General features: G+C 59.6%; 53 protein-coding genes and 1 pseudogene (1 of these 54 cut by a window edge). 26 read left to right on the top strand and 28 right to left on the bottom strand.

All coding sequences use genetic code 11. The features are described from left to right. Positions 1–381 precede the first annotated feature (381 nt). Positions 382–1,281, bottom strand: coding sequence for a TauD/TfdA dioxygenase family protein (locus V0R60_RS23380; protein ID WP_330080766.1), 900 nt, complete (start codon positions 1,279–1,281; stop codon positions 382–384). Between the two features lie 182 nt (positions 1,282–1,463). On the opposite strand from V0R60_RS23380, the gene V0R60_RS23385 reads away from it, so the two are divergent. Continuing rightward, a complete protein-coding gene (locus V0R60_RS23385; RefSeq protein WP_330080767.1) occupies positions 1,464–2,390 on the top strand; it encodes a LysR family transcriptional regulator in 927 nt (308 codons plus the stop codon). Here V0R60_RS23385 and V0R60_RS23390 read toward each other — a convergent pair. Beyond that, on the bottom strand, positions 2,347–3,393 hold the full coding sequence (locus V0R60_RS23390) for an ABC transporter substrate-binding protein (RefSeq protein WP_330080768.1): 1,047 nt from the start codon (positions 3,391–3,393) through the stop codon (positions 2,347–2,349). The two genes, V0R60_RS23385 and V0R60_RS23390, sit on opposite strands and share 44 nt — an antisense overlap. 277 nt (positions 3,394–3,670) lie before the next feature. On the opposite strand from V0R60_RS23390, the gene V0R60_RS23395 reads away from it, so the two are divergent. From V0R60_RS23395 to V0R60_RS23405, 3 genes are read left to right on the top strand one after another with little or no spacing between them, the layout of a single operon-like run. Continuing rightward, a complete protein-coding gene (locus tag V0R60_RS23395; protein WP_330080769.1) occupies positions 3,671–5,266 on the top strand; it encodes an ABC transporter permease in 1,596 nt (531 codons plus the stop codon). Continuing rightward, a complete protein-coding gene (locus V0R60_RS23400) occupies positions 5,263–6,087 on the top strand; it encodes an ABC transporter ATP-binding protein (protein WP_330080770.1) in 825 nt (274 codons plus the stop codon). The genes V0R60_RS23395 and V0R60_RS23400 overlap by 4 nt, the downstream gene beginning before the upstream one ends. A 9-nt stretch (positions 6,088–6,096) precedes the next feature. Beyond that, the gene (locus V0R60_RS23405) at positions 6,097–7,698 is read left to right on the top strand and encodes an arylsulfatase (protein WP_330080771.1); all 1,602 of its coding nucleotides are present in this window, start codon (positions 6,097–6,099) and stop codon (positions 7,696–7,698) included. Here V0R60_RS23405 and V0R60_RS23410 read toward each other — a convergent pair. Next, the gene (locus V0R60_RS23410) at positions 7,670–8,377 is read right to left on the bottom strand and encodes a Crp/Fnr family transcriptional regulator (protein WP_330080772.1); all 708 of its coding nucleotides are present in this window, start codon (positions 8,375–8,377) and stop codon (positions 7,670–7,672) included. The two genes, V0R60_RS23405 and V0R60_RS23410, sit on opposite strands and share 29 nt — an antisense overlap. 90 nt (positions 8,378–8,467) lie before the next feature. Here V0R60_RS23410 and V0R60_RS23415 point away from each other — a divergent pair, with 90 nt between their 5' ends. Then, positions 8,468–8,983 (top strand): Mpo1 family 2-hydroxy fatty acid dioxygenase, encoded by a 516-nt coding sequence (locus tag V0R60_RS23415; RefSeq protein ID WP_136474764.1) that lies wholly within the window; start codon positions 8,468–8,470, stop codon positions 8,981–8,983. Positions 8,984–9,020: 37 nt separating this feature from the next. Here V0R60_RS23415 and pcaC read toward each other — a convergent pair whose 3' ends face one another. The 9 genes from pcaC to pcaR form a co-directional block, all read right to left on the bottom strand. Further along, positions 9,021–9,416 carry a 4-carboxymuconolactone decarboxylase gene (gene pcaC, locus V0R60_RS23420; RefSeq protein ID WP_136474763.1) on the bottom strand — a complete coding sequence of 132 codons (396 nt, stop codon included), beginning with the start codon at positions 9,414–9,416 and terminating at the stop codon, positions 9,021–9,023. A gap of 10 nt (positions 9,417–9,426) precedes the next feature. Beyond that, the gene (gene pcaD / locus V0R60_RS23425) at positions 9,427–10,218 is read right to left on the bottom strand and encodes a 3-oxoadipate enol-lactonase (RefSeq protein WP_330080773.1); all 792 of its coding nucleotides are present in this window, start codon (positions 10,216–10,218) and stop codon (positions 9,427–9,429) included. Between the two features lie 11 nt (positions 10,219–10,229). Continuing rightward, the gene (locus tag V0R60_RS23430; RefSeq protein WP_330080774.1) at positions 10,230–11,594 is read right to left on the bottom strand and encodes a 3-carboxy-cis,cis-muconate cycloisomerase; all 1,365 of its coding nucleotides are present in this window, start codon (positions 11,592–11,594) and stop codon (positions 10,230–10,232) included. Positions 11,595–11,613: 19 nt separating this feature from the next. Next, complete coding sequence (locus V0R60_RS23435; RefSeq protein WP_136474760.1) at positions 11,614–12,903, bottom strand: MFS family transporter; 1,290 nt, start codon at positions 12,901–12,903, stop codon at positions 11,614–11,616. A gap of 116 nt (positions 12,904–13,019) precedes the next feature. Further along, positions 13,020–14,225 carry a 3-oxoadipyl-CoA thiolase gene (pcaF, locus tag V0R60_RS23440; RefSeq protein WP_330080775.1) on the bottom strand — a complete coding sequence of 402 codons (1,206 nt, stop codon included), beginning with the start codon at positions 14,223–14,225 and terminating at the stop codon, positions 13,020–13,022. Continuing rightward, positions 14,222–15,001 (bottom strand): CoA-transferase subunit beta, encoded by a 780-nt coding sequence (locus tag V0R60_RS23445; RefSeq protein ID WP_136474758.1) that lies wholly within the window; start codon positions 14,999–15,001, stop codon positions 14,222–14,224. The genes pcaF and V0R60_RS23445 overlap by 4 nt, the downstream gene beginning before the upstream one ends. Then, the gene (locus V0R60_RS23450; protein WP_136474757.1) at positions 14,998–15,858 is read right to left on the bottom strand and encodes a CoA transferase subunit A; all 861 of its coding nucleotides are present in this window, start codon (positions 15,856–15,858) and stop codon (positions 14,998–15,000) included. Before V0R60_RS23450 ends, V0R60_RS23445 begins: the two co-directional genes overlap by 4 nt. Before the next feature lie 175 nt (positions 15,859–16,033). Continuing rightward, positions 16,034–17,380, bottom strand: coding sequence for an MFS transporter (locus V0R60_RS23455; RefSeq protein ID WP_330080776.1), 1,347 nt, complete (start codon positions 17,378–17,380; stop codon positions 16,034–16,036). A gap of 163 nt (positions 17,381–17,543) precedes the next feature. Continuing rightward, positions 17,544–18,419: a pca regulon transcriptional regulator PcaR gene (pcaR, locus tag V0R60_RS23460; protein ID WP_178084171.1), complete on the bottom strand. Its 876-nt coding sequence runs from the start codon at positions 18,417–18,419 to the stop codon at positions 17,544–17,546. A gap of 606 nt (positions 18,420–19,025) precedes the next feature. Between pcaR and V0R60_RS23465 the strand changes: the two genes are divergently transcribed. Both V0R60_RS23465 and V0R60_RS23470 read left to right on the top strand, forming a co-directional pair. Continuing rightward, positions 19,026–19,226: a hypothetical protein gene (locus V0R60_RS23465; RefSeq protein ID WP_136474755.1), complete on the top strand. Its 201-nt coding sequence runs from the start codon at positions 19,026–19,028 to the stop codon at positions 19,224–19,226. A gap of 336 nt (positions 19,227–19,562) precedes the next feature. Continuing rightward, the gene (locus V0R60_RS23470) at positions 19,563–21,035 is read left to right on the top strand and encodes an inorganic phosphate transporter (RefSeq protein WP_136474754.1); all 1,473 of its coding nucleotides are present in this window, start codon (positions 19,563–19,565) and stop codon (positions 21,033–21,035) included. A 114-nt stretch (positions 21,036–21,149) separates the two neighbouring features. On the opposite strand, the gene V0R60_RS23475 is transcribed toward V0R60_RS23470, so the two are convergent. Further along, entirely contained in the window at positions 21,150–22,628 is a 1,479-nt protein-coding gene (locus tag V0R60_RS23475) for a helicase HerA-like domain-containing protein (RefSeq protein WP_330080777.1), read from the bottom strand. A 225-nt stretch (positions 22,629–22,853) separates the two neighbouring features. Here V0R60_RS23475 and V0R60_RS27080 point away from each other — a divergent pair. The 5 genes and pseudogenes from V0R60_RS27080 to V0R60_RS23495 form a co-directional block, all read left to right on the top strand. After that, positions 22,854–23,819, top strand: a pseudogene (locus V0R60_RS27080) (HAMP domain-containing protein); the annotation flags it as partial. Between the two features lie 93 nt (positions 23,820–23,912). After that, a complete protein-coding gene (locus tag V0R60_RS27085; protein ID WP_371922308.1) occupies positions 23,913–24,677 on the top strand; it encodes a methyl-accepting chemotaxis protein in 765 nt (254 codons plus the stop codon). A 140-nt stretch (positions 24,678–24,817) separates the two neighbouring features. Then, positions 24,818–25,939 carry a glycosyltransferase family 4 protein gene (locus tag V0R60_RS23485; RefSeq protein ID WP_330080794.1) on the top strand — a complete coding sequence of 374 codons (1,122 nt, stop codon included), beginning with the start codon at positions 24,818–24,820 and terminating at the stop codon, positions 25,937–25,939. After that, a complete protein-coding gene (locus tag V0R60_RS23490) occupies positions 25,932–26,702 on the top strand; it encodes a DUF2334 domain-containing protein (RefSeq protein WP_136474751.1) in 771 nt (256 codons plus the stop codon). The genes V0R60_RS23485 and V0R60_RS23490 overlap by 8 nt, the downstream gene beginning before the upstream one ends. Then, the gene (locus V0R60_RS23495) at positions 26,699–27,703 is read left to right on the top strand and encodes a lysylphosphatidylglycerol synthase transmembrane domain-containing protein (RefSeq protein ID WP_136474750.1); all 1,005 of its coding nucleotides are present in this window, start codon (positions 26,699–26,701) and stop codon (positions 27,701–27,703) included. The genes V0R60_RS23490 and V0R60_RS23495 overlap by 4 nt, the downstream gene beginning before the upstream one ends. On the opposite strand, the gene V0R60_RS23500 is transcribed toward V0R60_RS23495, so the two are convergent. Then, positions 27,678–27,848, bottom strand: coding sequence for a hypothetical protein (locus V0R60_RS23500; protein ID WP_168198436.1), 171 nt, complete (start codon positions 27,846–27,848; stop codon positions 27,678–27,680). The two genes, V0R60_RS23495 and V0R60_RS23500, sit on opposite strands and share 26 nt — an antisense overlap. 22 nt (positions 27,849–27,870) lie before the next feature. Beyond that, complete coding sequence (purU, locus tag V0R60_RS23505; RefSeq protein WP_136474749.1) at positions 27,871–28,722, bottom strand: formyltetrahydrofolate deformylase; 852 nt, start codon at positions 28,720–28,722, stop codon at positions 27,871–27,873. Between the two features lie 312 nt (positions 28,723–29,034). Here purU and mvaT point away from each other — a divergent pair, with 312 nt between their 5' ends. Then, positions 29,035–29,412, top strand: a complete 378-nt coding sequence (gene mvaT / locus V0R60_RS23510) for a histone-like nucleoid-structuring protein MvaT (protein ID WP_136474748.1) — start codon at positions 29,035–29,037, stop codon at positions 29,410–29,412. Between the two features lie 75 nt (positions 29,413–29,487). Here the strand turns inward: mvaT and sbcB are convergent, their stop codons facing one another. The 3 genes from sbcB to V0R60_RS23525 all read right to left on the bottom strand — a co-directional run bounded on the left by sbcB (position 29,488) and on the right by V0R60_RS23525 (position 31,850). Next, positions 29,488–30,918, bottom strand: coding sequence for an exodeoxyribonuclease I (sbcB, locus tag V0R60_RS23515; RefSeq protein WP_330080778.1), 1,431 nt, complete (start codon positions 30,916–30,918; stop codon positions 29,488–29,490). Between the two features lie 61 nt (positions 30,919–30,979). Next, positions 30,980–31,339, bottom strand: a complete 360-nt coding sequence (locus tag V0R60_RS23520; protein ID WP_136474746.1) for a PilZ domain-containing protein — start codon at positions 31,337–31,339, stop codon at positions 30,980–30,982. Positions 31,340–31,463: 124 nt separating this feature from the next. Continuing rightward, entirely contained in the window at positions 31,464–31,850 is a 387-nt protein-coding gene (locus tag V0R60_RS23525) for a tetratricopeptide repeat protein (protein WP_136474745.1), read from the bottom strand. A gap of 220 nt (positions 31,851–32,070) precedes the next feature. Here V0R60_RS23525 and pyk point away from each other — a divergent pair, with 220 nt between their 5' ends. Next, positions 32,071–33,522 carry a pyruvate kinase gene (pyk, locus tag V0R60_RS23530; RefSeq protein WP_136474744.1) on the top strand — a complete coding sequence of 484 codons (1,452 nt, stop codon included), beginning with the start codon at positions 32,071–32,073 and terminating at the stop codon, positions 33,520–33,522. Positions 33,523–33,565: 43 nt separating this feature from the next. Here the strand turns inward: pyk and V0R60_RS23535 are convergent, their stop codons facing one another. After that, positions 33,566–34,504 carry an iron-sulfur-binding ferredoxin reductase gene (locus V0R60_RS23535; protein WP_330080779.1) on the bottom strand — a complete coding sequence of 313 codons (939 nt, stop codon included), beginning with the start codon at positions 34,502–34,504 and terminating at the stop codon, positions 33,566–33,568. Positions 34,505–34,756: 252 nt separating this feature from the next. Here V0R60_RS23535 and V0R60_RS23540 point away from each other — a divergent pair, with 252 nt between their 5' ends. Continuing rightward, positions 34,757–36,280, top strand: a complete 1,524-nt coding sequence (locus tag V0R60_RS23540) for a fumarate hydratase (protein WP_330080780.1) — start codon at positions 34,757–34,759, stop codon at positions 36,278–36,280. Between the two features lie 174 nt (positions 36,281–36,454). On the opposite strand, the gene V0R60_RS23545 is transcribed toward V0R60_RS23540, so the two are convergent. From V0R60_RS23545 to V0R60_RS23565, 5 genes are read right to left on the bottom strand one after another with little or no spacing between them, the layout of a single operon-like run. After that, positions 36,455–37,612, bottom strand: a complete 1,158-nt coding sequence (locus tag V0R60_RS23545) for a phospholipase D-like domain-containing protein (RefSeq protein ID WP_136474741.1) — start codon at positions 37,610–37,612, stop codon at positions 36,455–36,457. Position 37,613: 1 nt separating this feature from the next. Then, a complete protein-coding gene (locus V0R60_RS23550) occupies positions 37,614–38,195 on the bottom strand; it encodes a YceI family protein (RefSeq protein WP_330080781.1) in 582 nt (193 codons plus the stop codon). 45 nt (positions 38,196–38,240) lie between these two features. Then, positions 38,241–38,537, bottom strand: a complete 297-nt coding sequence (locus V0R60_RS23555) for an amidase (RefSeq protein ID WP_330080782.1) — start codon at positions 38,535–38,537, stop codon at positions 38,241–38,243. Next, positions 38,534–39,634: a serine hydrolase domain-containing protein gene (locus tag V0R60_RS23560; RefSeq protein WP_330080783.1), complete on the bottom strand. Its 1,101-nt coding sequence runs from the start codon at positions 39,632–39,634 to the stop codon at positions 38,534–38,536. Before V0R60_RS23560 ends, V0R60_RS23555 begins: the two co-directional genes overlap by 4 nt. A gap of 43 nt (positions 39,635–39,677) precedes the next feature. Continuing rightward, entirely contained in the window at positions 39,678–40,565 is an 888-nt protein-coding gene (locus V0R60_RS23565; protein WP_330080784.1) for an acyl-CoA dehydrogenase middle domain-containing protein, read from the bottom strand. Between the two features lie 132 nt (positions 40,566–40,697). Here V0R60_RS23565 and olsB point away from each other — a divergent pair, with 132 nt between their 5' ends. Both olsB and V0R60_RS23575 read left to right on the top strand, forming a co-directional pair. Then, positions 40,698–41,453 carry an L-ornithine N(alpha)-acyltransferase gene (gene olsB, locus V0R60_RS23570; protein WP_330080785.1) on the top strand — a complete coding sequence of 252 codons (756 nt, stop codon included), beginning with the start codon at positions 40,698–40,700 and terminating at the stop codon, positions 41,451–41,453. Further along, positions 41,453–42,241 carry a lysophospholipid acyltransferase family protein gene (locus V0R60_RS23575; protein ID WP_136474735.1) on the top strand — a complete coding sequence of 263 codons (789 nt, stop codon included), beginning with the start codon at positions 41,453–41,455 and terminating at the stop codon, positions 42,239–42,241. The genes olsB and V0R60_RS23575 overlap by 1 nt, the downstream gene beginning before the upstream one ends. Here V0R60_RS23575 and V0R60_RS23580 read toward each other — a convergent pair. Then, positions 42,238–42,819 (bottom strand): acyl carrier protein phosphodiesterase, encoded by a 582-nt coding sequence (locus V0R60_RS23580; RefSeq protein ID WP_330080786.1) that lies wholly within the window; start codon positions 42,817–42,819, stop codon positions 42,238–42,240. The two genes, V0R60_RS23575 and V0R60_RS23580, sit on opposite strands and share 4 nt — an antisense overlap. Positions 42,820–42,972: 153 nt before the next feature. Here V0R60_RS23580 and V0R60_RS23585 point away from each other — a divergent pair, with 153 nt between their 5' ends. From V0R60_RS23585 to V0R60_RS23595, 3 genes are read left to right on the top strand one after another with little or no spacing between them, the layout of a single operon-like run. Next, complete coding sequence (locus V0R60_RS23585) at positions 42,973–43,275, top strand: ArsR/SmtB family transcription factor (protein ID WP_136474733.1); 303 nt, start codon at positions 42,973–42,975, stop codon at positions 43,273–43,275. Positions 43,276–43,288: 13 nt separating this feature from the next. After that, on the top strand, positions 43,289–44,458 hold the full coding sequence (locus V0R60_RS23590) for an MFS transporter (RefSeq protein ID WP_136474732.1): 1,170 nt from the start codon (positions 43,289–43,291) through the stop codon (positions 44,456–44,458). Positions 44,459–44,475: 17 nt separating this feature from the next. Further along, entirely contained in the window at positions 44,476–45,525 is a 1,050-nt protein-coding gene (locus V0R60_RS23595) for an alkene reductase (protein WP_330080787.1), read from the top strand. Positions 45,526–45,575: 50 nt separating this feature from the next. Here V0R60_RS23595 and V0R60_RS23600 read toward each other — a convergent pair whose 3' ends face one another. The 3 genes from V0R60_RS23600 to V0R60_RS23610 all read right to left on the bottom strand — a co-directional run bounded on the left by V0R60_RS23600 (position 45,576) and on the right by V0R60_RS23610 (position 48,454). Then, a complete protein-coding gene (locus V0R60_RS23600; RefSeq protein WP_136474730.1) occupies positions 45,576–46,430 on the bottom strand; it encodes an ATPase in 855 nt (284 codons plus the stop codon). Between the two features lie 88 nt (positions 46,431–46,518). Continuing rightward, positions 46,519–47,514 carry an NAD-dependent epimerase/dehydratase family protein gene (locus tag V0R60_RS23605; protein ID WP_136474729.1) on the bottom strand — a complete coding sequence of 332 codons (996 nt, stop codon included), beginning with the start codon at positions 47,512–47,514 and terminating at the stop codon, positions 46,519–46,521. A gap of 49 nt (positions 47,515–47,563) precedes the next feature. Beyond that, positions 47,564–48,454, bottom strand: a complete 891-nt coding sequence (locus V0R60_RS23610) for a LysR family transcriptional regulator ArgP (RefSeq protein WP_136474728.1) — start codon at positions 48,452–48,454, stop codon at positions 47,564–47,566. Positions 48,455–48,578: 124 nt separating this feature from the next. Here V0R60_RS23610 and V0R60_RS23615 point away from each other — a divergent pair, with 124 nt between their 5' ends. The 6 genes from V0R60_RS23615 to V0R60_RS23640 form a co-directional block, all read left to right on the top strand. Then, positions 48,579–49,178 (top strand): LysE/ArgO family amino acid transporter, encoded by a 600-nt coding sequence (locus tag V0R60_RS23615; protein ID WP_136474727.1) that lies wholly within the window; start codon positions 48,579–48,581, stop codon positions 49,176–49,178. Between the two features lie 188 nt (positions 49,179–49,366). Next, entirely contained in the window at positions 49,367–49,963 is a 597-nt protein-coding gene (locus V0R60_RS23620; RefSeq protein WP_136474726.1) for a superoxide dismutase, read from the top strand. Positions 49,964–50,196: 233 nt separating this feature from the next. Then, complete coding sequence (locus V0R60_RS23625) at positions 50,197–52,278, top strand: putative bifunctional diguanylate cyclase/phosphodiesterase (protein WP_375547298.1); 2,082 nt, start codon at positions 50,197–50,199, stop codon at positions 52,276–52,278. A 149-nt stretch (positions 52,279–52,427) separates the two neighbouring features. Next, a complete protein-coding gene (locus V0R60_RS23630) occupies positions 52,428–53,759 on the top strand; it encodes an imelysin family protein (RefSeq protein WP_330080789.1) in 1,332 nt (443 codons plus the stop codon). Positions 53,760–53,982: 223 nt separating this feature from the next. Next, positions 53,983–55,410 (top strand): di-heme oxidoreductase family protein, encoded by a 1,428-nt coding sequence (locus V0R60_RS23635; protein WP_330080790.1) that lies wholly within the window; start codon positions 53,983–53,985, stop codon positions 55,408–55,410. 16 nt (positions 55,411–55,426) lie between these two features. Then, positions 55,427–56,467, top strand: the 5' portion of a protein-coding gene (locus V0R60_RS23640; RefSeq protein WP_136474722.1) for an imelysin family protein. The gene runs 24 nt beyond the window's last position; 1,041 of the gene's 1,065 nt are visible here — the first part of the coding sequence; it begins with the start codon at positions 55,427–55,429; its stop codon lies beyond the right edge, outside the window.

Here is a 56,467-nt window from a genome sequence, read left to right on the forward strand (position 1 = left end):
TGCGAGCACCGTAGGGCCAGGACGGCCCTTCGGTGCGGTCCCGACGGGAGCAATGCCGGAGCGAGGGGACCCGGAGCACAGCGCAGGGCCGGATGCAGGGACAGACGGTTTTGATTCCTTTTGCCAAGACAAAAGGAATGCGCCGTAAGGGCGCAAAGGTGACTCCAAACCGCCCATGCCAATGGATCAGCACCTGGCCGTATGTGTCACTGACTACGCAATTGGCCAACAGCGGCGCCGCATTGAATGGATAAGCTCGCAGACTCAAATCCCAGCCCAGCCCAGCCCAGCCCAGCCCCAAGATCATCCCCACAGGATTCAGTGAAGAACCTTTTTATTCCCGCTGCCCCCTGCACCTGCGGTAAGTATGCCGGACGATCCTTACGCCCCGCGAACGGTGCGGCTACGCTGCCCCGCGACACCCACCGGTACATCGCCCTGCAAGGTCACCCGGCGCACTACACGGTTCTGGTTGCCGTAGTCATCCACCGCGTAATGCTGGGTAGCGCGGTTATCCCAGATCGCCACATCACCCGCCTGCCAGCGCCAGCGTACGGTGTTCTCCAAGCGCGTGACATGGCTTTGCAGCAGGTTGAACAGGTGTGTGGAATCAAACTGCGAATAGCCTTTCAGGCGTTTGACGAAGTGACCAAGCAGCAAGTGCCTTTCGCCGCTGACTGGGTGTACGCGCACCACCGGGTGCTCGGTTTCGTAGACGGTTGAGGTGAAAATACGACGATAGCTTTCCTGCTGTTCAAGCGTGACATTCGGCTTGGCCGCTGCGTAATCGTATTCGTTACTGTGCACTGCCCACAGTTGATCGGCCAGGGCTTTGAGTTCATCGGGAAGGTCTTGATAAGCGCTAGCAGTGTTGGCCCACACCGTGTCGCCACCTGCTTGCGGCGCGACCACCGAACGCAGGATCGACGCCTTGGGATAGGCATCGACGAAGGTTACATCGGTGTGCCATGAATTGGCCCTGCGCTCGCTGTCCAGTTCCAGGAGAAAGCGCGTGCCTTCACGTACCGGCACCGTAGGGTGTGCAATCGGCTCGCCAAGTAAATGGGCAAAGGCTTCCTGGCCCTGATCGTCGAGATGATGCTGAGCGCGAAAGAAGATCACCTTGTGTTCCACCAACGCGGCCTGAATCGCGTCGATCAGCGCGGGTTCAAGATCAGCGCTCAACTGCACCCCGCGAATCTCGACGCCGATGCGTCCGGCCACCGGATGAATATCCAACACAGGGTTGATGGCTGCTACGGCGTGTGCGGCATTGCTCATGGTACGACCCTCATCTGGCTGCTCTCGGAAAAATCCCGGCGAAACACTTGCGCTATCTATATGCAAATAAGCTCTAACAGATATTCAATTGCTTCATTGACGGAATAAGAGCTTGCATTTAAAACCTGAGACTTCGTGGCGGCAAATACCTTCGCCGTATTTTTGGAATGCCGGGAAAGCATATGGATCTTCGCCAACTGCGTTACTTCATCGCCCTTACTGAACACCGCAGTTTTGTCCGCGCGGCCGATGCCATGGGCATCACTCAACCCGCCTTCAGCCGCAGCATCCAAGGCCTGGAACACGAGTTTGGCTGTGTGCTGGTTGACCGCGGCAACAAGGACTTGCGTCCCACGCCCGAAGGCCAGGTGGTACTGCAGCACGCTTTGCGACTGGTCCAGGGTGCTGCACAATTGAGTTGCGAAGTGCTGCAGATGACCAAACTCGATGCTGGCGAGTTGCACTTCGGCTGCGGGCCGGCTCCGGCGGTGAACTTGGTGCCTCAGGCATTGGCCCGGTTTCTCCAGGCCCACCCGAAAGTACAAACCCGCCTTGAGGTAGACAACTGGGAGAAACTCAGTCGCGCGCTGAATCGAGAGGAAATCGAATTTTTCATTGCCGATATCCGCCAGTTCGAGGCTGACCCGAACTTCCAGACCTTGCCATTGAGCGCCCGTCGCGGCCTGTTTTTCTGCCGCCCTGGGCACCCATTGCTGGCCAAGGACAGCGTGTCGACCAACGATATGTTCGATTACCCGTTGGCCACCACGCTGATTCCGCCAGGAGTGCGCAAGCTGCTGGCCAACCTCAGCGGCAAGACAGACTTTACCCCGCAATTGCTCACCGAGCACTTGCCGACCCTGGTGAGACGAGTGCTCGACAGCGATGCCATCGGCATCGGCACCGAGGAAGCCTTTGCCGAGGACATCCAGCAAGGCCGCCTGGTACGTCTGCACTGGCGCAACCTGCCGGCCAACCTCGACAGCCTCAATGCCCGCTGCGGCATTGTCAGCCGCAGCGGTTATCGCCTGTCGCCAGCGGCGCGGGCAATGATCGACACCTTGATCAGCCTCGATCAGCAGCCTGCGCTACAGGGACTGGCCGGATAGCCTGGGGGGCCAGCCACTGGCTCACCTGGAATGGCTTGCGGATCAGGCGCTGGGCAGCGGCGAGATCGACAGAGGCTTGAAGCTGGTCGAGAAAGGGTTGATCAAGGCTGGAGCGGAAGGTGAATTCGAGCGTTTCGTCCTGCAAGTCACGTTGCAGGATCACCGGCGGATAGCTCGCCAGCCCCGAGACCAGCTCAATATAGGCCTGTTTGTTGCTCTCATCGCTCAACCACTGCACCGCCTGCTGCTGGGCCGCGAGCAGGCGCTGAACCAGTTGCGGGTGAGCATCGACGAAGGCACCGGAACCCACCAGCACGGCCTGGATGCTGCCCGCTCCACCCAGGTCCCTGGTGTTGAGCGGCAGCTCGGCAAGCCCGCGCTCCTGCAGCGCGGTCAAGCCAGACAGGCCCCAGGTGGCGTCTATTTGCCTGGCCGCCAAGGCGGCAACCGATGCATTGAAATCAAGATTGATGATCTTCAAGTCCTTTTCGCTCAGGCCCTGACTAGCCAGGGCGGCATCGAAGGACAACTGGCTGGCGGTACCACGGAAGATCGCCACGCGCTTGCCCTTGAGGTCCTGCAAGGTCTTGATGCCACTGCCCGGTGAAACGCCCAGGTAGTGCTTGATGCCGCGCCCAGTAGAAGCCAGCAAGCGCGTGTCGACGCCATTGGCCTTGCCGATGATCGCAGCCAGGTCACCCAGGTAAGCGAAGTCGACCTGGCCATTGGCAAAGGCTTCGTTGATGACCGGCCCTGCTCCCTTGAAGTAGTTCCACTGGATCTTGATGCCGTCGTCAGCGAAGGCTTTTTCCAGCAGTTGCTGGGTGCGCAACACATCGGTAACTCCACCTCCTGAATGCTGGGTACCTGCACTCAGATCGGGTACGGCAATGCGTATTTCGCGGACCTCAACGGCCTGCGCCAGTGGCGGTAGCCAACCCACAACCGCAGCCAGGGCGGGAGCGGCAAACAAACTGAAAACACGACTAATCGACAGGTTCATGGCGGACGACTCCTTGTAGTGATGCGTCCACGCTACGCACAACTGCAAAGATCAAATAAATACTAATAAATTACATTTTAATAACTTAATAACATAAACAAGCACTGCCGGGCCTTACCTTGGCCATGCATGACAGACAAAAAAAATATGCCTTCAAGGCATTGGACCTGCGCATTTTGGCCTGCTTTAAATGTTCTCTTATCACCTATTCGAATTTATTTTTTAAAAAATATACCCGAAAGGAATATGAACATAGCCAGTCCACGGAGATCCGCCCATGGCCCGAGCATCACTTTCCAGTCTATCCCTGCCTGCACCGGCGACACGTATGCGTGTTTTCGGCGCCGTGTACTGGGCGCGTCTGCAGGCCTGGTATCTACCGTTGGGTCTGGCTGCACTGTGGTGGCTGGCCAGTCGCAACCTGTGGATGAGTGAGCAAATTTTGCCAGCTCCGAGCCTGGTCTGGCACAGCGCTCGGGAACTGGCTCACGGTGAGTTGTGGGCGCATCTGAGTATCAGCCTGCAGCGGCTGCTGATCGGTTTGCTGGCAGGCGTCAGCTGCGGAGCACTGCTGGGTGCCTGGTTGGGTTTCAGCCGTCGTGCCGAGCGCTTGATACTGCCGACGTTCAATGCCCTGGCGCAGATCCCGACGCTGGCCTGGGTGCCGTTGTTCATGGTGCTGTTCGGCATTGGCGAGTTGCTTAAGCTGGTCGTGCTGGTCAAGGCGATCATCGTGCCGGTGACCCTGCATACCTTGGTAGGCGTGCGTGACGCGCAACCACGCCTGCGCGAAGCGGCTGCGGTACTCAAACTTCCACGCCGGTTATTGATCACCCGGTTGATCCTGCCCGCAGCGTTGCCGGCTTTTCTCGCCGGGGTACGCCTGGCACTCGCCACCGGCTGGTCTTCGCTGTTGGCCGTTGAACTACTCGCCTCCAGCGAGGGCATCGGCTATTTGATGGTGTGGGCGCGGCAATTGTTCATGCTCGACATCGTCTTTGTCTGCATCGCGGTTATCGGCCTGATCGGTTTTGTCATGGACCGTGGCCTCGGCTGGCTGGATCGCCGCCTGGTGTATTGGCCGCATCCACCCGGCGCCGAACTGCGGGTCCAACCTCTGCAGGGCAGTGAACGCCTGCAAGCCCTGTTGCTACCGCTGACGCTCCTGCTCATCTGGCAGTTGGCCAATCAGTGGCAATGGGTCGACAGTAATATTCTGGTGGCACCGCTGCAGGTGCTGGGCACGGCCTGGAAGGGTGTCGTGGACGGCACCCTCACGGCGGCCCTGGCGGTAAGTGTCGGGTGCGCCCTGGCGGGATTAGTGCTCGGTGGCGGCCTCGGTTTTGCCCTGGGCCTGTGGTTGGGTTTGTCGCACCGCGCCGAACGCCTGCTCGGGCCCAGCCTTGCCGGCCTGCGGCAGATAGCGATCTTCGCCTGGGTGCCATTGCTCACCGCCTGGTTCGGTCTTGGAGAGCTGGCCAAATGGGTATTTGTCGGCCTGGCAGCGTTCTTTCCCTTGTTCATCGCCACCCAGCGCAGCGTTGCCAACCGCTCACCACAACTGGATGAAGCGGCGCGGGTGCTGCATCTGAATTTGCCGCAACGGCTGATGCGCCTGGTGCTGCCGGGGGCGGCACCGGGGATCTTCGCCGGTCTGCGCGTGGGCCTGATTTATGCCTGGCTGGGCACCATCGGTGCCGAGTACTTCATGCCCTCCGGTGGCGGTATCGGCAGCCTGATGATCGGCGCCCAGCAACTGCTGCGCATGGACCTGATCATGGCCGGCATGCTTCTGGTCGGCCTCACCGGCGCGCTGTTAGGCGCTCTCGGTCAATACATCGAATCGCGCGCCACGCGCTGGAGACGAGCATGAATGCCATTGCCCACGCTTTAGTCAGTTTCAATCAGGTCGGTAAACACTTCGCCGTAGCAGGTGGAGAGCTTGAGGCCATCCGAGATTTCAACCTGCAGATCGCCGACGGCGAGTTCGTGGCCATTGTCGGCGCCAGCGGCTGCGGAAAGTCCACCCTGCTGCGTCTGCTGATCGGCCTGGACGACGATTATCAGGGGCAGATCCTGATCGACGGCCAGGCCCTAAATGGAATAGGCAGCGAGCGCGGCATCGTGTTTCAGGAGCATCGATTGTTCCCTTGGCTGACGGTGCGCGAAAACATTGCCCTGGGCCTGGTCAATCACTCCCTGACGCGCCCTGAACGCGAGCAACGGATCGCTGAGTACATTGCCCTGGTCGGCTTGCAGGACTTCAGCCAGGCCTATCCGCACCAACTTTCCGGGGGGATGGCGCAACGCGTGGCTATCGCCCGTGGCCTGGTTGCCAACCCGCGCATCCTGCTGCTCGATGAACCTTTCGGCGCCCTTGATGCGCTGACCCGACAACAGATGCAGGAAGAGCTGCTGGCGATCCGCGAACGCTCCCGCGTCACCACCTTGCTGGTCACCCACGATGTCGAAGAAGCGCTGTTCCTGGCCGACCGGGTAGTGGTTCTGGAGCCACGCCCGGGGCGCATCAAGCGCATCAACAGCGTCGACCTGCCTCACCCACGTCAACGATCCAGTTATGAATTTCATCGTCTGCGCGAAGCGCTGCTGCATGAACTGACGGCCGACGACCGTTACTTGCCGCCCGCCCCCATACACATCCACAACCTGCCGCTTTCCTACCTAGCCTATTGAGAACCAACCATGAGCCAACGCCCCAACTTTCTGGTCATCGTTGCCGATGATCTGGGATTCTCCGACCTCGGCGCCTTCGGCGGCGAGATCGCCACGCCGAATCTGGACTCCCTGGCCACTGCCGGCCTGCGCCTGACCGACTTCCACACAGCGCCAACCTGTTCGCCCACCCGCTCGATGCTGCTTACCGGTACCGACCACCATATTGCCGGTATCGGCACCATGGCCGAAGCCCTGACCCCAGAGCTGATCGGCAAACCGGGTTACGAGGGCTATCTCAATGATCGAGTGGTGGCCCTGCCGGAGCTGCTGCGCGAAGCGGGCTATCAGACGCTGATGAGTGGCAAGTGGCACCTGGGCCTCAAAGCCGAGCTGGCACCCCATGCTCGCGGTTTCGAGCGTTCCTTCGCGCTGCTGCCGGGTGCCGCCAACCACTACGGTTTCGAGCCCACCTACGATGAGCAAACGCCGCGCCTGCTCAAATCCACCCCGGCGCTGTATATCGAGGACCAGACCTTCATCGAGCAATTGCCGGAAGACTTCTATTCCTCCGACGCCTTTGGCGACAAATTGCTGCACTACCTCAAGGAACGCGATCAGAGCCGACCTTTCTTCGCCTACCTGCCCTTCTCCGCTCCGCACTGGCCATTGCAGGCGCCCGCCGAAGTGGTTGCCCGCTACAAAGGCCGCTACGATGCAGGTCCTGCGGTACTGCGTCAGGAACGCCTGGATAAACTACGTCAACTCGGTCTGATCAAGGCCGACACCCGCGCCCACCCGGTGGACGATCACTGGGAGAAGCTCAGCGATGAGCAACGCCAACGCTCGGCGCGGTCCATGGAGGTCTACGCGGCGATGGTCGAGCGCATGGACTGGAACATTGGCCGAGTACTGGATTACCTGCGCAATCAGGGGCAGTTGGACAACACCCTGGTGTTGTTCATGTCCGACAACGGCGCCGAAGGCGCGCTGCTGGAAGCCTTCCCCAAATTCGGTCCGCATCTGGCCAGCTATCTGGATCAGCATTACGACAACAGCTTGGAGAACATCGGCCGCGCCAACTCCTATGTCTGGTACGGCCCTCAATGGGCGCAGGCGGCGACCGCTCCTTCGCGCTTGTACAAGGCCTTTACCAGCGAAGGTGGAATCCGCGTTCCTGCGCTGGTGCACTACCCGGCGCTGTCACGCCAGGGACAAATCAGCCATCAGTTCAGCACGGTGATGGACGTCACGCCGACCCTGCTCGACCTCGCCGGCGTTCGTCATCCCGGTACGCGTTGGCATGGACGCGATGTCGCTGCACTGCGCGGCAAGTCATGGCTCGGCTACCTGTCAGGTGAAACCGAACAGGTACACGATGAGCACACCGTCACCGGCTGGGAGCTGTTCGGCCGCCGGGCGATCCGCCAAGGTCAATGGAAAGCCGTGTACATCCCTGGTCCGGTGGGCCCGGCCACCTGGCAGTTGTACGACCTGAGCAACGACCCGGGAGAGATCGACGACCTGGCCCTGGCACAACCGGCCAAGCTCGAGGCGCTGCTGGAACAGTGGCAGAAGTACGTCGAGGAAACCGGGGTCATTCTTAGCGAATCACCGTTCCAGCCGGACTAGCCAAGGCCTGCAGACGGGCGGGGTCGAGAATTTCGATCTCGCCGTACCCCAGCCGCAGCGCCCCGTCCTGTTGCAACGACTTAAGGATCTGGTTGGTGGTCTGGCGCGACAGCGACAGCATCAGCGCCAGTTGCTCCTGTGACAGCTGCAATACTCGCCGGCTGTCATTCATTTCGCCGTAACCTGCGGCGATCTGCAGCAACCGGAGGGCCACGCGTGGTGCGGCGGCCAACAGGCTTTGCTGCTCCAGTGCGACAAACACCAGGCGCAACTTCTGGCTCATCAGCAAGGCAAAATCGCGCCAATACCCAGGCTGTAGCGCCAGCAATGAAAGCAGCGCCGCCTGCGGTATCCAGAGCAGACGTACCTCACCTTCGGCCTGGGCATCATGGGTGCGCGGCTGACCGTCGAACAGGCTTATTTCCCCAAACCACTGCGGTGCCTCCACCAAGGTCAACAGGGCCTCCTTGCCCTCGCTGCTGACCGCGCCCACGCGCATGCTGCCAGACAGCACCGCGTATAACCCGCACGGTGCATCACCGCGCTGGAACAGCACCTGCCCCGGCGCCAGCGCTCGCAGGCGGGCCGACCGCAGCAGGCTATCCTGAAGGGATAAGGGCAGGTGCTTGAACCAGTGGCCTTGGATCATGCACTGGTGCCACGTGGGATCGGTGCTCATAACGCCTCGAAGGTCAACTCTGTCGGCTAGGCGACAGACAGCCGGAATAGGTACAGGGCATGCTCATGTCACCCTTCAGGAGGAACAATAATGAAAAACCTCGTTGAATACCTCAGTCAGTATGCTGCCTACCACCGTGACCCGCGCAACATTGCCACCCATTTCGTCGGCATCCCGATGATCGTGGTCGCCGTGACAGTGCTGCTGTCGCGGCCTGGCCTGGACATCGCGGGCATGTGGCTGTCGCCCGCCTTGCTGGTGGCCTTGCTGACAGCCTGGTTCTACCTGCGCCTGGATCAACAGTTCGGTCTGATCATGGCGTTGCTGCTGGGCTTGTGCCTGTGGGCTGGTCAGGCGCTGGCGCTGCAAAGCACCCTGGTCTGGTTGAGTGCCGGGCTGGGATTGTTTGTCCTCGGCTGGATAATCCAGTTTGTCGGGCACTACTATGAAGGCCGCAAGCCGGCATTCGTGGATGATCTCAGCGGCCTGATCGTCGGGCCATTGTTCGTGGTCGCCGAGCTGGCATTTCTGCTGGGAATGCGGCCGGAGTTGAAACAGGCCATCGAAAACAATGCCGGGCCGGTGGCGCTGATGCCTGGCCGGTAGGAGCGGGTTTGCCCCGCTCCGGTGGGATGTGTGAGCGTTACTCGGCTCGCGACTCGACGCCCAGTTCATCCCACACTGACTCAGCCAGGTGGAACGTCGCGTTGGCCGCAGGAATACCGCAGTAGATTGCGCTCTGCATCAGCACTTCCTTGATCTCCTCGCGGGTAACGCCATTGCTGGCGGCGGCGCGCAGGTGCAGCTTGAGCTCATCATTGCGGTTCATGCCGATCAGCATGGCAATGGTGATCAGGCTGCGGGTGTGCCGTGGCAGACCCGGGCGTGTCCAGATATCCCCCCAGGCGTGGCGAGTGATCATTTCCTGGAACTCGCCGTTGAAGTCCGTCAGGTTGTTCAGGCTGCGATCGACATGGGCGTCGCCAAGCACCGCACGACGCACCTTCATGCCTTCTTCATAGCGTTGTTTTTCGTCCACCAAATGCTCCTCAGCGGGCCAGCAGAAAATCGATTACCCGACGGCTGAACGGCTCGCCGACTTCGACATTGGACAAGTGCGCAGCATGGAACTCGGCGTACTCGGCGCCCTGCACGTTCTCTTGGATGAACAACCCGCCCGCAGGCGGTGTGACCGCATCATGGCTGCCGGAGATCACCAGCAACGGTACGTGGATCTCACCCAGTTGATCACGGAAGTCGGCATCACGTACCGCCCCGCAGTTGGCCGCATACCCTAGCGGTGAGGTGGCGGCGAGCATGTCGGTGATGCGCTTGGCCTGATCGGGATTGCTCGATGAATAGGCGGGCGTGAACCAGCGCTCGATAGAGGCATCACGCAAGCCGACCATGGCTTGCTTGCCGTCGCGCAAGACCATTTCGATGCGCGGATTCCAGGTGTCCGGCGAGCCGATCTTGGCCGCCGTGTTGCAGACGATCAAGCGGTCAAGGCGCTCGCCAGCATTGATCCCCAGCCATTGTCCGATCAGACCGCCCATGGACAAGCCGCAGAAATGCGCACGGTCGATGTTCAAGGCATCGAGCAACGCCAGTACATCCTGGCCCAGTTGCTCGATGCTATAGGGTCCTTCGGTTATCAGCGAGCCGCCATGACCACGGGTGTCGTAGCGCAATACGCGAAAATGCGCGGCAAAGGCCGGCACCTGGGTATCCCACATATGCAGGTCGGTGCCCAGGGAGTTGGATAGCACCAACACCGGAGCGCCCTCGGGACCGTCGAGTTGATAATGTAGTGCGCCATCGGCGAGTTGTACCTGTGCCACTGCAGCCTCCTTCAAGCATTGAAACGGTGATGTTCGGCCAACGCTCGCTCGACCCAGGCACGTGCCTGGCCGAGGTAGTGGGCCGGATCGAGCAGACGATCAAGTTCGTCCGCACCAAGTTCTGCGCTCACCTGTGGATCGTCGCCGAGCACGGCGCGCAGGTGGCGCTGTTCAGCTACTGCACGTTTGCAGCAGGTTTCCAGCAAATGGTGAGCGGTATCGCGCCCCAGGCGTTGCGCCAGCACGATACTGACTGCCTCGGCCAGCACCAGCCCCTGGGTCAGGTCGAGGTTCTGGCGCATGCGCGCTGCATCGACTTGCAACCCATCGGCAATGATCTGTGCCTGGCGCAAAGCCCCCGAGACCAGGCAGCAGATGTCCGGCAGGGTTTCCCATTCGGCATGCCACAAACCCAGGCTGCGTTCGTGCTCCTGTGGCATGGCGGCAAAGAGTGTGGACACCAGACCCGGCACCCGCGTTGCAGCACCAATGAGCACCGCAGCCCCCACCGGGTTACGTTTATGCGGCATGGTCGAGGAACCACCTTTGCCCGGCGCCGACGGTTCGAACACCTCGGCCGCTTCGGTCTGCATCAGCAGGCTGATGTCGCGCCCCATCTTGCCCAGGCTACCGGCAATCAGGCCGAGCACCGAGGCGAACTCGACCAGACGATCGCGCTGGGTGTGCCACGGCTGCTCCGGTAGCTGCAGACCCAGCTGACGAGCCAGTTCCTCGGCTACCGGCAAAGCCTTGTCGCCAAGCGCCGCCAAGGTGCCGGAAGCACCACCGAACTGCACCGTGAGCAAACGAGGCTTGAGCTCCTGCAGGCGCTGACGATGACGGGTCAAGGCCCCCAGCCAACCGGCGATTTTCATGCCCAGGGTGACTGGCGTTGCATGTTGCAACCAGGTGCGTCCGGCCAGGGGCGTGTCGGCATGCGTCGCTGCCTGCAACGCCAGGGATTCGCCGAGGTGCAGCAGGTCTCGCTCGATCAGCGTCAGCGCCTGACGCAGTTGCAGGACCAATCCGCTGTCCATTGCATCCTGACTGGTGGCGCCCAGGTGCACATAGCGTTCAGCTTCGGCGACATCGGCGGCGATGACCTTGCCCAGCGCCTTGACCAACGGAATTGCCGAGTTACCGGCCGTAGCAATGGCCTCGGCCAACGCGACAAAATCATAGCGCCCGGCCTGACAGGCAGCCTCGATCGGTGCCACCACCTGCGGGGGAATCACCCCTACAGCCGCCTCGGCGCGGGCCAGGGCAGCTTCGAAGTCGAGCATGCCCTGCACTCGTCCCTGATCGGAAAACACCTCACGCATGTCGGTTGCGGTGAAGTAGGCATCGAACAGCTGATTGCCCGGTCGCGGGTTCATCTACAAGTCCTTCAACAGGTCAATGGTCGTGGTGCAGATAGGCGGCCTGCTTCGGCAGGCGCAGGCTGAACAGAAAGGCAATGGCCATCATGACGGTAACGTACCAGTAAAAGGTATTTTCCATCCCGATCGACTTGAGCCCCAATGCCACATATTCAGCGGAGCCGCCAAACATCGCATTGGCCACCGCGTAAGCCAGGCCCACGCCCAGGGCACGCACCTGCGGCGGGAACATCTCGGCTTTGACCAGCCCACTGATCGAGGTATAGAAACTGACGATGCACAGCGCCAAGGTGATCAATACGAACGCCAGCAACGGACTGGTGACCGTCTTCAGGGCCATCAAGATCGGTACCGTAAACAAGGTACCCAAGGCGCCGAACAGCAACATCGAATTGCGCCGGCCTATGCGGTCCGAGAGCATGCCGAACAACGGCTGCATACACATGTACAAGAACAGCACCCCGGTCATGATGAAGCTCGCGGTCTTGGCGCTCATGCCTGCGGTGTTCACCAGGTACTTCTGCATGTAGGTGGTGAAGGTGTAAAAAATCAACGAACCACCAGCGGTGTAGCCGAGCACGGTGATAAAGGCTGCCGCATGGTTGCGAAACAACCCGGAAATACTGCCAGCCTCTTTGTCGTTTCGGGTTTCGGCGCTGCTGGTTTCTTCCAGCGAGCGACGCAGGAACAACGAAATCACCGCAGCGACGGCGCCCACCACGAATGGAATCCGCCAGCCCCAGGCACGCAGCTCATCCTCGCTGAGCAACTGTTGGAGGATGACCACCACCAGCACCGCCAGCAACTGGCCGCCGATCAGGGTCACGTATTGGAACGAGGCAAAGAAGCCGCGCTGACCGCGAAGGGCCACTTCACTCATGTAAGTGGCAGTGGTGCCATATTCACCGCCTACCGACAGGCCTTGAAACAGCCGCGCCAGCAACAACAGCGCCGGTGCCCAGGCGCCAATCGAGGCGTAGGTCGGCAAACAGGCAATGACCAAGGAACCGGCGCACATCATCAGCACCGAGATCATCATAGAATTCTTGCGGCCGTGGCGGTCAGCCACCCTGCCGAACAGCCAGCCACCAATGGGGCGCATCAGAAACCCGGCAGCAAACACCCCTGCGGTGTTGAGCAACTGCACGGTTGGGTCGTCGGAAGGAAAAAAGGCCGGGGCAAAATAGATCGCGCAGAAGGCATAGACATAAAAGTCGAACCATTCCACCAAATTGCCCGAGGAGGCGCCGACGATGGCGAAAATACGCTTGCTGCGCTCTTCACCCGTGTAATAGGTAGAAGTCATGGCATTTCACTCTTGGAGGGTTACTGAAGTCTAGACACAATCAGTAACACCTCGTTCCACGAACAATCCCCCGCCAGAGCGCCCCTGCTTGGAGGATGCCCTTACGGAGGATTGAATTACACCCGCTCGATAGCCAAAGCCAAGCCCTGACCCACGCCTACACACATAGTCGCCAGGCCTTTGCGTCCGCCGCTTTTCTCCAACTGATGCATGGCCGTGAGGATCAAACGCGCGCCACTCATACCCAGCGGGTGCCCCAGGGCAATCGCGCCGCCATTAGGATTGACCTGTGGCGCATCATCGGCCAGCCCCAGTTCACGCAGCACGGCCAAGCCTTGGCTGGCGAAGGCTTCGTTCAGCTCAATCACATCGAAATCACTGACCGCCACACCGAGACGCTCGGTCAGTTTGCGCACCGCGGGCACCGGACCAATGCCCATCACGCGCGGGGCGACGCCCGCACTGGCCATACCCAATATCCGCGCACGCGGGGTCAGGCCGTGCTTTTTCACCGCGTCAGCCGAGGCCAACAACAGCGCGGCGGCGCCGTCGTTGACCCCCGAAGCGTTGCCGGCAGTGACGGTTTTGTCTGGGCCGTTGACCGGTTTGAGGCGGGTCAGAGCCTCGAGGGTCGTGTCGGCTCGAGGATGCTCGTCCTGCTCAACCAACGTTTCGCCCTTTTTGTGGGCGATATGCACAGCGACGATTTCTTCGGCAAAGTAGCCTGCGGCCTGGGCGGCAGCGGTTCGCTGCTGGCTGCGCAAGGCGAAGGCGTCCTGGTCGGCACGCGACACTTGGTAATCATCGGCGACGTTGTCAGCCGTCTGAGGCATGGCATCGACGCCATACTGGGCCTTCATCAACGGATTGATGAAACGCCAGCCAATGGTGGTGTCTTCCAGCTTCATGTTGCGCGAGTAAGCACTGTCGGCCTTCCCCATGACAAACGGAGCGCGTGACATCGACTCGACGCCACCGGCAATCGCCAACTCCATTTCGCCGCTGGCAATGGCACGAAATGCCGTGCCGACCGCGTCCATGCCCGAGGCGCAAAGACGGTTGAGGGTGACCCCGGGTACGCTGTCCGGCAGGCCGGCCAGTAACAGCGCCATTCGCGCAACGTTGCGGTTGTCTTCACCGGCCTGGTTGGCGCAGCCGAGGAACACTTCGTCGACCTGATCCCAATGCACCTGCGGGTTGCGCTCGATCAATGCCTTGATCGGTACGGCTGCCAGGTCATCGGCACGTACACCGGCGAGGGCGCCGCCGAAACGGCCAATGGGGGTGCGAATGGCGTCGCAGATAAATACTTCACGCATCATGCTTCTCCTGGCGCTTGGCCATGAGCGGCCGCGGTACGCGCTTCCAGGTCACGCAAGGCGCTGAGCTCGACTTCAGTCGGTTCGGCGGTGATCTGGACGTTATCGGCAAAACGAATAGCCCAGCCAGTGGCTGCAATAACTTGCTCACGGGTCACGCCAGGGTGGATCGCGGTCACGACGAACTCATGGGTATCCGCTTCCGGCTCCATGATGCACAGGTCGGTGATGATTCCCACCGGCCCGTCGCCCGGCAGCCCCAGACGCTTGCGGGAATCGCCACCTTCGCCGTGGCCGACCGAGGTAATGAAGTCGAGCTTGTCGACGAAGGCACGGTTGGACTGCTTGAGGATGATCAGCACCTGTTTGGCGGAGCCGGCAATCTCCGGCGCGCCACCGGCACCTGGCAAGCGCACCTTAGGCTGATGGTAATCACCGACTACCGTGGTATTGATGTTGCCGAAGCGGTCCACTTGAGCTGCGCCCAGAAAGCCCACATCGATACGCCCACCCTGCAACCAGTAACGGAAGATTTCGCCGGTCGGCACCACAGTGTCGGCAGTTTCGGCCAACTCACCGTCACCAATCGAGAGCGGCAGGACACTGGGTTTGGCGCCAATCGGACCGGATTCATAGATCAGTACCACATCCGGAGAAGACGTCAGCCGCGCCAGGTTGGCAGCCTTGGACGGCAGGCCAATGCCCACGAAGCACACGGCACCATTGCGCAGACGACGGGCTGCGGCGACGGTCATCATTTCATTGGTGGAGTAGCTCATTGTGCAGCCTCCGAAGCGCTGGCCAGTTTTGCCTTGAATTCATTGAAATCGGCGGTGCCGCGAATGTATTCGTCGATCCAGGCGGTGAAGACCTCGCGATTGCGCGCAATCGGATCCCAGGCCTGGTAGAAACGATTGTCTCGCTCGTAATAGCCATGCGCGTAGGATGGGTGCGCACCGCCAGGCACCAGACAGACCGCCGAAAGTGCCCAGGTAGGCAGCACACAGGCGTTCATCGGCGCCTTGAGGTCATCGACAATTTCTTCGACAGTGACGATGCAACGCTTGGCCGCCAGTGCTGCCTCTTTCTGTACACCAAGGATGCCCCAGAGCAGCACGTTGCCTTTGCGGTCGGCCTTCTGTGCGTGAATCACGGTGACATCCGGGCGAACCGAAGGAACGGCGGCAAGCACTTCACCGGTAAACGGGCAGGTCACGCTCTTAATCAGCGGGTTGACCTTGGGCAGATCGGAGCCGGCATAAGCGCGCAACACAGCAAAAGGCAGGCCCGAGGCACCGGCAACATAGGCGTTGGCCAGGTCGGCATGGCTGTGCTCTTCGATTTCCATCGCCTGCGGCCATTGCTTTTCGACGGCATCGCGCAAACGGTGCAACGAGCCGACACCGGGGTTGCCACCCCAGGAGAAAATCAGTTTGCGAGCACAGCCGGCGCCGATCAGTTGATCGTAAATCAAGTCAGGAGTCATACGTACCAGGGTCAGATCTTTCTTGCCCTGACGAATGATTTCATGCCCGGCGGCAGTCGGAATCAAATGCGTAAAGCCTTCGAGGGCGACACTGTCACCGTCATGGACGAATTGCTTCACGGCGTCGTGGAGCGAGAGAATTTCAGCCATTGCAGACTCCTGGATATGCTGAGTCGAGGTCGGTGTGCAAGGCGCCTGGCGCGGCGCCGGTAGGACTTCAGATTAAGACGGGGCTGGAGCCGGTACAATCCGATAATCGACTAACTGTTCGATTATCGAACAAATTGTTACCCTGCTAAACAATTTCGCAGCAGCAGTCCGCCACTCAAGTTGCGTCAGCGTGGCTGACCATGCCCTTGATAATCACTGCCAGGGTGGCGAGTGCCGCCGGGATCACCAGCGCGGTGAGCACCTGTTCGAAATTCCAGCCCAACCCCAGCAGGGTCGCGCCCATCCAGGCACCGAGAATGGCGCCGAAACGACCGATGCCAAGCATCCATGACACGCCCGTGGCGCGGCCTTGGGTCGGATAGAAACGCGCGGCCAGCGAAGGCATTGCCGATTGCGCACCGTTGACGCACATACCGGCGATCAACACCAGCGTCGCCAACACGGTGATGTTGCCAAGGCTCTGCCCCACCGCGTAGGCAAACACCCCTGCAAGCAGATAGAAAGTGCCGATAACCTTGTGCGGGTTAAAGCGGTCCATGGCCCAACCCACGACTACCGCGCTGAGCACCCCGCCGAACTGGAACAAGGCACCAATAAATGCTGCCTGCTCCATGCTCGCGCCACTGTCGCGCATTAGCGTTGGCAACCAACTGGTGAGCAGGTAGACAATCACCAGGCCCATGAAATACGTCAGCCACAACAATAAGGTGCCGGCGCTATAAGTGCCGGAGAAAATCACCGCAAGGACATTGCGAGCTTTCACCGAGTTCTGTTCCGGCACGCTGAAACTCGATGCCTGGCCGACAATGGCCGGATCGATCGGCGTCAGGGTCTTGCGAACCTTATCGGTACCACGGTTGCGCACCACCAGAAAGCGCGCAGACTCTGGCAACCAGAACACCAGGACCACGGCCAGCAACAGCGGTAGAAGGCCACCGATCAGCAGCAAACTATGCCAGCCGAATGCCGGAATCAGCTTGGCCGAAATGAATCCACCGCCGGCCATGCCCAGGTTGAAACCACAGAACATACTGGTGACCAACAGCGACTTGTGTCGTTCCGGGGTGTATTCGGAAAGCAGTGTGGTGGCGTTGGGCATACCGGCGCCAAGCCCCAGGCCGGTGAGAAACCGCAGCACCAGCAATTGATCGACATTGGTGCTGTAGGCCGATGCCAGGCTGAAAGCGCCGAACACCACCACTGCGCCCACCAGCACCCCCTTGCGCCCAAAGCGGTCGGCCAGGGGGCCCGAGCCCAGCGCGCCGAAAACCATACCAATCAGCGCCGCGCTCATGACCGGGCCCAGGCTGGCGCGGTCGATACCCCAATCCAGGGACAGCGCCGGGGCAATAAAGCCCATGGCTGCGGTATCCAGTCCATCGAGAAAAACAATAAGGAAGCACAGAATCACCACGCGCCATTGGTAGCGCGACAGGGGTTGTGTATTGATGAAAGACTGCACATCAAGGCAGTTTCCGACAGCAGCTTGTGGACTGTTCATTATTTTTATCCAGTAGAAGCGCGCAAATGTGCGGGTGCGCGCGTGATCGCCACAGCCGATCGGGACAGACCGATCGGTGTGCGAAGGACATTAATAACAGGCCGAAAGCGACGCAATTCGGTAAACGCAACACTGTGCGTTTATCGAACAGGAACGTGCGGTGTCAGGCAAACAACTGGGTACTCAAGTCGCGACTGGCGGCGATCATGATCGGCAAGAAGCGCTGCTCGAGTTCGGTACGGCTGACTCGACCGGCATGGGTACTGACGTTCAGCGCCGCCAGCACCTGCCCGGATGCATCGTAGACCGGTACGGCTATCGAACGCAGGCCTTGCTCCAACTCCTGGTCAACCACACACCAGCCCTGCTGACGGACCTGCTGCAAACACTCAAGCAGCGCCGCCGGATCATGAATGGTACGACTGGTCTTGGCCTGCAGGTCGGCATGCTCCAGGTATTCATGCAGCGTTGCGTCATCCAGCGCCGCCAAGAGAATGCGGCCCATGGACGTGCAATAGGCCGGCAGACGCCCCCCGACCGAGAGGTCCACTGAAATCAAGCGCTGCACCGTAGCCGAGCGAGCTATATAAAGGATGTCGTCGCCTTCGAGCGTGGCCATGTTGCAGGCCTCGTGCAATTGATCACTCATTCGATCCAGATACGGCTGGGCCGACACCGCCAATGGTGTGGAGGACAGATACGCGTGACCAAGGGTCAAGACTTTGGGCAGGAGTGAATAGGTACGTCCATCAGTAGTGGCGTAGCCCAGTTTGATCAAGGTATGCAGGCAACGGCGCACCGCAGCACGTGGAATTTCTGTGCGGTGGCTGATCTGCGCGATGGTCAAATGACGCTTGCGCTCCTGGAACGCCTGAACCACCGCCAGCCCACGGGCCAGCGAGGTCATGAAATCCGGATCGCCGGTAAACGCCTGTATGCGCTTTGCCGGCGAGGCAACGATGGGCGGTGCTAGAGACGCAAACGAACTGCGTACCTCATCGTTCAATCCAGGCGCTTTGGGCGGGGTTTCTTCTGTCATGGTTCATCTCGACAACACGGTCAGTGGTGCGATTATCGAACCATCGACCGATAATCGCAATTGACCGCCACCCTCAATTGCTTATACCTTTCTACCGCCACCATGTGGCTTCTTGGAGAGACTGGTCAGGTACCCACCGTAGAAGTCCCAGGCACGGCCTTGCCCACGAAGCGAGGCCGTTTTTCCTTCCCCTGGTCGTGACGGCAGTCTGTTAACAGGCGCTGAAGAACTTTCGCTGGCAGCAAGCCTTTAAGCGAAATGACACAGCTATTTAACAAACCCGCAACAAATGCCGGTCTTTGTTGTCACTACTGAAACAACAGAGTTACACGGCGATAGAACTTGCTTGCTATAATCAAGTTCCACGCCTGGGTCGACAGCTAGTTGCAGGTTCCATTCTGCGCTGACCTGATGGCCTATCAGGTGTGGCCTTGATGCAAGTCCAGATGTTTGAAAACTCTGCTATATGCATAGACTTGCCTATTCATAACTACTGTTGCTGCGACAGTAATCACGCTCTGGCTGCGTAGCCGTGTGCACGGTGTGCTTTAACAAAGCCCCGCATGCGTTAACGCCAGAGTTTATTCATAACCAACAGGTAGCACTGTGACGAAAGACGAACTGCGCGCGGAACTTGAGCGCCAGGAGCAACGTTACAAGGAAGTTTATGGCGGGGAAGTCACCACCTACGCCGCACAACCCGACCCAGAGCGCAAGCCTTGGCGCAAACGTGCAAGTATTCTGGACCAGGCGTTTGCCCAGGAACTGCAGAAGATCGAAAAAGAGCTCAAGCCTGACGAGCCATAGCAGCTGTCGCGCTTACCGCCTGCTTCAAGCAGGCGGATTGCGGGTGTCTGACGGCGGTCCCTGAAGGCAGACCATTACAGCATGTGCAGAAGGCGGAAATGGAATTTCACAAATTTCATACGACCGTTTGAATCTTTAATGCCAGCAAAAATATTACGTAAACCCTTATATTTTCTCGATTTTTACCGAATTTAGCGGTCATTTACCGGGGGTTTTCCGCCACATAGTTGTCTGGAAAAGCGCCAAAACGGCCAAGACCGGTCAGCGGCGGGTGCATCGATTAACCGGGATTTCTGGCATAATCGCGCCCCCTTATGACCGGGTCAGAAAACCTTCATGATCGATTTATTCAGCGGACTTGATGCTTGGGTACTGGTGAGCTTGCTGCTCGCTTTGACCTTCGTACTCGCCTTCGAGTTCATCAATGGCTTTCATGACACCGCTAACGCGGTAGCTACAGTCATTTATACCAAAGCCATGCCCCCGCACCTGGCGGTGTTCTTTTCTGGGGTGTTCAACTTCCTTGGTGTGCTGCTCGGCGGTGTCGGGGTGGCCTATGCCATCGTCCACCTGTTGCCGGTGGAGCTGCTGATCAACGTTAACACCGGTCATGGATTGGCCATGGTTTTCTCTTTGCTCGCCGCCGCCATTGCCTGGAACCTGGGCACCTGGTACTTCGGTATTCCGGCTTCCAGCTCCCACACCCTGATTGGCTCGATCCTCGGCGTTGGCCTGGCCAACGCCCTGATCAGCGACATCCCGTTGGGTGATGGGGTCAACTGGCAGAAGGCTATCGATATCGGCATGTCCCTGGTGCTCTCGCCCCTGGCCGGTTTCGCCGTGGCTGCGCTGGTTCTGCTCGGGCTGAAATGGTGGCGTCCACTGTCGAAGATGCACAAGACGCCAGAACAACGTCGCAAGCTCGACGACAAGAAGCACCCCCCCTTCTGGAACCGCCTGGTCCTGGTGATTTCCGCCATGGCCGTGAGCTTCGTGCACGGTTCCAACGATGGTCAGAAAGGTATCGGCCTGATCATGCTGGTACTGATCGGTATCGTGCCAGCCCAGTTCGTTCTCGACCTGAACAGCACTACCTACCAGATCGAGCGTACTCGCGACGCTACCCTGCACCTTAACCAGTTCTACCAGCGCAACCAGGCTACCCTGGGTGAATTCCTGGCACTGGGCAAGGCACAGACGGGCGATCTGCCGGAGCAGTTCAGTTGCAACCCGCAGCAGACCGAGCCAACTATCAATGCCCTGCTCGACTCGCTCAAAGGCGTAACCGAGTACCGTTCGCTGTCGCCGGAAAAACGCGTTGAAGTACGTCGTTACCTCCTCTGCCTGGACGACACGGCCAAGAAAGTTGGCAAGCTGCCGGGCCTGCAAGCGCGTGAAAAGGCTGACCTGGACAAGCTACGCAAAGACCTGACGGCCACTACCGAGTACGCCCCGTTCTGGGTGATCCTCGCGGTTGCCCTGGCCCTGGGCCTGGGTACCATGGTTGGCTGGAAGCGTGTCGTACTGACCATCGGTGAGAAAATCGGCAAGCAGGGCATGACTTACGCCCAAGGCATGTCGGCACAAATCACCGCTGCCTGCGCCATCGGCATGGCCAACATTTTCAGCCTGCCGGTATCGACCACTCATGTCTTGTCCTCGGGCGTGGCCGGTACCATGGTCGCAAACAAAAGCGGCCTGCAAGGTGGCACCGTCAAGACCATCCTGCTGGCCTGGGTCCTGACCCTGCCTGCAACCGTGGCCCTGTCGGCTGGCCTGTTCTGGTTGGCGACCAAGTACATCGTCTGAACGAGCTTGCATTGAAAAAGGCGCCTTGGGCGCCTTTTTCGTATTTGCAACCCGGTGAAACTCCCTCCCCAGTCAACCATGCACCCAGCCTAGATGAGCGACAAGTTGCACAGGCTAGCGACGCTTGCTGCCCCCTAGTAACGACCCCATCAAGCCTCGCACCAACTGGCGCCCGAACTGATTGGCTGCCTGGCGCACCGCCGACTTGATCGCTTGTCCGGCCGCGCTCTGCAAAAACTCTCCGGCCTTGTCGGCAAAACTCTCCTCGGCGGCAACTGGCGCCTGTTCGGGCACCGCGGCACTACCTTTGCGAGCCGTGAGCATTTCGTAGGCTGATTCGCGATCCACCGGCTTGTCATAGTGCCCGGCCAACGGCGAGGCCTTGATCAGTGCAGCGCGCTCAGAGTCGCTCAAAGGCCCCATCCGCGATTGTGGCGGGGCAATCAAGACGCGCTGGACCATGCCCGGTGTGCCCTTCTCCTGCAAAGTACCCACCAAGGCCTCACCGATCCCAAGTTCAGTCAACACACTCAAGGTGTCGATATCAGGGTTGGGACGAAAGCCTTCAGCCACGGCTTTCAAGGACTTCTGCTCCTTGGCAGTGAAAGCGCGCAGCCCGTGCTGAACCCGCAAACCCAACTGGGCCAGAACATCGTCTGGCAAATCACTTGGCGACTGAGTGACGAAGTACACCCCCACACCTTTGGAGCGAATCAGGCGAACCACTTGCTCCAGGCGATCCTGCAACGCCTTGGGCGTGCCATTGAAGAGCAGGTGCGCTTCGTCGAAAAACAGCGCCAGCAAAGGCTTGTCGGCATCGCCGCGCTCAGGAAGCTGCTCGAACAGCTCAGCCAGAAGCCATAACAAGAATGTCGCATAGACCTTCGGCGCCTCGTGAACCAGCCGGCTGGCGTCGAGCAAGTGAATACGCCCCCGACCATCGGCATCGGGGTGCAGCAGATCCTCCAATTGCAACGCCGGCTCACCAAACAAGGCTTCGGCTCCTTGTTGCTCCAGGGTAGCCAAGCGCCTTAACAGTGCCTGACTGGAACCGGTTGTCATCAGCGCGCTGTCATCACCCAGCAACTGCGGGTTGTCCTTGAGGTGCGCAAGAAGTGCCTTGAGGTCCTTGATGTCGAGCAGCAGCAGACCTTCTCGATCAGCCACCTTGAATGCTGCATAAAGTGCTGCCTGCTGGCTGTCGGTCAGTTCCAACAGGTTCCCCAGCAACAAAGGCCCCATCTCACTGAGGGTGGTACGCAAGGGGTGGCCAGTCTGCCCATGAATATCCCAGAGGCTGACGGGGTATGCCTGCGCCCGATACTCGAGCCACGGCATTGTGGCAATGCGCTCTGCCACTTTGCCCTGGGGGTTGCCGATGGCGCCCAAGCCACACAGGTCACCTTTGACGTCGGCGGCGAACACAGCGACTCCAGCATCGCTGAACGCCTCGGCCATATGTTGCAAGGTCACCGTCTTACCTGTGCCGGTAGCGCCGGCAACCAGGCCGTGACGGTTGGCCAGACGCATAGCTTGAGCTACCGGTTGACCGGCCGGATCGGCACCAAGAATGAACTGCGAAAAGTCAGGCATGTTTTTTCACCCTCTATTTAAGCTTTGGCTCGAATCGGCCGATATCTCATTAGCGATAGACCATCAGAAAGACAGGATAAGCCCGACAAGGAAAGGGGACCTGCACTGCTTTCAAACTGTTCTTTGTGCGAACGACCCGGATAACAAACCTTAGCGGACAAACTCGTTATGAATAAAAACCTCCGATTCAGCCACAAGATCCTTCTGGCCGCTTCTTTGATCGTCATGATCGCTTTCACACTCTTCACTTTGTACAACGATTACCTACAGCGCAATGCAATTCGAGAGGATCTGGAACGTTATCTGGCAGAGATGGGCGATACCACCTCAACCAATATTAAGAACCTGTTCGATGGGCGTATTTTGCTAGTACAAAACGTGGCACAGAACATTGCTGCGTTTCCCGGTGCAGAGAATGTTGGCACCTTGCTCGGCCAACAAGCGCTGGTTTCAAGCTTTCTGACTGTCTATCTGGGAGACGTCAACGGTGGCTTCACCATTCGCCCTCAAACCAAAATGCCGGATGGCTACGATCCACGTGTGCGTCCCTGGTACAAAGACGGCATGGCCGCCAATGGCCCAATCCTCACTGAACCCTATATTGATGTCAGCACCGGCAAAATGGTTATTTCTGTCGTGGCCACTGCCGCGCGTAACGTCGGGGTCGTCGGCGGCGACCTGGCACTTGATGGTCTCACCGAAATCATCAACTCGCTGAACTTTGGCGGCATGGGCTATGCCTTCCTGGTCAACGACCAAGGCAAGATTCTGGTTCACCCAGACAAGAACCTGGTGATGAAGTCGCTTTCAGACCTGTTCCCGCAGAATACCCCACGCCTGACCAAGGACCTCAGCGAGGTGCAGATCAACGGCCAGACCCGCTTGTTGACCTTCGCCCCGGTCAAAGGCCTGCCGTCTGCCAACTGGTACATCGGCCTGTCCGTCGAAAAAGACAAAGCCTACGCAATGCTCAGCACATTCCGCACTTCAGCGGTGATCGCCACGCTGGTTGCAGTGGTCATCATCATCGGCCTGCTCGGCCTGTTGATTCGGGTGTTGTTGCAACCATTGCATACCATGACCCGGGCCATGGAAGACATCGCCGAAGGCGAAGGTGATCTGACCAAACGCCTGACCCTGCACAGCCAGGACGAATTCGGCATCCTCGGCACTGCTTTCAACCGCTTTGTAGAGCGTATTCATACCTCGATCCGCGAAGTGTCTTCGGCCACCGAACAGGTCAACGAAGTGGCGCTGCGCGTGGTCAGCGCCTCGAACTCCTCGATGGTCAACTCCGACGAGCAATCCAATCGGACCAACAGCGTCGCTGCCGCAATCAACCAGCTTGGCGCCGCTGCCCAGGAAATCGCCCACAACGCCGCCCAGGCCTCGCAGCAAGCAAGTTCGGCGCGTCATCTGGCCGAAGAGGGCCAGCAGGTGGTCGATCGCAGTATTGCCGCGATGAACCGCCTGTCGGATTTGATCTGCACCTCCAGTTCGCACATCGAGACGCTCAACAGCAAGACCGTGAATATCGGCCAGATCCTCGAAGTGATCACCAGCATCTCCCAGCAGACCAACCTGCTCGCACTCAACGCTGCAATCGAAGCTGCCCGGGCGGGTGAAGCCGGTCGAGGTTTCGCCGTGGTCGCCGATGAGGTGCGCAACCTCGCCCACCGTACCCAGGAGTCTGCGCAACAAGTACAGAACATGATCGAGGAGCTGCAAGTGGGAGCCCGCGAGTCGGTCGACACCATGGGCCAGAGCCAGCGCCACAGCCAGGACAGCGTCGAAATCGCCAATCAGGCCGGTGAGCGCCTGGGCAGCGTCACCCTGCGCATCGGCGAGATCGACGGCATGAACCAATCAGTGGCTACCGCTACCGAAGAGCAAACTGCCGTGGTCGATTCGATCAACATGGACATCAACGAGATCAACATGCTCAACCAGGAAGGCGTGGAAAACCTGCAGTCGACCCTGCGCGCTTGTGCCGACCTCGAGCAACAGGCCACGCGCCTGAAACATCTGGTCGGCAGTTTCCGCATCTGAATGTCCTCGGGCAGCGGCGCACGCCGCTGCCCCTCCCCTCGCAGCGCGATCGAACAAACTATCCTTCATAGAGGTCCACCTTTAGGTACGTCACCGGGCAGCAACCCCCGATGACACACCCTGGAGACGATCTTGGAGGGATGCTGATCGTGCACATCGCTGACATCACCATGTTCTACGCCCCGGCCAGTGGCGGGGTGCGTACTTATCTTGATGCCAAACATCGCCGCCTGGACCACACCCCCGGTGTCCGTCACAGCCTACTGATCCCCGGTGCCAGCCCCCAACATGCCAATGGTATCTATCAGGTCCCGGCCCCCGCACTGCCGTTCGGAAACGGCTACCGCTTTCCCCTGCGCCTGGCACCCTGGCGCAACATTCTCCAGGACCTGCAACCGGACCTGATCGAAGTCGGTGACCCTTACCTCACTGCCTGGGCCGCACTGGATGCGCGGCGCCAGCTCGACGTACCGGTGATCGGCTTCTACCACTCGGACCTGCCGCTGTTGGTCAGCAACCGCATGGGCAACTGGTTCACCCCCAATGTCGAGGCCTATGTCAGCAAGCTGTATGGCAACTTCGACCGGGTCTTGGCCCCCAGCCTGGTAATGGCCAACAAACTTCGCGGCCTGGGCGTGGGCAATGTTCATGTCCAGCGCCTGGGCGTAGACCTTGCCACCTTCAATCCAGAGCACCACGACGACGATCTGCGCCGCCAACTGCACATCGCTGACAACACCCACTTATTGGTGTTTGCCGGCCGTGGCTCGCGGGAAAAGAACCTTCCTGTACTGCTGGATTGCATGAAACGCCTCGGCAGGCACTACCACTTGCTGTTGGTAGGCTCGCACATGCCTTCCAACGTGCCAGCCAACGTCAGCGTCATCGACCACTTCTGTCCGGCCCACGAAGTCGGTCGCTTGCTGGCCAGTGCCGATGCCCTGGTCCATGCTGGCGACCAGGAAACTTTCGGCCTGGTCATACTCGAAGCCATGGCCAGCGCAATCCCGGTAATTGCGGTGGCCGCAGGCGCATTCAGGGAGATTGTCGACGACCGTTTTGGTCGGTTGTGTACGCCCAACGATGGCCAGGCCATGGCCAAGGCAGTACGTGAAGTCTTCGAAGAGGGTGCGGTGCAGCTCGGCCAGCAGGCGCGTCGCCACGTCGAGCAACACTACGCCTGGGACAGCGTGGTCAATGGCTTGCTGGCCCACTACCGCGCCGTTCTGGGCCATGAGCTGCAGGTACGAACCCATGCTTGAGCCCGCTGCAAACCAAGGCGGGCAGAGTCTGCTGCTGGTGCTGCATGACGTAGCACCACACACCTGGCCGGACTACCAACCGTTCGTGGAGGCCGTGGACGCCTTAGGCGATATCCCCATGACATGGCTGGTGGTTCCTGACTTCCACCAGCGCGATCCGCTGGCACGGTCCAGTCGCTTGCGACGCGTGCTAGACCTGCGCCTGCGCCGTGGCGACGAGCTCGTGCTGCACGGTTTCTACCATGCTGACGACAGCCCAGCGCCCCGCTCGGTGCGAGACTATTTCATGCGGCGGATATACACACACGAAGGTGAGTTCTACAGCCTGGACCAGGCTGCGGCACTCGAACGTCTGGAGGCCGGCATGGACGTGTTCCGCCAATTCGACTGGCCCCTGGCAGGCTTTGTCGCGCCGGCCTGGCTAATGAGCGAAGGCACCCGCCAGGCATTGCGCAGACTGCCCTTGCAGTACACCAGCGACCCGCGTTATTTGTATCGCTTGCCAGCATTCACCCCTATCAAGGCCCCTGGCCTAGTGTGGAGCGCGCGCAGTGCCTGGCGTCGCGGCCTATCCAAGGTTGCCTGCGACCTGCACGCCTGGCACTTGCAGCAGGCACCGGTGATACGCCTGGGCTTGCACCCGGTGGATATGCGCCACAGCTTCTCCCGCCACTACTGGCTGCAAACCTTGCAGCACTTGATGCGACAGGGCCGCACGCCGCTGACCAAATCCGCCTGGCTCTCCAGCAGGCCGGCCAGGTGAACCGCCTGCTCTGGTTGCTCCTGGCCCTGGTCATGGCGCTGCTGGTGCCAACCTTGCTGGGCGGTAGCGATCTACTGATACGCCTGCGCAGCTTCGCCCCGAGCCTGATGCTCGGTCTGCTGGGTATGATTCTCGTGTGCTGGATCATCAATGCCATGCGCTTGCGTCTGCTCCTGGGGAGTCAGGGCGAAAAACTGGGGCGGATACGTAGCCTGGGAGTAATCATGGCCACCGAGTTCGCCATCTGTACCACCCCCGGTGGCAGCGGCGGTCCTCTGGCTTTGATGGCGCTATTGGCGCAGGATCGCATCAGGCCTGCGCGTAGCGGCGCCGTATTCGCCGCCGACCAGATCAATGACCTGGTCTTTTTTCTCTGCGCCATGCTCGCAATCGCTGGGTATTCCGTATTTCACAGCATCAGTCGCAACCTGGAGGGGCTGCTCGCCAGCAGCGCCGCACTGATGGTCGCGGTACTGGCTGGGGTTGTTCTGGTTCTGGGATACCGACGTCCAATGCTGCGCTTGAGCGGCCGCCTGCTAAGAAAACTCAAGGTATCAACCTCGCGTCGACGTCGCTGGACCTGCAAGATACTGCACTTTTTTCGCGCGTTGGCCGACACCTGGCGCCTGCCAAAGCGAACGCTGGCACTGGTGTTCGCCCTGACCTGCGTACACTGGGGATTGCGTTACAGCGTGCTGTATCTGGCCTTGCGCGGGCTTGGGGTGGACCTGCAATGGATGCTGAGTTTTCTGGTCCAGATGCTCTCGCTAAGCGCCGGCCAGTTCAGCCTGTTGCCAGGCGGTGCCGGTGCCGCAGAACTGACCTCGGCAGCCTTGTTGACCCCGCTGGTAGGCAAATCTACAGCGGCGGCTGCAATTCTGATCTGGCGGGTGGTGACGTATTACTTCTACTTGCTGGCCGGTGGCCCGGTATTCCTGTGCCTGCTGGGCAGACCCTTGCTGGCGCGCTGGCGCTTCAATCAGGCTCGGGCACGTCGTTAGCCGATTGCTTCTCCCAGAGTTCGGCGGCACCGGGAAAATCGGTGCCGTCTTCACTGTCCAGGGCTTCTGGATCGTAACGGCTCGAACAGCCCTCGCCGAGAACTGGCGGGGCCTTGGAGGTTGCCTTGTCGAACGGATCGGCCATCTTGCAACCTCCATCGAACGCGTTAGTTGAAAACCACCGTTTTATTACCGTGAACCAGTACGCGGTCTTCCAGGTGATAGCGCAAACCGCGGGCCAGCACCATCTTCTCGACGTCACGACCGAATCGGACCATGTCCTCGATGCTGTCGCTGTGGCTGACGCGTACGACGTCTTGCTCGATGATCGGACCGGCATCCAGCTCTTCGGTTACATAGTGGCAAGTAGCACCAATCAGTTTCACACCACGCAACGAGGCTTGGTGATAAGGCTTGGCACCGACAAAGGATGGCAGGAAGCTGTGGTGAATGTTGATCACCTGCTGGGCATACTCCTGGCACAGTTGCGGCGGCAGAATCTGCATGTAACGCGCCAGCACCACAACATCCGCAGCGTGTTCCTTGACCAGACGCGAAACTTCAGCAAACGCAGGTTGCTTGTCCTGCGGGTCTACCGGGACGTGGAAAAACGGAATTCCATGCCATTCGACCATGCTGCGCAGGTCGTTATGGTTGGAAATCACGCAAGGAATATCGCAATCCAGTTCCTTTGCATGCCAACGGTGCAGCAAGTCCGCCAGGCAATGAGACTCACGGCTGGCCATCAACACCACACGCTTCTTCTGGTCGGTATCGGTTATGCGCCAGACCATCGAGAATTCTTCGGCAATAGGTGCAAACGCTTCGCGAAACGCCTCGATACCAAATGGCAGCGTTTGTGCGCGAATTTCATGACGCATGAAAAACCAACCGCTCTGCTCATCGGAGTGATGGCTCGCTTCGTTGATCCAGCCGTTATAGGACGCCAGGAAATTACTGACTTTGGCGACGATGCCAACGCGGTCGGGGCAAGCAATCACCAGCCGGTAGGTTTGCATGAAAGGGGCTCCAGATACTTCGCAAAGGCGCTCATTCTAACGATTGCCCGGAAAAACTGCAGTAGAGAATGTGTCCAACCCGTCGCCTTTATCTGCAGCGCCCGAGGCTGGCGGAAGCAGCGCACCGAACGGTGTGGCGACAAGTTGAGTGTTATCTGCAAGTCTTAGTTTGTAAATTTTTCTTAATACAAATTATTGGATTGATTTAAGCACCTGCGCATTTATTACCAAGTTAAATGTTTACTTGGCAGTACGCTCTGACTATTATTGGACCACTGTCTCCCTGATTTCCCTATTTCCAAGGATCCTCAAATGTCCCTGATCAACGAATACCGCGCTACAGAAGAAGCCATCAAAGAACTGCAAGCGCGTCTGGCAAACCTGTCGAACGACGACAAGCTGAAGAAAGAGCTGGAGTTCGAAGGCAAACTGCGCACTCTGATGGGTGAGTATCAGAAGTCGCTGCGCGATATCATTGCGCTGCTCGACCCAGAAGCAAAATCGGTAAAAGTACCTCGTGGCGCTGTTAAAACCACCGGTACCAAGCGCGCGCGCAAGGTCAAGCAATACAAAAACCCGCACAACGGTGAAGTCATCGAAACCAAAGGCGGCAACCACAAAACCCTGAAAGAGTGGAAAGCCAAGTGGGGTGGCGATGTGGTTGAAGGCTGGGCGACCTTGCTGGGTTAATTGCCAGTCGCTGCAACCTCGTTTGCACTGACATAAAAAAACGCCAGCTAGCTGGCGTTTTTTTCATCCCGATGTTTACAACCCAAACTGCAATTTCAGCGTTTGGACGTGCGCCCGCCACTGCCCGAGCAGCTCGCGCTGAGCTGCATCAGCCTTGCCCCAGCAGGCCTCTAACGCCTGTTCAAAATCCCCAACCGTATTCGGTGCGCCCCACTGTGGGTCGCTCAAACGCTGCTTGCAGAACAGCTGCCAGCGCTGCAATTCTTCATCGCTCAAGGTCTCGATAAAATTGCGCGCCCGATAGCGAAACAACAACTCCGGCAGTCGTTCATCATCAAACATCCAGTGCCCCTGCCCTAACTGCTTTGGCTCGGCATTGCGCACTTGCTCGCACAGGCGCCTGTCACGGTCACCAATAAATCCGTCATACAGTTGCTGCTCGGGATCTTCGCACGGGGCAAATGCTTCCTCACGATAAAGATTCTGTAACTTATCTTGCCACCGCGCCTCAGCCGCTATCAGACTGGATGCCCGCGCTTGGAATAAGGACATATCCAGTTCCAGGCGTTGCTTATCTTGCTCTCGCAATACATTGAGCGGCGCAACAACCGGACATCGGTTGATGTGTACTAACTTCAACGGCACCGGTAATTGTCCCTGCGCCAAATCTTCACGTCGCGTGTATAAACGCTGGCGCAGTGATTCGCCATCCTCCTCCAACAAGGGCTGAGGGTCCATGCCCAGGTCACAGACAATCAAGGCATTGCGATTACGCGGATGCCAGGCAAGCGGCAGGACAACTCCAAGGTAATTACGTGCCGCAGAAAAACGCCCGGAAATATGTACCAACGGCTGCAGCAAGCGGATCTGGTCCAACACTTTCTGTTTACTGCGCAATTGAAACAACCAGTCATACAGCTTTGGTTGTTTCTCTCGGATCAACCGCGCCAGCGCAATGGTAGCGCGCACATCGCTCAGTGCCTCGTGAGCCTGGCCATGATCGATACCATTGGCGGCGGTGAGCAATTCCAGACGCAAGCTGACACGCCCCTCTTGCTCGGGCCAGACGATGCCATCGGGTCGCAACGCATAAGCGGCACGTACCACATCGATCAGGTCCCAACGGCTGTTCCCGCCCTGCCATTCGCGGGCATACGGATCAAAGAAATTGCGGTACAGGCTGTAGCGCGTCACTTCGTCATCGAAACGCAAGCTGTTATAGCCGGCACTACACGTGCCGGGGCGGGAAAGCTCGGCATGCACACGTGTCATGAACTCGGCTTCGCTCAAACCGCGACTGGCCAGGTGCGCAGGCGTGATACCGGTCACAAGACAAGCCGCCGGATGCGGCAGAATGTCGTCACTGGGCTGGCAGTAGAAATTGATTGGCGCGTCTATCTCGTTGAGGTCGAGATCGGTGCGAACACCGGCCACTTGCAGCGGCCGGTCATTGCGCGGATTGATACCGGTGGTTTCGTAGTCGTGCCAGAAAATGCTGGTGCTCACAGGGTCGTCCTGAACATAGGGTCGACCAGAGTCTAGGGCTACTCTCTTGCCACGGCCAGCATCAGGCGGAAGCCCCTAACGGGTAGAAGCTGAAATAGTTGCGCAGGGCGCGCACCAGCTTGGCGTATTCGTCGGGCGCCTGCAGCAGCATGAAGCCGGAATCGTAGTGACCGGGGGTCTCGTCTTCATGGCACCACAGACAACTGGCGGTCAGGTTGATCAAGTGGACCCCACCGCTGCGGCCGATCACTTTCAGTTGCAACTCGAAATCCGGACCGACCAGCATAGGTAACTGGCTGATCAGCATCAGGCCGTCCTCGGACACGTTACCCAGATAGCCGATGGGCTGATCGGTAAAACGGTTGAAGACTTTGAGGAAATAGGGGAGCTGGTGACGCTCGATGCGGCGCTCGTCGAACATGATCGCAATCGCTGTCGGAGACCCTTTAGCAGGGCCGCGCTAGTGCTACTGATGTGTGTAAGGTTCAGTCATAAGATTAGCGCAACCTGACCCTGGCGTCACAATCGCCCAGCGCACTTTGGTATTAACGCCAAGGCGTAGTGGCCAGCGGTCGGGCCGTTGCGGTCTCGGCGCTGCGAAAGTGCCCCAGTTGCTCCAGCGTCTGCAAACGGGCGCGGGCGCGATAGGCGTATTCGTTCTGCGGATAACGGGCAATAAGGTACTGATAGGTCTGTGCGGCATCGACATACAGCTTCTGGCGTTCCAGGCATTGGCCGCGCAGCATTGACACTTCTGGATGAATGAATGGGCGGGCGCGGCTGGTCCGGTCTACTTGCGACAACTCAAGCATGACCTGCTCGCAATTGCCGCGATCATAGGCACGGTAGGCGTTGTTCAGATGATGGTCCATCGACCAACGGGTGCAGCCGACGACACTGGTCGCCAAGGCAATAACGATCAAGGCTCGCATGGGGAATCTCCTGTATTGCACAGTTTATCGACCTCTAACGAAAAATCTGTAGCAGCAAGGCCTGTTGCTGTCCTCGTTGCATACCCTTACGCCATCGCGCCACCCACCACAACACCGTTCAAACGCCCCCCTGCCAACGGGCAAGGTAGTGCAAAGGAACAATGACTACAGCGAAATTCCAGAGTAGCCTTTCGCTGCGCTTCACTATAGGAGTCTGTGCATGACCATCCGCCGTACCAAAATCGTCGCCACCCTAGGCCCCGCCAGCAACTCACCGGAAGTTATCGAACAACTGATCCTTGCCGGTCTGGATGTGGCTCGCCTGAACTTCTCCCATGGCACGCCCGATGAGCACAAGGCTCGCGCTCGCCTGATTCGCGAGATTGCGGCACGCCTGGGCCGCCACGTGGCACTGCTCGGCGACCTGCAAGGTCCGAAGATTCGTATCGCCAAATTCACCAACAAGCGCATCGAACTGAAAGTCGGTGATCGCTTTACGTTCTCTACCGCTCACCCGCTGACAGACGGTACCCAGGATATCGTCGGTATCGACTACCCGGACCTGGTCAAAGACTGCGGCGTCGGTGACGAGTTGCTGCTCGATGATGGTCGCGTGGTTATGCGCGTCGAAACCGCCACCAGCGATGCCCTGCACTGCTCGGTGCTGATCGGTGGCCCGCTGTCCGACCACAAAGGCATCAACCGCAGAGGGGGTGGCCTGACCGCCCCGGCCCTGACGGAAAAAGACAAGGCCGACATCAAGCTGGCAGCCGAAATGGACCTGGACTACCTGGCCGTTTCCTTCCCGCGTGATGCCAGCGACATGGAATACGCCCGTCGCCTGCGTGACGAGTCTGGCGGTAGCGCCTGGCTGGTAGCCAAGATCGAACGCGCCGAAGCGGTCGCCGACGACGAAACCCTCGACGGCCTGATCGCTGCCAGTGACGCAGTGATGGTTGCGCGTGGTGACCTGGGTGTGGAAATCGGCGACGCCGAGCTGATCGCTATCCAGAAGAAAATCATCCAGCACGCCCGGCGCAACAACAAAGCCGTCATCGTTGCGACACAGATGATGGAGTCGATGATCCAGAACCCGATGCCGACCCGTGCTGAAGTGTCCGACGTGGCGAACGCCGTGCTCGACAACACCGACGCGGTGATGCTCTCGGCCGAAAGTGCCGCTGGCGCCTACCCGATCGAAGCGGTCCAGGCCATGGCGCGCATCTGCCAGGGTGCTGAAAAGCATCCGACCAGCCAGAAGTCCAGCCACCGTCTGCATACCCGCTTCGAGCGCTGCGACGAAAGCATCGCCCTGGCGGCCATGTACACGGCCAACCACTTCCCCGGCGTCAAGGCGATCATCGCCCTCACCGAAAGTGGCTACACCCCGCTGATCATGTCGCGCCTGCGTTCCTCGGTGCCGATCTTCGCCCTGTCGCCACACCGCGCCACCCAGGCTCGCGCCTCGATGTTCCGCGGTGTCTACCCGATTGCTTTCGATCCAGCTGCCCTGGCACCGGAGAAAGTCAGTCAGGCAGCGGTCGATGAGCTGCTCAAGCGTGGTCTGGTGGAGCCCGGTGACTGGGTAATCCTGACCAAAGGCGACAGCTACCACACCATTGGTGGCACCAACGGCATGAAGATCCTGCATGTTGGTGATTCGCTGGTCTGATTCTGCCTGGTAACAGAAAAACCGCAGCCTGTGCTGCGGTTTTTTATGCATGTCCGATAAAGATATCGGCAAACAGCTGATTGCGCGGCAACCCTGCCAAAAACAGTCGTCGGGAAAACTGCTCGACGCTGGCGGGAGAACCGCAGGCCAAGGCAATGGTCTGGCGTGATTGCAAACGTATCGATGCCAGCGTCTGGGGCACATCTTGCGCAGTGAGCAACTCCACTTGCAGTTGCGGGTGGTCGTTGGCCAACTCAGCCAAGGCGCTTGCTTGATAATGCTCCTCGCCATCATGGGCCAGGTGCACCAGACGAATCGGCCCGTGGTGTTCCTGTCGCAGGGCTTCGCGCAAAATGCCCCACAACGGCGCCAAGCCGGTCCCTGCAGCCAACAGCCAGAGCGGACGCTCCTGCCAGTCCGGGTCGTAGTGCAACGCACCGCCGCGTAACTCACCTAACCGCAAGGCGTCCCCAACCTGTAGTTGGCGCGCTGCGTCACAAAACGCACCGGGCTGACGACAATCCAGATGAAACTCCAAAAAGCGCTCTTCATCGGGCAGGCTGGCCAATGAGTAAGGCCGAGCTACGCCGTTGGCACTCCACAACACCAGGTGCTGACCTGCCCGGTAGCGCAACGCCCGCTCCGCTTGCAGACGCAGGCGCAACACCGTCGGGCTCAACCAATCGTGCGCTATCAGCGTTGCGCCGATACCATCTTGATGCGGATCGAACAGGGCAACCTGCAAATCCTCTTCAACCCGACATTGACAGGACAGGCGCCAACCCAAGCGGTGCTGCTCCGCACTCAAGGCATCGGGCCGGGCGTCCTGCGGCTGGCCTTGCAGGCAGCGCACCAGGCACGCATGGCAACTACCAGCGCGACAACTGTACGGCACCGAAAAACCTGCAGTGTTGAGTGCATCGAGCAGATTGCTGCCCGGCGCCACCGTCCACTGCTGCTCATCCACCCGCAATTCAGGCATCAATGGTCTCCCAGACCTCAAGGCAGTCAGTTTATGCATAAACAGGCGTTACGCAAAAACGATGCCTGGCGGTTACCGACCTTCGTCAGACCACTGATACGTGAACCAATGGCCGATGCGCGCTATACTGCCGCGCCTTTTTGCGCCGCCAGTCAGACCGTCGGCGCGCCGTGAAAGGTCGTTTCGACACCTCGGCCTGTCCGCGTCGGAATACCTTATTGAATGTTCCCGTCTTTAAGAGGAGCGCGCTGCATGACCGTGATCAAGCAAGACGACCTGATTCAGAGCGTTGCCGACGCCCTGCAGTTCATTTCGTATTACCACCCCGTTGACTTCATTCAGGCCATGCATGAGGCCTATCTGCGTGAAGAGTCGCCTGCTGCGCGTGACTCCATCGCGCAGATCCTGATCAACTCGCGCATGTGCGCCACGGGTCACCGCCCGATCTGCCAGGACACCGGTATTGTCACCGTGTTCGTGCGCGTTGGTATGGATGTGCGCTGGGATGGCGCCACCATGAGCCTGGACGACATGATCAACGAAGGCGTGCGTCGCGCCTACAACCTGCCGGAAAACGTCCTGCGTGCCTCGATCCTTGCCGACCCGGCAGGCGCTCGCAAGAACACCAAGGACAACACCCCTGCGGTCATCCACTACTCCATCGTTCCGGGTAACACCGTAGAAGTGGATGTGGCAGCCAAAGGCGGCGGCTCCGAGAACAAGTCGAAAATGGCCATGCTCAACCCGTCCGACTCGATCGTCGACTGGGTGCTCAAGACCGTTCCGACCATGGGTGCTGGCTGGTGCCCGCCGGGTATGCTCGGCATCGGCATCGGCGGTACCGCCGAGAAGGCCGCAGTGATGGCCAAGGAAGTGTTGATGGAATCCATCGACATTCACGAGCTCAAGGCCCGTGGTCCGCAAAACCGTATCGAAGAGATCCGCCTGGAGCTGTTCGAGAAAGTTAACCAGCTGGGCATCGGTGCCCAGGGTCTGGGCGGTCTTACCACCGTGCTCGACGTCAAGATCATGGATTACCCAACCCATGCCGCGTCCCTGCCGGTTTGCATGATCCCCAACTGCGCAGCAACCCGTCACGCCCACTTCGTGCTCGACGGTTCCGGCCCGGCTGATCTTGAGGCGCCATCGCTGGATGCCTACCCGGAAATCGTCTGGGAAGCTGGCCCGTCGGCCCGCCGTGTCAACCTCGACACCCTGACGCCGGAAGACGTGCAAAGCTGGAAGCCGGGCGAGACCATCCTGCTCAACGGCAAGATGCTCACCGGTCGTGACGCTGCACACAAACGCATGGTTGAAATGCTCAACCGTGGCGAAGAGCTGCCGGTCGACCTCAAGGGGCGTTTCATCTACTACGTGGGCCCGGTTGATCCGGTACGCGAAGAAGTGGTTGGCCCTGCCGGCCCAACTACCGCTACGCGGATGGACAAGTTCACGCGCCAGATTCTTGAGCAAACCGGCCTGCTGGGCATGATCGGCAAGTCCGAGCGTGGCCCTACCGCCATCGACGCGATCAAGGACAACAAAGCCGTTTACTTGATGGCTGTCGGCGGTGCTGCCTACCTGGTGGCCCAGGCGATCAAGAAGTCCAAGGTACTGGCATTCGCCGAACTGGGAATGGAAGCGATCTACGAGTTCGACGTCAAGGACATGCCCGTTACCGTTGCGGTCGACAGCAATGGTGAGTCGGTGCACATCACCGGGCCTGCACTGTGGCAAAGCAAAATCGCCGAAAGTCTGGCGGTAGAGGTGAAGTGATTCACTTCTTGCGTTGAAATAGCCCGGCACATGCCGGGCTTTTTTATTTTCGCTACCTCCAAGTTATCTTTAAAGCGTCTTGACACCTAGTATTTTTGCTAGGTGACACGATTTAAAGCCCACGTTAGTGTCCGGCTTACCGAGAACGTTTCGCCCGGTTTAAAATTCACCGGGTTAATTACGCCGATCCAGCAAGTTAACCACCAACCGGTCCAACCACCCCCATACCCTCTGCTGCAAGCGCTTCCACAACGGCCGCGCATGCCAATGGGCGAAATCAATACACAGGCTTTGCGCAAAGTCACGCTCGAAACTCGCTGCTACCGCAGCCGTCAGCGGCGGATCAAGTGCCTCGACATTGGCCTCGAGATTGAATCGCAGATTCCAATGATCGAAGTTGCACGAGCCGATACTCACCCAGTCGTCCACCAGCACCATTTTCAGGTGCAAGAAGCACGGCTGGTATTCGTAGATTTTCACCCCTGCACGTAACAATCTCGGGTAATAACGATGGCCGGCATAACGCACCGACGGATGATCGGTACGTGGGCCGGTCAATAGCAGCCGCACATCGATACCGTTAGCGGCAGCCCGTCGCAGGGAGCGACGTACTTTCCATGTCGGCAAGAAGTAGGGCGTAGCCAGCCAGATACGCTTTTGACCGCTGTTCAATGCACGCACCAGCGATTGCAGAATGTCCCGATGCTGGCGGGCATCGGCATAAGCTACGCGGCCCATACCCTCGCCACGATCAGGCACATGAGGCAGGCGCGGCAGGCCGAAGTGCGTGGGTGGTCGCCAGGCCGTGCGGCGCAGGTTGGCGCGCCATTGGCGATCGAAGAGCATTTGCCAGTCGGCCACCAACGGCCCCTGCATCTGCACCATCACCTCATGCCACTCGCTGGTATCTTGTTCCGGCACCCAGAATTGATCTGTAACACCGGTACCGCCAACAACCGCCCAGGATTGATCGACCAGCAGCAATTTTCGGTGATCCCGGTAGAGATTGCGCACGCCCCGGCGCCAGCTCAGACGGTTATACCAGCGTAACTCGACCCCCGCCGCAATCAGGCGCTTACGCAAGTTCAAGGTGAAGGCCAGCGCCCCATAGTCATCGAACAGGCAACGCACTTGCACGCCGCGTTCAGCCGCCTGGATCAACGCCTGGACCATGGTCTCGGCGCATGCACCCGCCTCCACCAGGTACAGTTCCAGATCGACCTGCTGCTCAGCCCGCACGATGGCTGTAAGCATGCGCGGAAAAAACGCAGGGCCGTCGATCAATAATTCGAACCGGTTGCCATCTCGCCAAGGGAAGACCGGTCCGGCCATGTCAGCGCGCCGTGAAGATCAGAACCGCGTTGACCGGCACCGACGGGCTGATGGATGTGAGCCCCGCCAGCTTGCGCAGCGTCTCTACGCCTGGGAGCAAATCGAAGTCTTCGGCGCGTAGCATCAAGGGTTCCAGGGTCACCACCTGAAAGCGCCGCTCGTCCAGGCGTGTGGCCAACAACAAGGCGTTGTAACTGTGCTCCTTTCCATGCAGCTCGACCGTCAATGGCATGCGCAACTCGACCTGAGCGCCATTGGCCAGGTCGTTGATCGGACGCAAATCGATCTGGGCCCTGACCTTGGCTTCCGGGAAGCGCGCATAGTCGAACAGATCCTTGCGCATGCGCTCATCACGCAGTGGCACGCCACTATTGTTGGAGTCCATCTCGATCATCAGCTCGGCGGCGCCCTTACGGTCGACTTTGCCGTGTAAAACCAAAAAGCGGTGGACTTCGGCGGTATCGCCATTTTTGCTGGAGATAAAGGACAGGCGCGACGACTCGCCATCCAGGTGCCAATTGGCATTGGCGGAGAGGCTCACGGCAGCAAGCAGGGCAAATAGCAGACGAGGCAAAGAGAACATGAGAGATCCTGTAACACTGAGGCCGTCAACATTACCCGGCTGCCCTCACGGCAGCAAGCTGCAGCCTTCGCGGGTGCCCCGCCACAATGCACGACGTTCAACCCCGAGTCCCACTGCAGTGACCTGGCGAGCCTGAGTGTTTTCCACAAGACGGCTCAAGGGCAGATATTGGCGCACGTAGGCCTGGCAGTAAGGCGTATCGAAACCCATGACGAACCGACAAGAACAGTACTCCTTGGCAGAATAGGCGCTGAGAATCCCGGTAAAATCCGCCAAGGCCTGGCGTTCGTGCCATCCCCAGGCCCCAACGAGCAACACAAGCACCAGCGACACGCGCTTCATGGTTGCCCCTCGGCCTGTGCCGCCAGCACCCGCTTGAGCAATTCGTTGTGCTGAAAGCGGCCATCGCGATCATCGGCGTAACGCACCACGATCATCTGCTTCTGCGGTAGCACATACAGCGCCTGGCCCCAATGGCCCAAGGCCGCGAAGGTATCGGCCGGCGCATCCGGCCAAGGCCGCCCGCCACCGGCTAGCGGCTGATTGAGCCACCAGTGTCCGCCAGGGTTGGCTTCTCCGGGTTCGGCGACTGCCTTGTCGAACAGCTTGCGATTGAAGGCAACCCAGTCCTGGGGCACAACCTGCTGCGCGTGCCAGCGGCCGTTTCGCAGCATCAGCAAGCCGATCCGCGCCAGGTCGCGTGCATTCATATACAGATAGGATGAGCCCACAAATGTGCCACTGGTGTCTTTTTCCCACACGGCGGATTCGATTCCCAATGGCGTGAACAGGGCATCCCAGGGGTACGCGGCGTAATCTCCGGGCGGTAGCATTGCACGCAAGGCCGCTGCCAACAGATTGCTATCACCACTGGAGTAGAGAAAGCGTTGGCCTGGCGTTTCGGCCGCGGGTCGAGCGGCAGTGAAGGCGGCCATATCACCGCGCCCGCGGGTGTAGAGCATGGCCACCACCGATGAATGCAACGGGGCGTATTCATAGTTTTCCTGCCAATTCAGACCACTGGCCCAATGCAGCAGATCCTCCAGGCGAACGTGAGGGTGAGACTGCATCGGAGGATAAAAGCCGGCCACTGGGTCGTTGAGGTGAAAACGGCCCTCACCGTATGCAACGCCCAGCACAGCGGCCAATACACTTTTGCTGATGGACCAAGTCAGGTGCGGGGTATTGGCGGTAGTTGGCGCAGCATAGTGCTCGTAGACAATGTGCCCATCCTTGATTACCAACAAAGCATCGGTGCGCACACCTTCACGACGGCTGTCGTCACGGTCGGCAAACGCATAGGCTTGAACCTCTCGCCAGTCCGTAGTGCTGGAGTCATCCGCCACGCGCCAGTCAGGGCTGGGCCAGACTTCCTCGGCAAGCGCCTGGAAGCTGGTGAGAAACAGGCTGAGCGACACAGCCAACAGCGCTTTGTACATGCGGTGTCACTCAAGGTCAGGGTCTTCTCAGACTAGCCTGTCTTCATGACAATCCGGCGCTGGCCCAGGCTTTGGCCAGGCGCTTGGCACGCGCGGCACTGGCGATTTCCAGCAACCCCTGGTCGCGTTGCCATAACGCAGCCCACTCCCCCGTCGATTGGCACAAGGCCCGGTTGATCTCATCCTTGAGCGCAGCGAATTGGGCGAACAATCCACCCAGCAGCAAATGGCATGCAGTGGAGTCTGCGCATTGACGGCTACCCTCGGCGCAGCCACCCAGCAGACCGATCAGTCGTAATTGCAAGGCTTGCGGCCATCCACTGTCTTGCCCCACGCCATAAAGCCAGGCGCACAGGGCGCTGAGCACATAGAGGTCTTCAAGGGTGCGGAAGGGTTTGACATAAGCGTCCCAGCCGTCCCCCGCCAAGCGCTCACACAAGGCTTGATCCAGGTGCAGGCGGGCATGCCCCACTTCCGGCATCAAGGGCAAAGCGGGCAGCGGCTCAAGGCGCACGCCCGGCTCACCCGGATAGACCACTGCCAGGCTCACTTGCGGTGATTCGCCAGAGACCTCGCTGCGTGCAGCGACCAGCAGCCACTCGGCGTCCAGCCCGGCAGTGACGAAGTCCTTGCTGCCGCTCAGACGCAGATCATCCAGGCGTACCTGCATATCCGCCGGCCGTACGCTGCGTCGCTCGCTGGCACACAAGGCACCAAGGCTCGCCGGGGCGCTTGGCCAAAGCACCCGCAAGGCCGCCTGGTAACCGAGCAGAAAGGCCAGTCCCGGAGTTGGCATGGCCCGCGCGCCCAGCACGGCCAATTCAAACGGACTGACCGCCCCCAGTCGCCCCAGCAAACTGCTGTAGCTGTCAGCCAGACTGTCCGAAAAATGATGTCGTTGCGGGTCGTTGAGTCGTTGCAGCCAGGTCATTGGAGCGCTCCTCGAGGGCTGTCATACAAGCATCACCAAAGGTTCATGGGGGTGACACTGCGTCTACCTAGGCTGAGCTTGCACAACAAAGCCGACCGGCCGCAACCCATGGCTGGCTTATGGAGACTCGTAATGACTCGGATCGCTCGCACTAGCGACAACAGCACTGAACGCCGTCTACAAGCCGAACGCCTGGTCGGGCCAACGGCCCTGCAGGAAGCACAAACGCTTCGTTTCAACGTTTTCAGCGGTGAATTCAACGCCAAGCTCAAGGGTGCCGAGTTGGGCCTGGACATCGATGACTACGACATTCATTGCCGCCACATCGGTGTGCGCGATCTCATCAGCGGTCGTTTGGTTGCCACCACTCGCTTGCTCGACCACCAGGCGGCCAACAGCCTGGGGCGCTTCTACAGCGAAGAAGAATTCAGCCTGCATGGTCTTGGCCACCTGCAAGGCCCCATACTGGAACTCGGTCGCACCTGCGTCGACCCTGCCTACCGCAACGGCGGCACCATCGCCGTGCTCTGGGCCGAGTTGGCAGAAGTGCTCAATGAGGGTCGCTACAGCTACCTGATGGGCTGCGCCAGCATTCCCATGCAGGACGGCGGTGTGCAAGCCCACGCGATCATGCAGCGCCTGCGCGAACGCCACCTGTGCACTGAAAACCTGCGCGCCGAACCGAAGAATCCGCTGCCAAGCCTGGCACTACCCGGCAACGTCATCGCCGAAATGCCACCGCTGCTCAAGGCCTACATGCGCCTGGGGGCGAAGATTTGCGGCGAGCCCTGCTGGGATGAAGACTTCCAGGTCGCCGATGTTTTCATCCTGCTAAAACGCGACGAGCTATGCCCGCGCTATGCCCGCCACTTCAAGGCGGCGGTGTGATGCAGCGCTTGCGCGTACTCGCACGCGTTCTGCGGGTGCTGCTGGTGGTAATGTTCGGTTTAGGCATGGCTGCGTTATTCACCTTCTACGAACAGCTGCGCATCCCGGCCTCGGCTGAACGCCGCCAGCGCTGGTCACAACTGTTCATGCGTAAGCTGAGTAATGCCCTGCCCTTCAAGGTTCGCGTGCTCGGCCAATTGCCGCAACAACCCATGCTCTGGGTCAGCAACCATGTGTCCTGGACCGACATCCCCCTGCTTGGCATGCTCACCCCGCTGTCATTTCTGTCCAAGGCAGAAGTTCGCACCTGGCCAGTAGCAGGTTGGCTGGCGCTCAAGGCCGGGACCCTGTTCATCCGTCGCGGTGGCAGTGACAGCCAGTTGTTGCGCAGCCAAATCAGCCAGCATCTGCAACACGCCTGCGCGTTGTTGATGTTCCCGGAAGGCACCACCACGGATGGTCGCAGCCTACGCACCTTCCATGGCCGCCTGTTGGCCAGTGCCATCGACACTCAGGTACCCCTGCAACCGGTGGCGTTGCGCTACCTTCGCGATGGCCAGGTCGATCCAATCGCCCCGTTCGTTGGCGATGATGATCTGCTTTCGCACCTGATGCGCTTGTTCAAGCATGAATGCGCAGAAGTGGAAATCCACCTGCTAAAGCCGATACCCAGTAGCGGTGAAGAACGGGCAGCGCTGGCGTTCAAGGCGCAGCAGGCTATTCAAACCGCATTGTTTGGTACGAACCAGCCGGCGGTCCAGACACAACGTCGGGCCAAGGCGGCCTAACGCTGAGACAAGGCCTTGCCGGCGAAGGCTTGTAACTCGGGGTAAAAGCTGCGGAAGTCTTCCATCAGCGGTGCGTACAGCGCGTCAACCTCTTCCAGCGCCCCGTCCATGCCCTCCGGGCGCGACAGGCGCCGGGCGATACCGCGAAACACCTGCTCCAACACTGCAAAATCACGGTATGAGCCCAGCCAATCGTCCGCCGCCATGTACGGTGCGATCTGTGCCAGCCGTCCGGGTAAGTCCGCTTGCGCTGCCAACACTTGATAGACGTTGCCGGTAAATTGCTCCAGCGGCTGCTCGGCATAGTCCTGCCAGTGCAACGCCAGACAATGATCGAAAAACACATCAAGGATGATCCCGGCATAGCGTCGCCGTTCCCGGGGAAAGCGCGCGAGCGACTGCAGTACCAAGGGATGACTGTCGGTGAATACATCAATCTGCCGATGCAAGCGAATAGCCGCTTCCAAGGAAACAGAAAAGCGCCCGGCCAGCGGCCCTTTGACAAAATCGCCATAGAGACTGCCGAGCAACTGCTCGGGCTGCTGGCCGCCCAGATGTAGGTGTGCGAGATAGTTCATGCGCGCAGTTTAGCACCTGTGCCGGCCATATCGTTATAACCCGATATAGCGATTCAAGCTGAGCTAAGAACCTCTTCATATTTGTATATCGCGAAATATCGATTTATATTTCGCCTCATCGCGATATACCGCTACACAACCACGAGCCCAACCATGCCTCTCGATCTCGACGAAATAATAAAAGCCCTGGCCCACCCAGTACGGCGAGAAATCCTCAACTGGCTGAAAGACCCCGACGCGCAATTTCCTGACCAGCACCACAGTACCGAACACGGTGTCTGCGCCGGTCAAATCGACCAACGCTGCGGCCTGTCGCAGTCAACCGTCTCGGCCCACCTGGCCACCTTGCAGCGTGCCGGCCTTATCAGCAGCCAGAAGATCGGCCAGTGGCATTTTTTCAAGCGCAACGAGGAAACCATCCAGGCGTTCCTCAAGCAGATGAGCAATGAGCTCTGACAAGGACCTTGCAATGCCCCTTTCATTAATAATCCTGGCGCTCAGCGCCTTCGCCATTGGTACCACCGAGTTCGTGATCATGGGTCTGCTGCCTGATGTTGCAGCAGACCTGGGCGTGACGATTCCCGGCGCAGGCTGGCTGGTCACCGGCTACGCATTAGGCGTGGCTATCGGCGCGCCATTCATGGCCCTGGCCACCTCGCGGCTACCGCGCAAAGCTGCGTTGATCGCCCTGATGGGCGTGTTCATCGTCGGCAACCTGCTGTGTGCGGTGGCCAGCGACTACAACCTGCTGATGTTCGCCCGGGTGGTCACCGCCCTGTGTCACGGCGCCTTCTTCGGTATCGGTTCGGTGGTGGCAGCCAGCCTGGTACCAGCCAATCGTCGCGCCTCGGCGGTGGCACTGATGTTCACGGGTTTAACCCTGGCCAACGTGCTTGGCGTGCCGCTGGGCACTGCCCTGGGTCAGGAGTACGGCTGGCGCTCAACGTTTTGGGCAGTGACGGTGATCGGCGTGATTGCCTTGATCGGCCTGATCCGCTTCCTGCCGTTTCGCCATGACGAAGAAAAGCTCGACATGCGTGCCGAACTGGCCGCCCTCAAGGGCGCGGGTATCTGGTTGTCGTTGTCGATGACCGTACTGTTCTCGGCCTCGATGTTTGCCCTGTTCACCTATGTCGCACCACTGCTGGGTGATGTCACCGGCGTGTCGCCGCGCGGCGTGACCTGGACCCTGCTGTTGATTGGTGTTGGCCTGACCCTGGGCAACATTGTCGGAGGCAAGTTGGCGGACAAGCGCCTCGCCGCAACCCTGGTTGGCGTGTTCGCCAGCATGGCCGTGATCTCCACTGTACTGAGCTGGACCAGCTCTGCGTTGATCCCCGCGGAAATCACCTTGTTCCTCTGGGCCACAGCTGCCTTCGCCGCCGTACCTGCACTGCAGGTCAACGTGGTGACCTTCGGCAAGGCTGCCCCCAACCTTGTATCGACCCTGAACATTGGCGCATTCAACCTGGGCAACGCCCTCGGTGCCTGGGTTGGCGGCACGGTCATCGCACAAGGACTGGGCCTTACCCGCGTCCCCCTGGCAGCCGCTGCACTGGCAGTACTCGCCCTCATCGTCACCCTGATCACTTTCAGCCAGCGCGGCGGCAAAACCGAACTGGCACCTGCTACTCATTAATCAGTCTTGAGGTACCTATGACGACTATTTTCGACCCGATCACCCTCGGCGACCTTGAGCTGCCGAACCGCATCATCATGGCCCCGCTGACCCGTTGCCGCGCCGACCAAGGCCGAGTGCCGAATGCGCTGATAGCCGAGTACTACGTACAACGCGCCAGCGCCGGCCTGATTCTGAGCGAAGCCACTTCGGTAACACCGATGGGTGTCGGTTATCCAGACACCCCTGGCATCTGGTCCAGCGATCAGGTACGCGGCTGGACCAACGTGACCAAAGCCATCCACGCTGTTGGCGGACGGATCTACCTGCAACTGTGGCATGTGGGGCGCATCTCGCACCCGCTCTACCTCAATGGCGAAGCCCCGGTAGCACCGAGCGCAATCCAGCCCAAAGGCCACGTCAGCCTGGTGCGTCCGATGGCCGACTTCCCGACCCCACGGGCCCTGGAAACCGAGGAAATTGCCGATATCGTCGAGGCGTATCGCACCGGCGCCGAGAACGCCAAGGCTGCAGGTTTTGATGGCGTGGAAGTACATGCCGCCAATGGCTACCTGCTCGATCAATTCCTGCAGAGCAGCACCAATCTGCGCAGCGACCAATACGGTGGTTCCCTGGAAAACCGTGCGCGCCTGCTGTTGGAAGTGACTGATGCCTTGATCGAGGTATGGGGCGCGCAACGGGTCGGTGTTCATCTGTCCCCACGTGCCGACCTGCACGACATGGGCGATGCCAATCGCGCAGAAACCTTCACCTACGTTGCCCGTGAGCTGGGCAAGCGCAAAATTGCCTTCATCTGCTCACGAGAAAAAGAAGGCGACGACAGCATCGGACCATTGATCAAGGAAGCGTTCGGCGGTCCTTACATCGTCAACGAGCGTTTCACCAAAGCCAGCGCCAACGCATCATTGGCCAGCGGTCGAGCCGATGCAGTTGCCTTCGGCGTCCCGTTCATTGCCAACCCTGACCTGCCGGCGCGACTGGCGGCGGATGCCCCCTTGAACGAAGCGCACCCGGAAACCTTCTACGCCAAAGGTCCGGTGGGTTACATCGACTATCCACGGATGTAACTCAGGTTTTACCACCACTGCGCAGCAGATCACGCACTACGCCCCACCGGCTAAGGCCGAGCGTTGATCTGCTGCTGCAGGTTCTGTACCTGACTCTGCAAAGTCGTAATGCTGCGACTCATCTGACGTCGGAACGCATCAAACTCGGCAACCGAAGCTCCCGCCGCTACAGGCGTTGCCGGACGGTTGTCCTGCTCGCTGCGCAGCACCAACAAATCCTGCTCCAGACGCTCGATAGCAGCATTCGGATTGCCCTGCTTCTTCAAGGCCGCAATATCGGCAGTGAGGCTTTTGATCTGGGTATCGAGCTTGCCGCCATCAACTTGCGCCGCCTTCAAGACAGCCAACTCGGCATTCACCGCCTTGAGCTGTGCCTGCAACTCTTCCTGCAACTTGGCCGTGGCCGCTGCCGAAGCCGTTTGCTGCAAAGTGGCCTGGGCCAGCACTTGCTCGAGGCGCTTGCTCAAATCGCCGGCTTGGCCAGCGACACCCTGTTGCTGCTGTTTCTGTTCGAGCAGATTGGCTTGCAGTTGCTTGATCTGCAGCTTCAACGCCTCGCTGCCGCTGTTGACACTGGTCTCACTGGCATCGACCTTGCCACTGATCACCTGCAGCCGCCCTGCCGCTTCTTCGCTGATACGGGCAAAGCTTTCCTGGGTCGCAATCAATTGCTGTTCCATCAACGAGATCTGCTGGAAACTCCACCAGCCAAGCCCCGCCAATGCAATCACCGATGCCCCCAGCAATGCCCACAATGGCCCGGTGCTTGCCGCCCGTGGAGCTTTACGCGCGCCAGCTACAATCGGACCGCGGTCTGGCGGCAGACTGTCGAAGTCATCGTCGTCGCGCAACTGGGCACGCAGCGTCGGAACATTGTCGAAATTTTCTTGAGCATCGTTACGCATGGGAGCCTTCAACCGCCGTAATAGCAAATAGGCACTAGTATAAACCGCTTACACGGCGCACTGATCGACCACAAACCCACCTGCGGGTTCACCGATGGGACTGTTGCGCCTTCCACCAGCCACAAAACTCATCCAAGGCGGTCCACAAACTGACGGTGGGTCGGTAGTCCAGCAACTGCCGGGCGCGGGTGATATCCAAGGTGAAGTCCTTGCTCATCACCTGCATCCCCAGGCGCGACAGGGTCGGCTGTGGGCGGCCTGGCCAGAGCATGCAAGCCCCCTCATTCAACGCGGCCAAGCTGTAGGCCAGGCCATAGGAGCGATAGCGGGTGACTTGTGGCAAATGCATCTGGCGCATCACGTAGTTGACCACATCCCACACGGGCAGTGGATGACCATTACTGATGTTGTACGCCTGGCCCAGGGCCTGTTCATCGGCGAACAAAGCGCTGAGCAGCGCTTCGTTGAGATTCTGCACACTGGTGAAATCGACCTTGTTCAGGCCGTTTCCGATGATGGCCAGGCGGCGTTTGCGCTGCATCTGCAACAGCCGCGGGAAAATACTGACATCACCCGCCCCGGTAACGAAACGTGGCCGCAGCGCCATTACTTCCAGGCCAAACTCCTGCGCCCCGAACACTTTCTGCTCCGCCAGGTACTTGGTGGCCCCATAGTGATCATGGAAGCGCCGCGGCACCTGCTCTTCATTGATATTCAACTGCGAGCGGCCGTTGAAGTAGATCGACGGTGACGACAAGTGCACCAGGCGCCGCACCTGTTCCTTGAGACAAGCCTCGACCACGTTCTCGGTGACTACCACGTTGCCCTGGTAGAAGTCCTGGTAGCGGCCCCAGTTACCCACCGCCCCGGCACAATGCACCACCGCATCGACGCCTTGGCACAGGCGTCGCGCCAGATCGGCATCGCCCAAATCGCCGGGAGTGAACTGAGCCCCGCGGCGCACCAGGTGTTCGACGCCTTCGGCACGCCGGCCGTTGACCCGAACATCAAGACCCTGCTCCAGGGCAAAGCGCGCAAAGCGCCCGCCGATAAAGCCGCTTGCGCCGGTGACCAGAATTCGCATGTACCACTCCGCCTAACCAATTTTCAGATGCTGCTGACGCTACCCGTGCCTACAAGGGCACCAGCCATTGCCTTGCGGTCTGTCGCAAGTGCTCGGTCAATTGCCCGAGCAGTTGCCCGCCGTTGCGCCAATGATGCCAGTACAACGGCACATCGATGGGTTTATCCGCCGAAATTTCTACCAGACGCCCACTGGCCAACTGCTCACGGACCTGCAGTTCGGGCACGAGTCCCCATCCCAGCCCCGCCTCGGTCATGCGCAAGAAACCTTCCGAAGAAGGACACAAGTGATGCATGAAGCCATCCTGGCTGCCCAAGGTAGCCAGGTAGCGGTGCTGAAGAAAATCATCCGGCCCGAAGACCAGCGCCGGGGTGCGCGGTAAGCGCTTGGCGTCGAAGCCTTCGGCAAAATAGCGCGCCATGAAGGCCGGACTGGCCAGCGCACGATAGCGCATGGCCCCCAGCAGAATACTGCGTGCACCCGCCACCGGCCGCTCACTGCCACACAAGCAGGCGGCCACTTCACCGGCACGCATGCGCTTGAGACCGACTTCCTGATCCTCCACCACCAGATCCAGCAACACCTGCTGGTCGGCACAAAAAGCCCCCACCGCACTCGCCCACCAAGTGGCCAGGCTGTCGGCGTTCAGTGCGATGCGCAAGCGCTCCGGCATGCCCTCCTCGTTAAGCGCTGGCACCTGGCTTTGCAGGTCGCGCTCCAGCAAGCGCACCTGCTGCACATGGTTGAGTAACTGCCGGCCGACATCGGTTGGGCTCGGAGGGTTGGCGCGGATCAGCACCGGTTGCCCGACGCGCGCCTCCAGCAGTTTGATGCGCTGCGAGATCGCCGATTGCGACAAGCCCAGCACCTGCGCTGCGCGCTCGAAACCGGCCTGCTCGATGACTGCTGCGAGGGCCGAGAGCAATTTGTAATCGAACATTATTTTTCCTAATGCCGGATCAGCTTTATTTGTTTTTCTTATACAGACCTTGACCGCAAAATGGCCAGCATCTTCTTTCCGATTTCCGTGCCGGCCGCCTGCCGGTGCTTGTGGAGCGCTTCCTATGTGGCAAAGCTACCTGAACGGCCTGTTGGTCGCCTTCGGCCTGATCATGGCGATCGGCACCCAGAATGCCTTCGTCCTGGCCCAGAGTCTGCGCCGTGAACATCATTTGCCGGTGGCGGCGCTATGTGTGCTGTGCGACGCCTTGCTGGTTGCCGCTGGGGTCTTCGGCCTCGCAACGGTGCTGGCACAAAACCCGACCTTGCTGGCGGTGGCGCGCTGGGGTGGCGCCGTTTTCCTGATCTGGTACGGCAGCAAGGCATTGCTGCGCGCTTGCTCGAAACAAAGCCTGCAACAAGAAGAAGGCCAGGGTCTGCGATCGCGCCGGGCGGTGCTGCTCAGCGCCTTGGCCGTCACCCTGCTCAACCCCCACGTTTATCTGGACACAGTGTTGCTGATCGGCTCCCTTGGCGCGCAACAGACTGTGCCTGGCGCCTACGTGGCGGGTGCGGCCAGTGCTTCGCTGCTGTGGTTCTTCACCCTGGCCCTGGGCGCCGCCTGGCTTGCCCCATGGCTGGCTCGCCCAGGCACCTGGCGGCTGCTGGACTTGATGGTCGCGGTGATGATGTTCGCGGTCGCGGCCCAGTTGATCTTCGCCTGATTGCCGCTCGTCTGCCGGGTTCGAAGGCTCTGGAACCTCTTTCCCCTACACTTGTTGCGTGGTTAAGCACAGGGCCGGGTGCTATGATCCAGCCCTTGCGTCGCAAAGAGTACAAACTCCCCGACGCACACCGGCCGCCCGTGATCGGCCTTGCGCTCACCGCATCAGACCTGATTAGGAGAATCACCATGGCTTTTGAATTGCCGCCGCTGCCTTATGCACACGACGCTCTGCAGCCGCACATTTCCAAGGAAACCTTGGAGTTCCACCACGACAAGCACCACAACACCTATGTCGTGAACCTGAACAACTTGGTCCCAGGCACCGAGTTCGAAGGCAAAACCCTGGAAGAGATCGTCAAGTCTTCCTCGGGCGGTATCTTCAACAACGCCGCTCAGGTCTGGAACCACACCTTCTACTGGAACTGCCTGGCGCCAAACGCTGGTGGCCAACCTACCGGTGCGCTGGCTGAAGCCATCAACGCTGCATTCGGCTCCTTCGACAAGTTCAAGGAAGAGTTCACCAAGACTTCCGTCGGCACCTTCGGTTCCGGTTGGGGCTGGCTGGTGAAAAAGGCTGACGGTTCCCTGGCTCTGGCCAGCACCATCGGCGCCGGCTGCCCGCTGACCAGCGGTGATACCCCACTGCTGACTTGCGACGTCTGGGAACATGCCTACTACATCGACTACCGCAACCTGCGTCCCAAGTATGTCGAGGCATTCTGGAACCTGGTCAACTGGAAGTTCGTTGCTGAGCAGTTCGAAGGCAAGACCTTCACCGCTTAAGCGAACGCAGTGAAAAAAACCCGGCTTGTCCGGGTTTTTTTTCGACTTAGAGACAGCGACTGGCTCTTGCTCCATGCTGATACCGCGCTAACATCAACTCTTGGAAAGTTCACTTTCAGTATTAAAGTCGCAAGGCCGGGCATCCGATAAAGAGATTGCAGGAAACACTTCGCCTTTAGCGTGAAGGTTGTGACAACGGCCGATAGTGGATTGCCAAAATTGATGGCAAAATGATGTCATGCGCATGGATTAAGGAAACCCCATTGAAGCTGGAACTTAAAAACAGCTTATCGGTCAAGTTGCTCAGGGTCGTACTGCTCTCGGCACTGGTGGTTGGTGTCGTTCTCAGTTGTGCGCAGATCGTCTTCGACGCCTACAAGACGCGTCAGGCAGTGGCCAACGATGCCCAGCGAATTCTCGACATGTTTCGCGACCCATCCACCCAGGCGGTCTATAGCCTGGACAAGGAAATGGGCATGCAGGTCATGGAGGGGTTGTTCCAGGACGAATCCGTGCGCATGGCTTCCATTGGCCATCCCAATGAGACCATGCTCGCCGAGAAAAACCGCCCCCTGCAGGAGTCGTCCTCGCGCTGGTTGACCGACCTGATTCTCGGACAGGAGCGCACGTTCACCACGCAACTGGTCGGCCGTGGCCCCTACAGCGAATATTATGGCGACTTGAGCATTACCCTCGACACGGCCGCCTATGGCGCGGGCTTCCTGGTCAATTCGGTCATCATCTTCATATCCGGCGTGCTTCGCGCCCTGGCCATGGGCCTGGTGCTGTATCTGGTGTATCACTGGATGTTGACCAAGCCCCTGTCAAAAATCATCGAGCACCTTACCCAGATCAATCCCGACCGCCCCAGCCAGCACCAGTTACCGCTGATCAAGGGGCACGAGCGCAACGAACTGGGTGTATGGGTCAATACCGCAAACCAGCTTCTGGCCTCGATCGAGCGCAATACACATTTGCGCCACGAGGCCGAGAACAGCCTGTTGCGCATGGCCCAGTACGACTTTCTCACCGGCCTGCCCAACCGCCAGCAACTTCAACAGCAACTGGACAAGATCCTCGTCGACGCCGGGCGCCTGCAACGCCGGGTCGCCGTGTTGTGTGTTGGCCTGGATGACTTCAAAGGTATCAATGAGCAATTCAGCTATCAGACTGGGGACCAGCTGCTGTTGGCCCTGGCTGATCGCCTGCGCGCCCACAGCGGTCGTCTTGGTGCCCTCGCACGCTTGGGTGGCGACCAGTTTGCTCTGGTCCAGGCTGACATAGAGCAGCCCTACGAAGCCGCCGAACTGGCGCAAAGCATTCTCGATGACCTGGAGGCGCCCTTCGCCCTCGACCATCAGGAAATCCGCCTGCGGGCAACGATCGGTATCACCTTGTTCCCGGAAGACGGCGACAGCACCGAAAAACTGCTGCAAAAAGCCGAGCAGACCATGACCCTGGCCAAGACTCGCTCGCGCAATCGCTACCAGTTCTACATCGCCAGCGTCGACAGCGAAATGCGCCGTCGCCGGGAGCTGGAAAAAGACCTGCGCGAAGCCCTGCCGCGCAATCAATTGTACCTGGTCTACCAGCCACAGATCAGCTACCGCGATCATCGTGTGGTCGGTGTCGAGGCCCTGCTGCGCTGGCAGCATCCGGAGTTGGGCTTAGTGCCCCCGGACCAGTTCATTCCCTTGGCGGAACAGAACGGCAACATCATCACCATTGGCGAGTGGATACTCGATCAGGCGTGCCGGCAATTGCGCGAATGGCACGATCAAGGCTTCAGCGAATTGCGCATGGCGGTCAACCTCTCGACTGTGCAACTGCACCACAACGAGCTGCCGCGAGTGGTCAACAACTTGCTGCAAATCTATCGCCTGCCGCCACGCAGCCTGGAACTGGAGGTTACGGAAACCGGCCTGATGGAAGACATCAGCACCGCCGCCCAACACTTGCTGAGCCTGCGGTGCTCCGGCGCACTGATCGCCATTGACGACTTTGGTACCGGCTACTCTTCGCTCAGCTACCTGAAATCACTGCCGCTGGACAAGATCAAGATCGACAAGAGCTTCGTCCAGGACCTGTTCGATGACGACGACGATGCCACCATCGTTCGCGCCATCATTCAATTGGGCAAGAGCCTGGGCATGCAGGTTATCGCCGAAGGTGTCGAAACTGCCGAGCAAGAGGCCTACATCATTGCCCAGGGCTGTCATGAAGGTCAGGGCTACCACTACAGCAAGCCGCTGCCAGCGAGGGAGTTGACGGCCTTCCTGCGCCAAGCGCAGCGCAATCAAGTTTCGATTCTCTAAACCCCTGAAGACATTGAGCGAACAGGCAGATACACGCATTTGAATATTTACGTGGCTGCCTCTTTACACAAAATGCAAATCTTTCGCATTATGTTGCAGTTTTGCGTACCTCGGTACGCCTGTCCAACCTCTCGACGCAGGAATTCACCATGATTCGTATGCCTCTGGCCACCGCCAGTCTGTTGGCCATTGCCATCTCTCTCGCCGGTTGTGGCGACGACAAGGACAAGGCCGCCGCACCGCAAGCCCAAGCCCCGGCCCCAGCTGCCGCCGCCGCTACCGCAGGTGCCGTCGACGAGGCCGCTGCCAAGGCTGTGGTCAAGCACTACGCCGACATCGTTCACGCCGTCTACAGCGACTCGCTGAGCACCGCCAAAACCCTGCAGACCGCTATCGACGCTTTCCTCGCCACGCCTAACGATGAAACCCTCAAGGCTGCCAAAGCTGCCTGGGTCGCTTCTCGCGTGCCTTACCTGCAGAGCGAAGTATTCCGTTTCGGTAACACCATCATCGACGACTGGGAAGGCCAAGTTAACGCCTGGCCTCTGGACGAAGGCCTGATCGACTACGTCGACGCCAGCTACGAGCACGCACTGGGCAACCCAGGCGCTTCGGCCAATATCATCGCCAACACCGAGATTCAGGTCGGCGAAGACAAGATCGACGTGAAGGAAATCACCCCAGAAAAACTGGCCAGTCTGAATGAACTGGGCGGTTCCGAAGCCAACGTCGCTACCGGCTACCACGCCATCGAATTCCTCCTCTGGGGCCAGGACCTGAACGGCACCGGCCCAGGCGCCGGTGCTCGTCCAGCCTCTGACTACCTGGAAGGCGCAGGCGCCACTGGCGGTCACAACGAGCGTCGCCGTGCCTACCTCAAGGCCGTGACTCAACTGCTGGTCAGCGACCTGGAAGAAATGGTCGGCAACTGGGCACCGAACGTTGCCACCAACTACCGCGCCACGCTGGAGGCAGAGCCTGTCACCGACGGCCTGCGCAAAATGCTGTTCGGCATGGGTAGCTTGTCGCTGGGTGAACTGGCCGGCGAGCGCATGAAGGTTTCCCTGGAAGCCAATTCGCCTGAGGACGAGCACGACTGCTTCAGCGACAACACCCACTACTCGCACTTCTACGACGCCAAGGGTATCCGTAACGTCTACCTGGGCGAGTACACTCGCGCCGATGGCACCAAGCTGACCGGCCCTAGCCTGTCGTCGCTGGTAGCCAAAATCGACCCCGCCACCGACACCACGCTGAAGGCCGACCTGGAAGCGACCGAAGCGAAAATCCAGGTAATTGTCGATCACGCCCTCAAAGGCGAGCACTACGATCAACTGATCGCTGCCGACAACACCGCCGGCAACCAGATCGTACGCGACGCAATCGCCTCCCTGGTCAAGCAGACCGGCGCAATCGAACAAGCCGCTGGCAAGCTGGGCATCACCAACCTCAACCCAGACACCGCTGATCACGAATTCTGATCAAGCGGCTGGACCTGAAAAAGCGACCCGCTCGGGTCGCTTTTTCGTTTCCGTTCCCCTACGGCTGCCCCCCCCACCAAGCGGGTAACAACTGCGATGGTGCATTGCGCGCCCCGATAAACAAAGACAGATTTCATCAAGCTAACGCAAATCCCTCTTATTCCATGTTCCTGAGCCTGCTAAGCTTGCACGCCGGTTTTTTAGCTCAAGCTCAGGATTCTTGATGTCTTCGTCGCTGCTCCGTCTCAGCCCCCTGCTTCTGGCCATGACTCTGGCCGGCTGCGACGACGCCCCGCGTTTTACCCAGGCTGAACCCGGCGAGGCCTTAGCCGGTGGCAAAACCACCGTCAACAAGCGCGACCAGAATGCCTACTCGATGCCCTCGGCCAACCTGGCGCCAAGCCGACGCCTGGACTTCAGTGTTGGCAACAGCTTCTTTCGCAACCCTTGGGTGATCGCTCCGGCGACCACCACCGCCCGCGATGGACTCGGCCCGTTGTTCAACTCCAATGCTTGTCAGAACTGCCACATCAAGGACGGTCGCGGCCATCCGCCTGGCCCTTCAGCCAAGCATGCAGTGTCGATGCTCGTGCGCCTGTCGATCCCTGACCAGCCGCAGTACGCCAAAGTCATCGAGCAACTGGGGATTGTTCCCGAACCGGTCTATGGCGGCCAACTCCAGGACATGGCCGTACCAGGCGTTGCCCCCGAGGGCAAAGTACGCGTTCAATACACACCCGTACCCGTCGTGTTCAAGGACGGTAGCCGTGTCGAGTTGCGTCAGCCGCAGCTACAGATCACCCAGCTCGGCTACGGCCCCATGCACCCTGATACACGCTTTTCTGCCCGGGTCGCCCCGCCCATGATTGGCTTGGGCCTGCTCGAAGCCATACCCGAAGCAGCGATCCTGGCCAATGCCGATCCCGAAGATCGCAACGGAGACGGTATCCGTGGCCGCGCCAACCAGGTCTGGGACGATGCCCAGGGCAAAACGGTCCTGGGTCGCTTTGGCTGGAAGGCCGGACAACCCAATATCAACCAGCAAAACGTGCACGCCGCGTCCGGCGACATGGGCCTGACTACCAGCCTGCGGCCGATGGATGACTGCACCCCGAGCCAGGTCGACTGCCTGAAGGCCCCCAATGGCAACGGTGCCAATGGCGAACCTGAAATCAGTGACAACATTCTTCGCCTGATCCTGTTCTACACCCGCAACCTGGCGGTACCTGCGCGTCAGGACGTCGACTCGCCTCAAGTGCTTGCCGGGAAAAACCTGTTCCATCAGGCTGGCTGCCAAAGTTGCCATACCCCAAGTTTTACCACCGCTGCCGATGCCGCCGAACCCGAGCTGGCCAACCAACTCATTCGCCCTTACAGCGATTTGCTGTTGCACGACATGGGCCCTGGTCTTGCCGACAACCGCAGCGAGTTTGCCGCCAGCGGCCAGGACTGGCGCACGCCACCGCTGTGGGGCATTGGCCTGACCGAAACGGTCAGTGGCCATACCCAGTTTCTTCATGATGGTCGTGCCCGCAATTTGCTCGAAGCCGTGCTGTGGCACGGCGGCGAAGCGGAAGCGGCCAAGCAGCATGTATTGACCTTCAATGCCGAGCAACGCACCGCGTTGCTGGCGTTCCTGAATTCACTTTAAGACCAAGGAGCCGGGCATGTTCCGACCTAAACTGTTGTTCACCAGCCTCGCCGCTCTTGCCTTGGGCGCCTGCTCGCCGCAGGACCCTCAAGCCGTGACATCTGCGGCCATTGCCAAGCAAGTGATCTTGCCGACCTACAGCCGCTGGGTAGAAGCTGACCGTCAACTGGCTGTCAGCGCCCTGGCTTACTGTGAAGGCAAGTCGGACCTTGCCACGGCACGCGCCGACTTTCTGCACGCGCAAAAAGCCTGGGCCGAGCTGCAACCGCTGTTGATCGGCCCATTGGCCGAAGGCAACCGCGCCTGGCAAGTACAGTTCTGGCCCGACAAGAAAAACCTGGTCGGTCGTCAGGTCGAGCAACTGGTGGGCGCCGACAAGCCGGTCGATGCTGCAAGCCTTGCCAAGTCCAGCGTGGTAGTGCGCGGCCTGTCCGCCTACGAGTACATTCTGTTCGACAGCAAGCCAGACATCGCCAGCGCCGAACAGAAGGCCCGCTATTGCCCGTTGCTGGTCGCCATTGGTGAACATCAGAAAGCCCTGGCCGAAGAGATTCTCAAAGGCTGGAACAACACCGACGGCATGCTCGCGCAGATGACCAAGTTCCCCAACCAGCGTTACGCCGACTCCCATGAAGCCATCGCTGATGTGCTGCGTGCGCAGGTTACCGCACTGGATTCGTTGAAGAAAAAACTCGGCGCGCCCATGGGCCGCCTGAGCAAAGGCATTCCTCAGCCTTTGCAGGCAGAAGCCTGGCGCAGCCATTCCTCGCTCAAAAGCCTGGAAGCCAGCCTGAGCGCTGCACAAACCGTGTGGGTAGGTGTCGACAACCAGGGGCTGCGCGGCTTGCTGGGCAAGGACCAGAAAGCCCTGGCCGATAAGATCGACGCGGCCTACGCCAACGCAGTGAAACTGCTGAACGGCGCACAGAAGCCGCTGGGCGAACTGCTTGAAGACGAAGCCGGTCGCCAGCAACTCAACGATATCTATGACAGCCTCAACGTCGTCCACCGCCTGCATGAAGGCGAGTTGGCCAAGGCGCTGGGCATTCAGCTGGGC

Source organism: Pseudomonas auratipiscis, from assembly GCF_036324085.1.
GTDB lineage: Bacteria > Pseudomonadota > Gammaproteobacteria > Pseudomonadales > Pseudomonadaceae > Aquipseudomonas > Aquipseudomonas auratipiscis.

What these genes read in the sequence shown, in the direction of transcription:
- V0R60_RS23380 (WP_330080766.1), bottom strand. Translation starts at nt 1,281, where the DNA reads ATGAGCAATGCCGCACACGCCGTAGCAGCCATCAACCCTGTGTTGGAT.
- V0R60_RS23385 (WP_330080767.1), top strand. Translation starts at nt 1,464, where the DNA reads ATGGATCTTCGCCAACTGCGTTACTTCATCGCCCTTACTGAACACCGC.
- V0R60_RS23390 (WP_330080768.1), bottom strand. Translation starts at nt 3,393, where the DNA reads ATGAACCTGTCGATTAGTCGTGTTTTCAGTTTGTTTGCCGCTCCCGCC.
- V0R60_RS23395 (WP_330080769.1), top strand. Translation starts at nt 3,671, where the DNA reads ATGGCCCGAGCATCACTTTCCAGTCTATCCCTGCCTGCACCGGCGACA.
- V0R60_RS23400 (WP_330080770.1), top strand. Translation starts at nt 5,263, where the DNA reads ATGAATGCCATTGCCCACGCTTTAGTCAGTTTCAATCAGGTCGGTAAA.
- V0R60_RS23405 (WP_330080771.1), top strand. Translation starts at nt 6,097, where the DNA reads ATGAGCCAACGCCCCAACTTTCTGGTCATCGTTGCCGATGATCTGGGA.
- V0R60_RS23410 (WP_330080772.1), bottom strand. Translation starts at nt 8,377, where the DNA reads ATGAGCACCGATCCCACGTGGCACCAGTGCATGATCCAAGGCCACTGG.
- V0R60_RS23415 (WP_136474764.1), top strand. Translation starts at nt 8,468, where the DNA reads ATGAAAAACCTCGTTGAATACCTCAGTCAGTATGCTGCCTACCACCGT.
- V0R60_RS23430 (WP_330080774.1), bottom strand. Translation starts at nt 11,594, where the DNA reads ATGAACCCGCGACCGGGCAATCAGCTGTTCGATGCCTACTTCACCGCA.
- V0R60_RS23435 (WP_136474760.1), bottom strand. Translation starts at nt 12,903, where the DNA reads ATGACTTCTACCTATTACACGGGTGAAGAGCGCAGCAAGCGTATTTTC.
- pcaF (WP_330080775.1), bottom strand. Translation starts at nt 14,225, where the DNA reads ATGATGCGTGAAGTATTTATCTGCGACGCCATTCGCACCCCCATTGGC.
- V0R60_RS23445 (WP_136474758.1), bottom strand. Translation starts at nt 15,001, where the DNA reads ATGAGCTACTCCACCAATGAAATGATGACCGTCGCCGCAGCCCGTCGT.
- V0R60_RS23450 (WP_136474757.1), bottom strand. Translation starts at nt 15,858, where the DNA reads ATGGCTGAAATTCTCTCGCTCCACGACGCCGTGAAGCAATTCGTCCAT.
- V0R60_RS23455 (WP_330080776.1), bottom strand. Translation starts at nt 17,380, where the DNA reads ATGAACAGTCCACAAGCTGCTGTCGGAAACTGCCTTGATGTGCAGTCT.
- pcaR (WP_178084171.1), bottom strand. Translation starts at nt 18,419, where the DNA reads ATGACAGAAGAAACCCCGCCCAAAGCGCCTGGATTGAACGATGAGGTA.
- V0R60_RS23470 (WP_136474754.1), top strand. Translation starts at nt 19,563, where the DNA reads ATGATCGATTTATTCAGCGGACTTGATGCTTGGGTACTGGTGAGCTTG.
- V0R60_RS23475 (WP_330080777.1), bottom strand. Translation starts at nt 22,628, where the DNA reads ATGCCTGACTTTTCGCAGTTCATTCTTGGTGCCGATCCGGCCGGTCAA.
- V0R60_RS27085 (WP_371922308.1), top strand. Translation starts at nt 23,913, where the DNA reads ATGGTCAACTCCGACGAGCAATCCAATCGGACCAACAGCGTCGCTGCC.
- V0R60_RS23485 (WP_330080794.1), top strand. Translation starts at nt 24,818, where the DNA reads ATGCTGATCGTGCACATCGCTGACATCACCATGTTCTACGCCCCGGCC.
- V0R60_RS23490 (WP_136474751.1), top strand. Translation starts at nt 25,932, where the DNA reads ATGCTTGAGCCCGCTGCAAACCAAGGCGGGCAGAGTCTGCTGCTGGTG.
- V0R60_RS23500 (WP_168198436.1), bottom strand. Translation starts at nt 27,848, where the DNA reads ATGGCCGATCCGTTCGACAAGGCAACCTCCAAGGCCCCGCCAGTTCTC.
- purU (WP_136474749.1), bottom strand. Translation starts at nt 28,722, where the DNA reads ATGCAAACCTACCGGCTGGTGATTGCTTGCCCCGACCGCGTTGGCATC.
- mvaT (WP_136474748.1), top strand. Translation starts at nt 29,035, where the DNA reads ATGTCCCTGATCAACGAATACCGCGCTACAGAAGAAGCCATCAAAGAA.
- V0R60_RS23520 (WP_136474746.1), bottom strand. Translation starts at nt 31,339, where the DNA reads ATGTTCGACGAGCGCCGCATCGAGCGTCACCAGCTCCCCTATTTCCTC.
- V0R60_RS23525 (WP_136474745.1), bottom strand. Translation starts at nt 31,850, where the DNA reads ATGCGAGCCTTGATCGTTATTGCCTTGGCGACCAGTGTCGTCGGCTGC.
- pyk (WP_136474744.1), top strand. Translation starts at nt 32,071, where the DNA reads ATGACCATCCGCCGTACCAAAATCGTCGCCACCCTAGGCCCCGCCAGC.
- V0R60_RS23535 (WP_330080779.1), bottom strand. Translation starts at nt 34,504, where the DNA reads ATGCCTGAATTGCGGGTGGATGAGCAGCAGTGGACGGTGGCGCCGGGC.
- V0R60_RS23540 (WP_330080780.1), top strand. Translation starts at nt 34,757, where the DNA reads ATGACCGTGATCAAGCAAGACGACCTGATTCAGAGCGTTGCCGACGCC.
- V0R60_RS23545 (WP_136474741.1), bottom strand. Translation starts at nt 37,612, where the DNA reads ATGGCCGGACCGGTCTTCCCTTGGCGAGATGGCAACCGGTTCGAATTA.
- V0R60_RS23550 (WP_330080781.1), bottom strand. Translation starts at nt 38,195, where the DNA reads ATGTTCTCTTTGCCTCGTCTGCTATTTGCCCTGCTTGCTGCCGTGAGC.
- V0R60_RS23555 (WP_330080782.1), bottom strand. Translation starts at nt 38,537, where the DNA reads ATGAAGCGCGTGTCGCTGGTGCTTGTGTTGCTCGTTGGGGCCTGGGGA.
- V0R60_RS23560 (WP_330080783.1), bottom strand. Translation starts at nt 39,634, where the DNA reads ATGTACAAAGCGCTGTTGGCTGTGTCGCTCAGCCTGTTTCTCACCAGC.
- V0R60_RS23565 (WP_330080784.1), bottom strand. Translation starts at nt 40,565, where the DNA reads ATGACCTGGCTGCAACGACTCAACGACCCGCAACGACATCATTTTTCG.
- olsB (WP_330080785.1), top strand. Translation starts at nt 40,698, where the DNA reads ATGACTCGGATCGCTCGCACTAGCGACAACAGCACTGAACGCCGTCTA.
- V0R60_RS23575 (WP_136474735.1), top strand. Translation starts at nt 41,453, where the DNA reads ATGCAGCGCTTGCGCGTACTCGCACGCGTTCTGCGGGTGCTGCTGGTG.
- V0R60_RS23580 (WP_330080786.1), bottom strand. Translation starts at nt 42,819, where the DNA reads ATGAACTATCTCGCACACCTACATCTGGGCGGCCAGCAGCCCGAGCAG.
- V0R60_RS23585 (WP_136474733.1), top strand. Translation starts at nt 42,973, where the DNA reads ATGCCTCTCGATCTCGACGAAATAATAAAAGCCCTGGCCCACCCAGTA.
- V0R60_RS23590 (WP_136474732.1), top strand. Translation starts at nt 43,289, where the DNA reads ATGCCCCTTTCATTAATAATCCTGGCGCTCAGCGCCTTCGCCATTGGT.
- V0R60_RS23595 (WP_330080787.1), top strand. Translation starts at nt 44,476, where the DNA reads ATGACGACTATTTTCGACCCGATCACCCTCGGCGACCTTGAGCTGCCG.
- V0R60_RS23600 (WP_136474730.1), bottom strand. Translation starts at nt 46,430, where the DNA reads ATGCGTAACGATGCTCAAGAAAATTTCGACAATGTTCCGACGCTGCGT.
- V0R60_RS23605 (WP_136474729.1), bottom strand. Translation starts at nt 47,514, where the DNA reads ATGCGAATTCTGGTCACCGGCGCAAGCGGCTTTATCGGCGGGCGCTTT.
- V0R60_RS23610 (WP_136474728.1), bottom strand. Translation starts at nt 48,454, where the DNA reads ATGTTCGATTACAAATTGCTCTCGGCCCTCGCAGCAGTCATCGAGCAG.
- V0R60_RS23615 (WP_136474727.1), top strand. Translation starts at nt 48,579, where the DNA reads ATGTGGCAAAGCTACCTGAACGGCCTGTTGGTCGCCTTCGGCCTGATC.
- V0R60_RS23620 (WP_136474726.1), top strand. Translation starts at nt 49,367, where the DNA reads ATGGCTTTTGAATTGCCGCCGCTGCCTTATGCACACGACGCTCTGCAG.
- V0R60_RS23625 (WP_375547298.1), top strand. Translation starts at nt 50,197, where the DNA reads ATGTCATGCGCATGGATTAAGGAAACCCCATTGAAGCTGGAACTTAAA.
- V0R60_RS23630 (WP_330080789.1), top strand. Translation starts at nt 52,428, where the DNA reads ATGATTCGTATGCCTCTGGCCACCGCCAGTCTGTTGGCCATTGCCATC.
- V0R60_RS23635 (WP_330080790.1), top strand. Translation starts at nt 53,983, where the DNA reads ATGTCTTCGTCGCTGCTCCGTCTCAGCCCCCTGCTTCTGGCCATGACT.